Source organism: Flavobacterium sp. GSP27, from assembly GCF_003970395.1.
Lineage (GTDB): Bacteria > Bacteroidota > Bacteroidia > Flavobacteriales > Flavobacteriaceae > Flavobacterium.
Genome location: NZ_RYDP01000013.1, coordinates 1 through 57,671, shown reverse-complemented (window position 1 = coordinate 57,671; position 57,671 = coordinate 1). Strand labels below are relative to the sequence as shown.

General features: G+C 34.0%; 47 protein-coding genes and 1 other RNA gene (1 of these 48 running past the window's edge). 25 read left to right on the top strand and 23 right to left on the bottom strand.

Annotated features, from left to right (window positions below; all coding sequences use genetic code 11):
* Positions 1–1,014, top strand: partial view of a class II fumarate hydratase gene (gene fumC, locus EKM05_RS11740; RefSeq protein ID WP_126463367.1) — the 3' portion only. The gene continues 384 nt to the left of window position 1, outside the view; only the last 1,014 of its 1,398 coding nucleotides appear in the window; its start codon lies beyond the left edge, outside the window; its stop codon occupies positions 1,012–1,014.
* 208 nt (positions 1,015–1,222) lie between these two features.
* Here fumC and EKM05_RS11735 read toward each other — a convergent pair whose 3' ends face one another.
* Together EKM05_RS11735 and EKM05_RS11730 are read right to left on the bottom strand one after the other, a co-directional pair.
* Positions 1,223–2,230 carry an LLM class flavin-dependent oxidoreductase gene (locus EKM05_RS11735; protein ID WP_126463369.1) on the bottom strand — a complete coding sequence of 336 codons (1,008 nt, stop codon included), beginning with the start codon at positions 2,228–2,230 and terminating at the stop codon, positions 1,223–1,225.
* A 171-nt stretch (positions 2,231–2,401) separates the two neighbouring features.
* Positions 2,402–3,604, bottom strand: coding sequence for an NAD(P)-dependent oxidoreductase (locus tag EKM05_RS11730; protein ID WP_126555489.1), 1,203 nt, complete (start codon positions 3,602–3,604; stop codon positions 2,402–2,404).
* Between the two features lie 249 nt (positions 3,605–3,853).
* On the opposite strand from EKM05_RS11730, the gene EKM05_RS11725 reads away from it, so the two are divergent.
* The 7 genes from EKM05_RS11725 (at position 3,854) to EKM05_RS11695 (ending at position 13,165) form a co-directional block, all read left to right on the top strand.
* Complete coding sequence (locus EKM05_RS11725; RefSeq protein WP_126555487.1) at positions 3,854–5,053, top strand: serine hydrolase; 1,200 nt, start codon at positions 3,854–3,856, stop codon at positions 5,051–5,053.
* Between the two features lie 106 nt (positions 5,054–5,159).
* Positions 5,160–5,556, top strand: a transfer-messenger RNA (tmRNA) gene (gene ssrA, locus EKM05_RS11720).
* Positions 5,557–6,149: 593 nt separating this feature from the next.
* On the top strand, positions 6,150–6,734 hold the full coding sequence (locus EKM05_RS11715; RefSeq protein WP_126555485.1) for a DUF6088 family protein: 585 nt from the start codon (positions 6,150–6,152) through the stop codon (positions 6,732–6,734).
* On the top strand, positions 6,727–7,677 hold the full coding sequence (locus tag EKM05_RS11710; RefSeq protein ID WP_126555483.1) for a nucleotidyl transferase AbiEii/AbiGii toxin family protein: 951 nt from the start codon (positions 6,727–6,729) through the stop codon (positions 7,675–7,677). Before EKM05_RS11715 ends, EKM05_RS11710 begins: the two co-directional genes overlap by 8 nt.
* A 1,016-nt stretch (positions 7,678–8,693) precedes the next feature.
* On the top strand, positions 8,694–9,521 hold the full coding sequence (locus EKM05_RS11705; RefSeq protein ID WP_199739627.1) for a phosphatase PAP2 family protein: 828 nt from the start codon (positions 8,694–8,696) through the stop codon (positions 9,519–9,521).
* The gene (gene eptA, locus EKM05_RS11700) at positions 9,502–11,031 is read left to right on the top strand and encodes a phosphoethanolamine--lipid A transferase EptA (protein WP_126555480.1); all 1,530 of its coding nucleotides are present in this window, start codon (positions 9,502–9,504) and stop codon (positions 11,029–11,031) included. The genes EKM05_RS11705 and eptA overlap by 20 nt, the downstream gene beginning before the upstream one ends.
* Before the next feature lie 781 nt (positions 11,032–11,812).
* Positions 11,813–13,165 (top strand): DEAD/DEAH box helicase, encoded by a 1,353-nt coding sequence (locus EKM05_RS11695; RefSeq protein WP_126463381.1) that lies wholly within the window; start codon positions 11,813–11,815, stop codon positions 13,163–13,165.
* 146 nt (positions 13,166–13,311) lie between these two features.
* Here the strand turns inward: EKM05_RS11695 and EKM05_RS11690 are convergent, their stop codons facing one another.
* A complete protein-coding gene (locus EKM05_RS11690; protein ID WP_126463383.1) occupies positions 13,312–14,424 on the bottom strand; it encodes a lactonase family protein in 1,113 nt (370 codons plus the stop codon).
* Between the two features lie 182 nt (positions 14,425–14,606).
* Here EKM05_RS11690 and EKM05_RS11685 point away from each other — a divergent pair, with 182 nt between their 5' ends.
* The 4 genes from EKM05_RS11685 to EKM05_RS11670 all read left to right on the top strand — a co-directional run bounded on the left by EKM05_RS11685 (position 14,607) and on the right by EKM05_RS11670 (position 18,897).
* Complete coding sequence (locus EKM05_RS11685) at positions 14,607–16,535, top strand: BatA domain-containing protein (protein ID WP_126555477.1); 1,929 nt, start codon at positions 14,607–14,609, stop codon at positions 16,533–16,535.
* A gap of 111 nt (positions 16,536–16,646) precedes the next feature.
* Positions 16,647–17,900: a dihydroorotase family protein gene (locus EKM05_RS11680; RefSeq protein ID WP_126555474.1), complete on the top strand. Its 1,254-nt coding sequence runs from the start codon at positions 16,647–16,649 to the stop codon at positions 17,898–17,900.
* A gap of 4 nt (positions 17,901–17,904) precedes the next feature.
* Positions 17,905–18,243, top strand: a complete 339-nt coding sequence (locus EKM05_RS11675; RefSeq protein WP_126455457.1) for a hypothetical protein — start codon at positions 17,905–17,907, stop codon at positions 18,241–18,243.
* 3 nt (positions 18,244–18,246) lie between these two features.
* Entirely contained in the window at positions 18,247–18,897 is a 651-nt protein-coding gene (locus tag EKM05_RS11670) for an alpha/beta hydrolase (protein WP_126555471.1), read from the top strand.
* Positions 18,898–18,948: 51 nt separating this feature from the next.
* Here the strand turns inward: EKM05_RS11670 and EKM05_RS11665 are convergent, their stop codons facing one another.
* Together EKM05_RS11665 and EKM05_RS11660 are read right to left on the bottom strand one after the other, a co-directional pair.
* Positions 18,949–19,449, bottom strand: coding sequence for a hypothetical protein (locus EKM05_RS11665; protein WP_126555469.1), 501 nt, complete (start codon positions 19,447–19,449; stop codon positions 18,949–18,951).
* Positions 19,450–19,460: 11 nt separating this feature from the next.
* A complete protein-coding gene (locus EKM05_RS11660) occupies positions 19,461–20,225 on the bottom strand; it encodes an MBL fold metallo-hydrolase (RefSeq protein WP_126463392.1) in 765 nt (254 codons plus the stop codon).
* Between the two features lie 94 nt (positions 20,226–20,319).
* Between EKM05_RS11660 and EKM05_RS11655 the strand changes: the two genes are divergently transcribed.
* Positions 20,320–21,783 (top strand): TonB-dependent receptor, encoded by a 1,464-nt coding sequence (locus EKM05_RS11655; protein ID WP_126463394.1) that lies wholly within the window; start codon positions 20,320–20,322, stop codon positions 21,781–21,783.
* 145 nt (positions 21,784–21,928) lie between these two features.
* Here EKM05_RS11655 and bcp read toward each other — a convergent pair whose 3' ends face one another.
* Positions 21,929–22,381: a thioredoxin-dependent thiol peroxidase gene (gene bcp, locus EKM05_RS11650; protein ID WP_126555467.1), complete on the bottom strand. Its 453-nt coding sequence runs from the start codon at positions 22,379–22,381 to the stop codon at positions 21,929–21,931.
* Positions 22,382–22,458: 77 nt separating this feature from the next.
* Between bcp and nth the strand changes: the two genes are divergently transcribed.
* Positions 22,459–23,109: an endonuclease III gene (gene nth / locus EKM05_RS11645; RefSeq protein WP_126555464.1), complete on the top strand. Its 651-nt coding sequence runs from the start codon at positions 22,459–22,461 to the stop codon at positions 23,107–23,109.
* 304 nt (positions 23,110–23,413) lie between these two features.
* On the opposite strand, the gene EKM05_RS11640 is transcribed toward nth, so the two are convergent.
* Both EKM05_RS11640 and EKM05_RS14865 read right to left on the bottom strand, forming a co-directional pair.
* Positions 23,414–23,998 carry an RNA polymerase sigma factor gene (locus EKM05_RS11640; RefSeq protein ID WP_126463400.1) on the bottom strand — a complete coding sequence of 195 codons (585 nt, stop codon included), beginning with the start codon at positions 23,996–23,998 and terminating at the stop codon, positions 23,414–23,416.
* Between the two features lie 226 nt (positions 23,999–24,224).
* Entirely contained in the window at positions 24,225–24,560 is a 336-nt protein-coding gene (locus EKM05_RS14865; RefSeq protein ID WP_317125149.1) for a hypothetical protein, read from the bottom strand.
* 224 nt (positions 24,561–24,784) lie between these two features.
* On the opposite strand from EKM05_RS14865, the gene uvrA reads away from it, so the two are divergent.
* The gene (gene uvrA, locus EKM05_RS11630) at positions 24,785–27,580 is read left to right on the top strand and encodes an excinuclease ABC subunit UvrA (protein WP_126463402.1); all 2,796 of its coding nucleotides are present in this window, start codon (positions 24,785–24,787) and stop codon (positions 27,578–27,580) included.
* Positions 27,581–27,583: 3 nt separating this feature from the next.
* On the opposite strand, the gene EKM05_RS11625 is transcribed toward uvrA, so the two are convergent.
* The 8 genes from EKM05_RS11625 to EKM05_RS11595 all read right to left on the bottom strand — a co-directional run bounded on the left by EKM05_RS11625 (position 27,584) and on the right by EKM05_RS11595 (position 34,575).
* On the bottom strand, positions 27,584–27,883 hold the full coding sequence (locus EKM05_RS11625) for a hypothetical protein (protein ID WP_126555461.1): 300 nt from the start codon (positions 27,881–27,883) through the stop codon (positions 27,584–27,586).
* 202 nt (positions 27,884–28,085) lie between these two features.
* Positions 28,086–29,546, bottom strand: coding sequence for a lipopolysaccharide biosynthesis protein (locus EKM05_RS11620; protein ID WP_126555458.1), 1,461 nt, complete (start codon positions 29,544–29,546; stop codon positions 28,086–28,088).
* A gap of 41 nt (positions 29,547–29,587) precedes the next feature.
* Positions 29,588–30,877, bottom strand: a complete 1,290-nt coding sequence (locus EKM05_RS11615; protein ID WP_126555455.1) for a glycosyltransferase family 4 protein — start codon at positions 30,875–30,877, stop codon at positions 29,588–29,590.
* Between the two features lie 2 nt (positions 30,878–30,879).
* Positions 30,880–31,107 (bottom strand): hypothetical protein, encoded by a 228-nt coding sequence (locus tag EKM05_RS11610; protein ID WP_126463410.1) that lies wholly within the window; start codon positions 31,105–31,107, stop codon positions 30,880–30,882.
* Positions 31,108–31,381: 274 nt separating this feature from the next.
* A complete protein-coding gene (locus EKM05_RS14680) occupies positions 31,382–31,585 on the bottom strand; it encodes a hypothetical protein (protein WP_233579320.1) in 204 nt (67 codons plus the stop codon).
* Positions 31,586–31,591: 6 nt separating this feature from the next.
* Entirely contained in the window at positions 31,592–31,756 is a 165-nt protein-coding gene (locus EKM05_RS14425; RefSeq protein WP_158615150.1) for a hypothetical protein, read from the bottom strand.
* 65 nt (positions 31,757–31,821) lie between these two features.
* Entirely contained in the window at positions 31,822–34,242 is a 2,421-nt protein-coding gene (locus EKM05_RS11600; protein ID WP_126555452.1) for a YfhO family protein, read from the bottom strand.
* 48 nt (positions 34,243–34,290) lie between these two features.
* Positions 34,291–34,575 carry a DUF4834 family protein gene (locus tag EKM05_RS11595; protein ID WP_126455421.1) on the bottom strand — a complete coding sequence of 95 codons (285 nt, stop codon included), beginning with the start codon at positions 34,573–34,575 and terminating at the stop codon, positions 34,291–34,293.
* A gap of 123 nt (positions 34,576–34,698) precedes the next feature.
* Here EKM05_RS11595 and EKM05_RS11590 point away from each other — a divergent pair, with 123 nt between their 5' ends.
* Positions 34,699–35,583, top strand: coding sequence for a transporter (locus EKM05_RS11590; RefSeq protein WP_199742826.1), 885 nt, complete (start codon positions 34,699–34,701; stop codon positions 35,581–35,583).
* A gap of 144 nt (positions 35,584–35,727) precedes the next feature.
* Here the strand turns inward: EKM05_RS11590 and EKM05_RS11585 are convergent, their stop codons facing one another.
* Positions 35,728–36,660 (bottom strand): peptidylprolyl isomerase, encoded by a 933-nt coding sequence (locus EKM05_RS11585; RefSeq protein ID WP_126455419.1) that lies wholly within the window; start codon positions 36,658–36,660, stop codon positions 35,728–35,730.
* A gap of 224 nt (positions 36,661–36,884) precedes the next feature.
* Here EKM05_RS11585 and EKM05_RS11580 point away from each other — a divergent pair, with 224 nt between their 5' ends.
* Positions 36,885–39,404: a M14 family metallopeptidase gene (locus EKM05_RS11580; RefSeq protein ID WP_126555449.1), complete on the top strand. Its 2,520-nt coding sequence runs from the start codon at positions 36,885–36,887 to the stop codon at positions 39,402–39,404.
* Positions 39,405–39,491: 87 nt separating this feature from the next.
* On the opposite strand, the gene EKM05_RS11575 is transcribed toward EKM05_RS11580, so the two are convergent.
* Together EKM05_RS11575 and EKM05_RS11570 are read right to left on the bottom strand one after the other, a co-directional pair.
* Positions 39,492–40,670, bottom strand: a complete 1,179-nt coding sequence (locus EKM05_RS11575) for an MFS transporter (RefSeq protein WP_126555446.1) — start codon at positions 40,668–40,670, stop codon at positions 39,492–39,494.
* A gap of 143 nt (positions 40,671–40,813) precedes the next feature.
* Positions 40,814–41,350 carry a lipocalin family protein gene (locus EKM05_RS11570; protein ID WP_126555443.1) on the bottom strand — a complete coding sequence of 179 codons (537 nt, stop codon included), beginning with the start codon at positions 41,348–41,350 and terminating at the stop codon, positions 40,814–40,816.
* A 419-nt stretch (positions 41,351–41,769) separates the two neighbouring features.
* Here EKM05_RS11570 and EKM05_RS11565 point away from each other — a divergent pair, with 419 nt between their 5' ends.
* Positions 41,770–42,300 carry a GNAT family N-acetyltransferase gene (locus EKM05_RS11565; RefSeq protein ID WP_126555440.1) on the top strand — a complete coding sequence of 177 codons (531 nt, stop codon included), beginning with the start codon at positions 41,770–41,772 and terminating at the stop codon, positions 42,298–42,300.
* A 108-nt stretch (positions 42,301–42,408) separates the two neighbouring features.
* Here EKM05_RS11565 and EKM05_RS11560 read toward each other — a convergent pair whose 3' ends face one another.
* Positions 42,409–42,966, bottom strand: coding sequence for a DUF4494 domain-containing protein (locus EKM05_RS11560; protein ID WP_126455916.1), 558 nt, complete (start codon positions 42,964–42,966; stop codon positions 42,409–42,411).
* Between the two features lie 243 nt (positions 42,967–43,209).
* Here EKM05_RS11560 and EKM05_RS11555 point away from each other — a divergent pair, with 243 nt between their 5' ends.
* From EKM05_RS11555 to EKM05_RS11540, 4 genes are all read left to right on the top strand, one after another.
* On the top strand, positions 43,210–43,863 hold the full coding sequence (locus EKM05_RS11555; RefSeq protein ID WP_233590904.1) for a TetR/AcrR family transcriptional regulator: 654 nt from the start codon (positions 43,210–43,212) through the stop codon (positions 43,861–43,863).
* Between the two features lie 52 nt (positions 43,864–43,915).
* Positions 43,916–45,247: a TolC family protein gene (locus EKM05_RS11550; protein WP_126555434.1), complete on the top strand. Its 1,332-nt coding sequence runs from the start codon at positions 43,916–43,918 to the stop codon at positions 45,245–45,247.
* Positions 45,248–45,257: 10 nt separating this feature from the next.
* Entirely contained in the window at positions 45,258–46,337 is a 1,080-nt protein-coding gene (locus tag EKM05_RS11545) for an HlyD family secretion protein (protein WP_126555431.1), read from the top strand.
* 66 nt (positions 46,338–46,403) lie between these two features.
* Positions 46,404–47,987, top strand: coding sequence for an MDR family MFS transporter (locus EKM05_RS11540; RefSeq protein WP_126555429.1), 1,584 nt, complete (start codon positions 46,404–46,406; stop codon positions 47,985–47,987).
* Positions 47,988–48,010: 23 nt separating this feature from the next.
* Here the strand turns inward: EKM05_RS11540 and yaaA are convergent, their stop codons facing one another.
* Positions 48,011–48,769: a peroxide stress protein YaaA gene (yaaA, locus tag EKM05_RS11535; protein WP_126463432.1), complete on the bottom strand. Its 759-nt coding sequence runs from the start codon at positions 48,767–48,769 to the stop codon at positions 48,011–48,013.
* Positions 48,770–48,939: 170 nt separating this feature from the next.
* Between yaaA and EKM05_RS11530 the strand changes: the two genes are divergently transcribed.
* Positions 48,940–49,467 carry a GNAT family N-acetyltransferase gene (locus EKM05_RS11530; RefSeq protein WP_126463434.1) on the top strand — a complete coding sequence of 176 codons (528 nt, stop codon included), beginning with the start codon at positions 48,940–48,942 and terminating at the stop codon, positions 49,465–49,467.
* Between the two features lie 527 nt (positions 49,468–49,994).
* Here the strand turns inward: EKM05_RS11530 and EKM05_RS11525 are convergent.
* Positions 49,995–51,527, bottom strand: coding sequence for a SulP family inorganic anion transporter (locus EKM05_RS11525; protein ID WP_126555426.1), 1,533 nt, complete (start codon positions 51,525–51,527; stop codon positions 49,995–49,997).
* A gap of 374 nt (positions 51,528–51,901) precedes the next feature.
* On the opposite strand from EKM05_RS11525, the gene EKM05_RS11520 reads away from it, so the two are divergent.
* Positions 51,902–53,320 carry an adenosine deaminase gene (locus EKM05_RS11520; protein WP_126555546.1) on the top strand — a complete coding sequence of 473 codons (1,419 nt, stop codon included), beginning with the start codon at positions 51,902–51,904 and terminating at the stop codon, positions 53,318–53,320.
* 89 nt (positions 53,321–53,409) lie between these two features.
* Here EKM05_RS11520 and EKM05_RS11515 read toward each other — a convergent pair whose 3' ends face one another.
* Positions 53,410–55,878, bottom strand: coding sequence for a zinc-dependent metalloprotease (locus tag EKM05_RS11515; RefSeq protein ID WP_126555423.1), 2,469 nt, complete (start codon positions 55,876–55,878; stop codon positions 53,410–53,412).
* 345 nt (positions 55,879–56,223) lie between these two features.
* Between EKM05_RS11515 and EKM05_RS11510 the strand changes: the two genes are divergently transcribed.
* The gene (locus EKM05_RS11510) at positions 56,224–57,285 is read left to right on the top strand and encodes an alkaline phosphatase D family protein (protein WP_126555420.1); all 1,062 of its coding nucleotides are present in this window, start codon (positions 56,224–56,226) and stop codon (positions 57,283–57,285) included.
* Positions 57,286–57,671: the final 386 nt, after the last annotated feature.

Below are 57,671 nucleotides of genomic sequence, written 5' to 3'. Positions count from 1 at the left end.
ATCAAAGCCAATGATGATGTGAATAAATCCCAATCTTCAAATGACACCTTCCCTACCGGAATGCACATTGCAGCCTACAAAGCAGTAGTTGAAGTTACTATTCCCGGAGTTGAAAAATTAAGAGACACGCTTCATGCCAAAGCAGTTGAATTTAATACAGTAGTCAAAATAGGTCGGACACATTTAATGGATGCTACGCCACTAACATTAGGTCAGGAAATTTCAGGATATGTAGCACAATTGAACTACGGTTTGAAAGCGGTTAAAAATACATTGGCACACTTATCCGAAGTGGCTTTAGGAGGAACAGCCGTAGGAACAGGATTGAATACTCCTGATGGATACGATGTAAAAGTTGCCGAATACATCGCTGAATTTACCGGACATCCATTTGTAACTGCCGAAAATAAATTTGAAGCACTTGCCGCGCACGATGCCATTGTAGAAACGCACGGTGCCTTAAAACAACTAGCCGTTTCATTGAATAAAATTGCCAATGACGTCCGTATGCTGGCTTCTGGACCACGTTCCGGAATTGGAGAAATCCTTATTCCTGAAAATGAGCCGGGATCTTCCATCATGCCAGGAAAAGTAAACCCAACACAATGTGAAGCATTGACAATGGTTTGCGCACAAGTGATGGGTAATGATGTTGCCATCTCTGTGGGAGGAATGCAAGGTCATTATGAATTAAATGTTTTCAAACCTTTGATGGCTGCAAATTTCTTGCAATCAGCCAGATTACTTGGTGATGCTTGTATGTCTTTTGACGAACATTGTGCACAAGGAATTGCACCTAACTACAAACGTATTCAAGAATTAGTTGACAACTCATTGATGTTAGTTACGGCTTTGAATACTAAAATTGGGTATTACAAATCAGCTGAAATTGCACAAACTGCACATAAAAACGGAACAACTCTCAAAGAAGAAGCTGTTCGTCTAGGCTACGTAACTCCAGAAGATTTTGATGCTTGGGTTAAACCCGAAGATATGGTGGGAAGCCTTAAATAATTAATTATCAATGTTGAATTTTTAATTATTAAGCTGTAAATTAGAAACCCTGCAATGTAACGTTGCAGGGTTTCTTTGTATGTATTTATATTCTAAATAGCAAAATTTAAAAATTAATCTTTGCTTACATGGCTTATCTGATTATTTTTTTTCATCATATAAGTCAATTAAGTTTCTTTATGCTTTGAGAAAGAATGTCTTATAGTTTTTATTTCTTATTAATTGTATCCATAACTTCTTTCATGATTCGAATGCTTTTCAATTTGTCTTCATGATCAAAAATTGGGCTTGTAATCATCAATTCATCAATTTGCGTATATTCGATAAATTGTTTCAATTCTGTTTCTAATTTCTTTTTGCTTCCTACAAACGAACAAGCAGTCATTTGATTCACATGAAAATGTTCTTCTTCACGCATAATCCCATCTAGCGAATCAACAGGCGGTTGTAATTGTTTTCTATCATTCCGAATCAAGTTCAAAAACATTTGAGTCAAACTGGTTGATAATTTTTCCGCTTCTTCATCCGTATCAGCAGCTATGGCGTTTACACAAGCCATAGTTTTGGGTGCTTCTAAAAATTGGGAAGGTTTGAAATTTTCTCGATAAAACTCAAATGCCTGATGCATTAGTTTTGGCGCAAAATGACCGGCAAAGGCATACGGCAAACCATTGGCAGCAGCCAAAGCAGCACTATCCATACTGGAACCTAAAATCCAAATGGGAACATTCGTTCCTTCGGCAGGAAAAGCACGCACTTTGGCTATAGCATTATCTTTAGAGAAAAATTCTTGCAGTGCGGCAACATTTTGAGGAAATCGCTGCGATTGCTCAAAGAAATCTTTCCGAATCGCTTGTGCGGTTAATCCATCTGTTCCCGGCGCTCTTCCTAATCCTAAATCAATCCTGTTGGGGAACAATATTTCTAAGGTTCCAAACTGTTCCGCTATAATTAACGGAGCATGATTGGGTAACATTATACCTCCAGAACCCACTCGGATATTCTGAGTCTGGCTGGCAATATAACCAATCAGAACAACCGTTGCTGTACTGGCTACATTAGCCATATTATGATGTTCGGCTAGCCAAAAACGGTCGTACTCTAAACTGTCAGCCAGTTGCGCCAGTGCTGTTGTTTTTTTAAATGTTTCGTTTGCATCGCTATCTTGAGTAATTAATGCTAACTCTAATATGGAAATTGGAATCTTTTTAGTCATTATAAATTTCTGATTTTATACAAAAATAATCATTTTCGGTCGAGCCAAAAATTGTCTGGTGTTAATTGATTTATAATATTATAAAACCAAAAAAAAACATGTCTAAAAACTTTTAATAAAAAAAACCGGCAACGTTGTATTCAGGGCTTTTGGATTCATAAGAAAAAAGATTTATTTTCCATCAACATAATTTTGTAAATAACTAAATCGTGGAGTCAGTTTTCCTTTTTCAGTTATTTTGGCTCTTTGCAAAATTCCATCTTTATCTCCATTGAAAAATGCAGGAATTACATGTTCCATGAACATTTCTCCAAATCCCTCACTGGCATCTTTAGGCAATTCACACGGCAAATTATCAACTGCCATAACCACAATTGCCGCAGGATGAAACACATCCACTTCTTTATCTTCATTTGGCACATACCCATAGAGAGGTTCAGCAATTGTTGATGATCTGAGGGTGCAGGCTATTGGCCCATTCACATCACAAGAAACATCTGCCACTACTTTGATCTTGCAATCATTGGATTGAAGCATTTCTCGGGTCAAAATCACCGGAGCCTCATTGGCATGAAAATGTCCTGTTATATAGATATCAGACACTTTTGTAAATCTTTCGAAATCAGAAACATATTCTTTTGGATTGTGATAAAAATCAGTAAAATCTAAAACCTGCCCGTCTTTTCGTTTGTTATATTCTAAGACATCTATTTGAGTATAAACAGGCTGCGAATAGTTTTTAGTTAAATAATTCTCCACCGAAACTTCCTTTATTTTTATAGCATCCAAAATTTCTTTGGCTCCGTTTCCCACTTTTCCTGTTCCTGTAATAACAAATTTTAAAGGCGGTAATACTAATCGTTTTAAATGAGCTATTAAGGCTTCTTTACCGGATAATGTTTCTGCTTTTGGCAATTTGAACAATTCGAATTTTATTCCAAAAGCACGAATACTGTTGTATGCCCCTACTATCCCTGCATAACGACCAAAACCAATTAACCTGCGATTGTTAGCATCTACAATTGTTTCATAATCGTACAAATCGATATTTTTTTCTAAAACAGCCTGCAATAATTTTTTGTTATAGGGCTGTTCTTTTATGGTATGCGAAAAAAAGAAATAGGTTTTGTTAGGAATCAAATTTTCTACCGGTACTTCTTTTACCCCAAACAAAACATCACAATCACTGATATCATCAGTCAATTCGATGCCTTGATTTTCATATTGAGAGTCGGTAAAAACTCTAATATCAGAGTATTCTACCTTTACCATACACTCTTGATACTGTTGTTTCAGCTTTGTTAATTCATTAGGTGAGAAAACAACTCTTCTGTCCGGCGGATTTTTCCGTTCTTTTAAAATTCCAAATTTCATACGTTTTGAATGCTTTTGATTTAGTTTAATATAACTTTATATCGTTTATTTGTTACAAATATAACAATTTAAACGAATTTGAATTTATTTTAAAATTAAAATCTGCAGGCAGTACACTCCTAGTCACTGAAGTACAAAATGATACAAAAATGAGTACCCTGTCTACTGATAAAATAGTGTTAAGGTTTAGAAAAAATAACAAACAAAAAGGCTTTGATTCTATATATTTGCCTTTCCAGCACCACAGAAATGAATTTTATAAAAAAAACAAAGATACTACATATATACCTCCTCTTTTTGATTTTGAGCTCCTGCGCCAAGGAGAAAAAGAAAGTTGAATTAAGTGATGCCCAACTTCCAAAGAGTACATTGCCTAAAATGAAGCCGTTAACAAACCTAGAGCCCAAACTTACCGCGGAATATGTCGATTCAAAAAGAAAAGAAATAGACTCTTTTTACAAAAAAAATTGGCCCAATAACAGCGCAAATGGAAGTTTTCTGGTTGCTAAAAACGGTCAAATTATTTATGAAAAATATGAAGGGTATGCAAATTTCAAAGACAAAACAGTCATTACTAAATCTACGCCGCTGCACATTGCATCTGTCAGCAAGGTTATTACGGCAACGGCTATTTTAAAATTAGTAAACGCAAAAAGAATCGAATTGGATCAAAAGGTAAATACAATTCTGAAGGAATTTCCGTATCCGGAAATTACGATAAAAACATTATTGAATCACAGAAGCGGCATGCGTAATTACGCCTATTTTACAGATCGAGACAAAACGATATGGGACCGACACAACATACTTTCCAATCAAGACATACTGACGATCATGGCTACAAAAGACATTGGTTTAGAATTCAAAACCGATACCCGTTTTAGTTACTGCAATACCAATTATGCCATGTTAGCACTAATAATTGAAAAAATCACAAAACTTCCCTATAAAGAGGCTATGAAACAAATTATTTTCAAGCCACTTAATATGAAAAATACGTATGTTTTTGATTATGAAAGAGATAAAGATACTGCCGTTACATCCTACAAAGGAAACAAAGTCGAGATAGGAAAAGATTACCTGGATGCCGTTTATGGAGATAAAAATATCTATTCTACACCACGTGATTTATTAAAGTTTGACAGAGCCAGAAATAGCGCTGCTTTTTTAACACCTGAACTACAAAGTCAGGTATATAAAGGCTACAGTAATGAACGCAAAGGAACAAAAAATTATGGTTTGGGGATTCGAATGGTCAATTGGGAAACGGGACAAAATTTTTATTTCCACAACGGCTGGTGGCATGGAAATACTTCAGCCTATATTACTTTGAGAAAAGAAGGAGTTACTATTATAGCACTTTCTAATAAATTTACACGAAAAACATATAATGTACGAAAATTAGCTGTTTTATTTGGCGACTATCCATTCAAATTAAGAGATGAATAAAAAAAAGAATGATTTTAGAATAGTGATACTAGATTTGCAATAGTAATCCCAATAAAAAGTGTAAATTTGCAAACTTAAAATTCAGGATTGGAATTTTAAACAAAAAGGGGTCGACTGGTTTTGACAGCAAGTCGAATTGATAAGTAAGCACGTCGAGCATTGAGACCTTGCTCGTAAATATAAGATCTTACCATTTTACACGGCGAAAATAACTACGCTTTAGCTGCATAATCCGAATTATAGTACGATTAAGCCACGTTCCTATCAGATAGGAAAGCTGGATTCTCCTTGAAAGCCTTGGTTTGTGGCGTTCAGTTTAGGAGAACCGTAAAAATAAACCTAGATTTCCATGAGCTTCGGGTGGATTTCAAAATTAAGAAGATAAGTATCGTGTGGCTGTTTCTGGCCTAGCACAGTATCGAAAACTCAATCAGAAAATAAACGCGTAGAAAGCTTTTTAGTTGCTTGTTTGGACCCGAGTTCGATTCTCGGCGACTCCACTGGATGGGATGATTGAAAAATCATCCCTTTTTTTATTGTATAAAAGCAAACCCTTTTCCTTCATTAACAGGTGATTACGAGATAATAAATCAATCATTGTAGGTGTTCGATAGATACCATCCTGATAGTATAAGTTGCTGTCGAACACCAGTTTTACAAATTCTCTCTTTTGGGTAATATTAGCTCGATTATATATTGATTTTAAATCAACAAGTAAATCCAAGTTTTTTTGTAAAATTGTAAATGCATGCTTATCTACTTGGCTTAGACGAGTAATAGAATTTTTGCAAGATGTGATTGCAGTACTACACTTAACGCTGAATTGTCGTATAGTCAACCTGAACTCCCCTCATTTTCATTATTTCCTCAACATCACGATAGCTTAACTTAAATCAAAGTTTGAAATATACAGCTTGAAGAATAATAGATTGTGGATAGCAGTGACCTTTGATATTCATGGATCGAATGATTTAAAAGCGCTAAAGATAAAAAATTATTTTAGATTAGACAGAACTAAATAGAGTTATGTAAAACATATTGCATGAATTTTCAATAAAAATATATGCAATTAAATAATATTTATTAACTTTGTAACATGAATAAATTACAAGAATTAAAAAAACATTTAAAACGAGGAAAAGTATACCGTAGGGCTGATTTGTCCAAATGGTCAAAATCCGTTGACCGCCATTTAGATGAGTTGGTGCAGGAAGGCACTTTGCAAAAACTGTCACAAGGCTTATACTATTATCCCGAAGTAACAGTCTTTGGAGAAACACCTCCAGAAGAAGAAGTATTGGTGCGCTCTTTTCTCAAAGACAAACGTTTTTTGGTAACTTCCTTAAATGCTTATAATTCTCTGGGAGTAGGAACCACTCAGTTATACAACAGCAAAACGGTTTACAACCACAAACGTCATGGAGATTTCAACCTCGGCGGTATGACATTTTCATTTAGGGTAAAACCTCATTTCCCATTAAAAGCCACCCCAGAATTTTTATTGGTAGACCTGTTAAACAATCTCGACCAATTAGCTGAAGACCCAAAAGAAGTAGTGTCAAAAGTGAGATTGAAAGCAAAAACAATGGATGCTAAAAAACTAAAAAAATCACTTCAGGAGTACGGCAGTGTTAAAGCAAAAAAATTGTTGGAACCTGTTATAACAGCACAATATGTCTGATTACTTACACAACCATAAAAACTTCCGTGATCTCCTGCGTATTGTAGGAGCAGAATTAAATATCGAACCTGGACTTATCGAAAAAGACTATTGGATTATGCATGTGTTGTTCGGGCTAAAACAGCAAGGGTTTCAATTCGAACTCAAAGGAGGTACTTCTCTATCCAAAGGATATGAAATTATACACCGTTTCTCCGAAGACATCGACCTCCATATCAAACCACCGGCTGAAATGGAAATAAATGAAAACCCAAACAACAATAAGCCCCGGAATATTCAAAAAAGAAAAAATTTTTATGATGGATTGGCAGATGAAATAAAAATAAACGGAATCATAGCAGTAAAAAGAGATGAAACATTTGACGACCTAAAGCAATACCGCAGTGGAGGCATACGATTACATTATGAGAGTATAATGGAAACAATTGAAGGAGTTAAAGAAGGAATTTTACTGGAAGTTGGATTTGACACGGTAACACCAAACAACCCTCTAACAATATCGTCTTGGGCATACGAAAAAGCAATACAGCAAAAAGTAGACATAATTGACAATCGGGCTGTAGATATTGCCTGCTATCACATTGGGTACACTTTTGTCGAAAAACTACAAACAATTGCAACCAAATTTAGGCAGGAGCAGGAAGATAAAATAGAAAGACAAAATTTGATGCGCCAGTACTACGATGTCTATAGTCTGTTACAAGATAATACAGTAAAATCATTCATAGGCACAAAAGAATATCAGAAACACAAAGAAGCTCGTTTTCCTCCCAAAGACTATGAAATACTCATTGCTGATAATGAAGCTTTTTTATTGAAGAATTTAGAACTTAGAGAGCGATTTATAAAACGCTATAAAAAAACGGCAAAATTGTATTACAAAGGTCAACCTAACTTTGACGAACTACTTGTTGAAATCGGTAAATGGGTTGATAAATTGTAGTTTTCTAAATTAAGCCATGCTCTTGAATAATTTTAAATCTAAATATTTCATTATATTTGCTATGGGTGGATTCTAAAATTTTCGAGTCAAAATTGAGGAGAAAAGCAAGACCCTAGGATAATAAAAGTTATTAAAACGTAACAATATCAACCGGTTAGAAATGGAATACAAATCCCTCTTTCTCCGCAAAAGAAAAACCTAATTTTTTTTCATATTTTTATATATACTTTTTTCTATTACTCTAATCTCTAAAGTGTTCGACTGTGAAAAAGAGTTCGACAGTCGAACTCTAACGGTTCTTTTAAACACAACTTTTTATCTTTAAAAAACTTAGAATTATTGAAAAACGTTAAAAACAGTTAGGTAAATATTTTAAACCTAAAAAATAATCATTGAATTAAAAAAAATCAAATCACTTAAAATCAAATGATTACATTACAATTTTAAGCTGTCAAAAAAAGTTAATATAGGAATTAGGTGTTCGATTGTAGTCCCATCGACTCCACTTTAAAAAAATCGTAATAAGCTATATTTTAAGTTTTTACGATTTTTTTATTTTGCTATTTCCCAACAAAATAAATTAAAATTTATTTACAATAGAATACAATCCTATTTTTTGTTTTTAGCTTGTAAATTCCATTCCTGATACATAGAAGCGTTTCACGGAAAACATTGTTATATGGCTTTGCATATCCCTCTTTTATCAAAATTTCGTTTAAAACTCTACCAATCATTTAGAATTAGATAGCCAAGTTTGCTTTATTGCAACCTAAATAGTTACAGATAGGATAATTCACTCCGCAATTAGGTTCGAACATAAGGGTGAATCGATGCATAAAAAAATGAAAAATAATTAGAAAAAAACATCTAATTTTGATCCCAGAAAATATCATTAAAAAAGTGGTACAGTTTCACCGGAATACTTATTAAGTGGTTCGTTAACCGAATAAGGTGTCATAAATGTATGCGAGTTTTAAATAAATTTGTTCATCTAAATCTGAAAACATAAAATTATAATGAATGTAAAAGTTATTAATAATTACGCCAAACTAAAAACAACTTTGTTTTTTTTACCGCTTATATTGTTATTGGTTATTCTTATATTTCTTTTCAGCCAAGATTCTTTAACTACTTTTAAGTATGTACAAATTCAAAAGGACTACTTTTTATATATTAACCATTATTTAGGTCAATATCCAAATTTAGAATACAATCTTACCCAATTAGGCGATGCCTCTGTTTTTTTGTCATTTTTAATTATTTTCATCGTGTATGCACCTAAAATATGGGAGGCAATATTAACAGCTTCATTGGCTTCCCTCCTATTTTCTTGCCTCTTAAAAAACTTGTTCTTAGTACCTCGACCTGCTCAAATTTTTGACAATCATAGTTTTATCATTGTAGGAAAAACAGCTATCGGATTTAGTAGTTTGCCTTCTGGGCATTCCATTACAGTTTTTACTATACTCACCGTTTTGTTGTTTGCATTTATGACTGAAAAGTTAAACTATAAAATCTTATGGGTCTTTTCTGTTGTATTTACAGGATTGATTATTGTGTTTTCCAGAGTGGGTGTTGGAGCACATCATCCGCTAGACGTCATTATAGGCAGTATTATAGGATATATTTCGGGTCTTATTGGTATTTTTGCCAGCCGAAAATATAAAATATGGAATTGGGTAAATAATAAAAAATACTATCCAATTTTTATTCTGTTGATTGTGATCTGCGGTATTTCATTCATCATCAAAATAAATCGAGAAAGTTTCATCATATTTGATTTGGCGTTAATTAGTTTAATTGTTTCACTTTATAAAATCATTCATGTATACGTTAAAAAATAATTTAAAATTAACTCATTTTGTCTTATTGATGAGTTTTCTTAATTTTATATTCTTTCATTATCCGTTTTTTAAATTTGTGTTTAATAACGTTGAATATAAAAACTTGAACGGAATGTTTTTAATTCTTAGTTTGATGATTCTAATGTTAGTGCTAAATGCTTTCGTTTTTTTTCTGCTTTTTTTCCTGTCGCGTTATGTTGGGAAATTTCTTTTAGTGTTGTTCTTTATAATAAATTCAGTTGCCGTTTACTTCGTTAATACCTATAGTGTTATCATTGACGAAAGTATGATAGGCAATATACTTAATACCAATTATGATGAGTCTAGCAGTTTTTTTTCGTTCAAATTAGTTGTATACTTACTTTTTCTGGGCATAATTCCTAGTATTTATATCATCAAAGTTAAAGTCATAAATGTTACAGTAAAAAGATTTTTTGTCCTGATCTCATTGACTTTATTATTTATTTTAGGTTTAGTAATTGCCAATTCAAGTAATGTTTTGTGGATTGATAAAAATTCAAAAACTTTGGGCGGACTTGCAATGCCTTGGTCTTATACTGTAAATATTTCACTTTTTTATGCACATGAATCCAAAAAAAATGAAAAAGAAATTTTATTACCAAATGCAACAATAAAAGATAATCAAAAATCAGTTGTAGTTTTAGTTATTGGCGAATCTGCAAGAAGTCAAAATTTTTCTTTGTATGGATACAACAAAAACACAAATCCCCTACTCTCTAAAACTAATAATGTATTTCATTTTAATGCAAAATCGGATGCAACCTATACCACTGCAGGTGTGAAAAGTATTTTAGAACATAAAAACACCGATGATTTGTATGAAATTTTGCCCAATTATTTGCATCGAAATAATGTTGAGGTTATTTGGAGAACAACAAATTGGGGAGAGCCACCAATTCATATAAAAAATTATCAAAACAGAGCATTTCTAATGCCAAATTGCAAAGGCGATGGCTGTAATTATGATGAAGTACTTTTGAGCGGATTAAAGGAACAAATTTTAGCCAGTAAAAAGAATAAAATATTAATCGTTTTACATACAAGTACAAGTCATGGACCTACATACAGCAAGAAATATCCCCCTGAATTTGAGACTTTTAAACCCGTTTGCAAAAGCGTTGAATTAGCTAATTGTTCTCAAACAGAACTAATCAATGCTTACGACAATACCATTGTGTATACCGATTATATATTAGCCAATATAATTAAAGATTTAAAGCAATTGACTGCCTATAAAAGTACTATGATTTTTGTGTCTGACCATGGTGAATCTTTGGGAGAAAAAAACCTATACATGCATGGTTTACCTTTGAGTATTGCACCAAAAGAACAATATGAAATCCCTTTTATAGTTTGGTATTCTGATAACAGTTCAAAACATTTAAAACCTAATGAGATGTTGTCTCAAAACCATGTATTTCACAGTGTTTTAAATTTTTTAAATATTCAAAGTCCTATTTATAACGAAGAATTGAACATTTTTAAATAAGTAAAACTTCGTATCTCTTTTAGTAAAAACATTTTTAACCCTTGTAATTCAGTGCTTTTTATTCACAAACTATTTAAAATGATTACTTTCAAGAAATCGATCATTTGATTTATATTGTCAATATAGTAGTGACCAAAAGAGCATTACCGTTTTTCGGTTTCTGGCGTTGCGAGTTTTTAAGTCCTGCTTGACTATTTTCTGCTTGAAGTATAATCTTAATTAACCTGGATTTGTTGATTTGTAAAAGTATATTTGCTATTCTTTCCATATCTTGGTTGAGACACTATTTATCATCAACCGTCAATTCATTGCTAATTTAATTATAAAACTTCGAGGTCGGTATCTAACTAACCGCATATTATTTCTTTATGACAAATATTATTTGCCTTTACCATCCTTTTGATATAAATTATTAAATATTGTGCATCTAAGTAATGACTAAAATTTAATGTCGTATTTTAATAAAGCACTAAATTTCTTTACCACAGATTTCACAGATTAGCACAGATTAATTCGTTATGTAATTTTAAAAATCTTTTTAATCCTTACAATCTGTGGCAAAAACTCTTTTTAATAATTGCGACAATATATCTTTCTTGCTACTTATCAAATAAATACACTAACAACAAACATATTTATCACGTATAATCTGTTGAATTTAATATAATTTGCTTGAAAAATTAAATGGAAAACTGGTGATTTTAATGCGTTTGATTTGTGATATTTATCATTTTTAGAGCATTACTTTCAAAAAGACTATATTTGCAAAAAATTTAAGCAAATGACTACTTTTGAGCAATTCAATCTTCCTAAATCCGTACAAAAAGCGATAGATGATTTAGGGTTTACAACTCCTACTCCTATTCAAGAAAAAACATTTTCTGTGATAATGTCAGGAAGAGATATGATGGGAATCGCTCAAACCGGTACTGGTAAAACATTTGCTTACCTTTTGCCTTTGTTGAAACTATATAAATTTACTCCCGGGCATACCCCAAAAATAGTGCTCCTGGTTCCTACTCGTGAACTTGTTGTACAAGTTGCGGAAGAAATTGAGAAATTGACAAAATACATGTCGGTTCGTACTATTGGAATCTTTGGAGGTGTCAATATCAATACCCAAAAGAAAGCAGTGTATGCAGGTTGCGACATACTAGTGGGAACTCCAGGAAGAATCATGGATTTAACGCTGGATAATGTGATTCGTTTTGAAGAAATGCAAAAGCTGGTAATAGATGAGTTTGATGAAATGCTGAATTTAGGTTTCCGTACCCAATTGACTTCTATATTGGCCATGATGCCTAAAAAACGTCAAAACATTCTGTTTTCAGCAACTATGACAGATGAAGTAGATGCGATTTTGAATGATTATTTTGATTATCCTCAAGAAGTTACGCTTTCGGCATCAGGAACACCTCTGGAAAACATCAAACAAATATCCTATCAGGTTCCTAATTTTAATACTAAAATAAACCTTTTAAAACACTTATTGCAAAACAACGAAGACATGAGCCGTGTGCTGGTGTTTGTCAATAATAAGAAAATTTCTGATATGGTTCACGAACGAATCGAGGAGGATTTTGAAGGTCAGTTTGGAGTAATTCACTCGAATAAATCACAAAATTATCGTTTGAGTACGATGGCTTCGTTCCAAGAAGGAAATTTACGTGGTTTGATTACTACTGACATCATGGCCAGAGGTTTGGATATTTCTAATATTACCCACGTTATCAATTTTGAAATGCCTGAATTACCTGAACTATATATGCACAGAATTGGTCGAACCGGTCGTGCAGATGCTACAGGAACCGCTATAAGTCTTATCGCACCTCGCGAAGAAGAATTTAAAGTAGAGATTGAAGTGCTGATGAATATGGAATTAGCTATTGAACCTTTCCCAGAAACCGTAGAAATTTCATCAAAATTAATTGAACCTGAAAAAGAGAGACAACCGATCAAGTTTATGATGAAAAAACAAAAACTTGACGGAGATGGCGCTTTTCAAGAGAAAAGTAAAAAGAATAAAAAAGTCAATTTAGGCGGCCCTGGGGTAACCAAGAAAAAAACACACGGTTCTGTAAATAGAAATATGCTAAAAACCAGAGATAAAAAGAGAAAAGACAAGAACAAATAAGATCAGTGTTCAGTTTCGAGTGTTCAGTTTCTAAATCCTGATTTTTTTTTGAACATCGAGGTCTAAAGATAAAAACAAAAATAAATAGTAAAAAGTGTTGAAAAATAATTTTCGTTTTTCAACACTTTTTTTGTGAATTTTCAAGTTTAATTCTTAGTAAAAACCAAGCAAACCGGAGAACACAAAACAATTTTTTTACCAGTATCAGCAAGCAATCCTGTCTTTTTATTTCTTTTAAAAATCACTACATCATTGGTATATTGATGTGCTACTACAAGAAAATTTCCCGTTGGGTCAATGGTGAAATTTCGAGGTCCTTTTCCTAAACTACTGGTTTGCCCTTTCAATAGTAATTTTCCGTTTTTTAGAAGTTCAAAAATGGTGATATTATTTGCTTCACCGCGATTAGAGGCATATAAAAACTTACCGTCAGGTGAAATATGGATATCCGCAGCACTAAATGATCCTTTGAAATCTTTGGCTAAAATAATCGTTTCATCAATCTTTGTCAATGTTCCGTTAGAATAACTAAATACTGTTAGCGCGCCGTCCAGTTCCTGTAATAAATAAACAAATTTACCATCTTTGCTAAAGGTTAAATGTCTGGGTCCACTCCCGGATTTCACTGAAATGCTGTCTTTTAATTCTAAAACAGTGTGTTCAGCATTAGGATTATAAGCGTATGAATATACTTTGTCATTCCCTAAATCGTTAGACAAAACAAACTTTTTATCTGGAGAAAAATGAACCATGTGTACGTGCGGACCTTCTTGTCTTTGTGTATTAGTTCCTTTTCCATAATGTTGAATAACTTGCTTCGCTTCAGCTAGACTTCCGTCGTTATTTTTAGCAAAAACGGAAATATTTCCCCCGGAATAATTAGCAACAATTACATTTTTATCGTCATTGATTATGTAACAAGGATCCGCACCCTTGGAGCTTTGCTTGTTGATTAAGTCTAATTTTCCTCTTGCTGGATTATAGCTAAAAGAACTCACCGTACTTTTAGTCCCATTTTCGTTTACGGAATACACAAAATTATTATTTTTTGAAACCGTTAAATAACTGGGATTTATAACCTTTTCAGTCGCATTTTTAAAACTGAAATCGCCTGTGTTTGAATCAAAATCATATACATAAATTCCTTTACTGTCACAACTTTGGGTATAGGTTCCTATTAGTAAATTCAATTTGTTTTTTTGTGCATGAACACTTGTAAAAAGGAAGATTAATAGAAGAACCGCAAACGGCTTTTTCATGTTTTTAAAATTTATTAGAAAGCTAAAATACACATTATATTCCTAATGAATGTCAATAGTTTATTCCTTTGAAAAATTATAACAACTTCATCTAAAACTGTCAACAAATTTGTATTTTTGATTCCTGAAATTCAATGAACACCGTTGAAAACAAAATACAGTAAAGTAAACTCAACCTCAGAATGCATTTTAAACATCCCGAAATTTTATACTTTCTGTTCTTGTTGATTGTTCCAATTTTGGTTCATTTGTTTCAATTACGCCATTTCAAAAAAGAATATTTCACCAATGTTCGGTTCTTAAAAGCACTTTCAATTCAAACCAGAAAAAGCTCTAAAATCAAAAAATGGTTGCTTCTCGCCTGTCGTTTATTACTTCTAACTTGCCTTATTTTCGCATTTTCGCAACCTTTTTTCGAGTCCCAAGACAGCAAAAATGCCACCAATGAATTGTATATTATTTTGGACAATTCTTTTAGCATGCAAGCCAAAGGCAAAAAAGGGGAATTATTAAAAAGAGCGGTTCAGGAATTACTTGAAGAAACTCCGGAAAATGTAAATTTTTCTTTAATTACCAATTCCGAAAATTATTGGAACACGGATATAAAGTCTGTTCGTAGTGCTTTACAAAATCTAAAATACAGCCCAACTCCGTTCCAATTAGACAATATAATGGCAAAAATAAAAGCGCATAAATCAGCTTTTAATAAAGATATCGTCATCATTACGGATGCGGTAGGTCTTGATGAACAACAACTGAAAAATAGTGATGCAACTGATTCTCCTTCATTTATAATTCCAAAAGCAGAACAAAAAAACAATGTTTCTATTGACAGCGTATTCATCCATAAAACAGTAGAAAATTTTTATGAAATTAGTGTCCAAATATCCAGTTATGGCAAGAATTTCAACCCGATTCCAATTTCTCTATACAATGAAAACAAGCTTATTGCTAAAACGATAACAACTTTAGACACAAAGAAAAAAAACCTCAGTTTCACGATTCCTAAACAATCCTTTCATGGTTATTTTTCTATAGTTGACGATGGTTTATCTTATGACAACACGTTTTTTTTCAGTATTTCAAAAACGAAGAAAACCAATATTATCAGCATTGGAGAACTAGTGAAAAGCAACTTCCTTTCCAGAATTTATACCAGTGAAGAATTCAATTATAACAATTATACCTTAAGCACCTTAGACTATAATAAACTGGAAGAACAAGACGCAATTATTCTTAATGAATTGGATGAAATTCCGCAAGCTTTGATAACCACTTTGAACTCTTTTGTAGAAAAAGGCGGCAATTTAATTGTGATTCCTTCGGCGATAAGTTCCATTACCAATATAAATTCTTTTTTGTCGAATTTTGGAAACCTCAAATTTAGTTCTTTAGAAAACAGAGAAAAACTGATTACTAAAATCAACTTCAATCATCCTATATTCCATAGTGTTTTTGAAAATAAAGTGACTAATTTTCAATATCCAAAGACAAAAAAATCTTTTGTAATATCCAGTTCCTCTCCTGCTGCTTTGTCTTATGAAGACCAAAGCGTTTTCTTGACATCGATAGCAAATTCGGTTTCAGCAGTTAGTTTTTTTGCTGCTCCTATTAACATCGAAAATTCAAATTTTCAGCAATCTCCATTAATTGTACCTACATTTTACAAGATGGCGATGCACAATCAAAACAACGGAGTAAATGCCTTGATAATTGGTAATAACAACCCGCATTTTATAGAAGCATCGCTAAACAAAGGCGCTATTTTAACGGCAAAAGGCTTAGACGAACAATTTATTCCTATCCAACAAATTCTGAATAATAAAGTCAAAATGACTTTCAATGATTATCCGATACAAGCAGGGAATTTCAGCATTTACAATACAAAAGAGTGGATTGAAAACATTAGTTTCAATTACAACCGAACCGAAAGTGATTTGGCTTCAGCCAATGAGACTATTCTTTCTGACTATAAAACAATCGAATCAATACCATCGTTCTTTGACACTTTACAAACTGACAGAACTGATAATCAAATTTGGAAATGGTTTGTTATCTTTGCACTGTTATTTCTAATAACCGAAATGGCAATTATACGATTCGTAAAGTAAATAACGAAGTTCAATACTTAAAAATCAATATAAAATGAGCATGAATGTACTTTAGTCATAAAAGTCAATGCAAATTTCATATTCAATCAAAAAAACAAATAGTATCTACATATGAAATTAATCCTCAGAGACGCCAAAATTATCGATTCGAAAAGTCCCTTTCATAATAAGACTGCAGATATTTTAATTGTTGATGGTTTTATACAAAAAATTGGAACCTGGCTCCCAAATCTGGATAAAGCAGAAGAAATACAACTTGATAATTTACATGTCTCCCAAGGCTGGTTTGATAGTAGCGTTTCGCTCGGGGAGCCTGGTTATGAAGACCGTGAAACCATAGCAAACGGACTTACTGTAGCTGCCAAAAGTGGTTTCACGGCAATCGCATTACAACCCAACTCCTTTCCTATTATTGACAATCAATCCCAAGTCAATTTTGTTTTGAACAAAGCACAAGGATTTGCAACTCAACTGTATCCTATCGGCGCTTTGAGCAAAGAAAGTGCAGGAAAAGACATGGCTGAATTGTATGACATGAAAAAAGCGGGAGCCGTTGCTTTTGGAGATTATAATAAAAGTTTAGATAATGCTAATTTGCTAAAAATAGCCTTACAATACGTTCAGGATTTTGATGGATTACTTCTTGCTTTTTCCCAAGACGAAAATATAAAAGGAAATGGAGTGGCCAATGAAGGCATAGTTTCGACCCGACTGGGTTTAAAAGGAATTCCAAATCTTGCCGAAGAAATACAAATTGCACGGAATTTATTTCTGTTAGAATATACCGGCGGAAAACTTCATATTCCAACCATTTCTACTAAAAAATCAGTTCAATTAATCAAAGAGGCTAAAGCTAACGGACTAAATGTAACGTGCAGCGTGGCAGTACATCATTTAGTTTTAACCGATGAAAAACTGGAAGGTTTTGACACCCGTTATAAAATTTCTCCACCGCTTAGAACTGAAACCGATAGGAAAGCATTACTGAAAGGAATAAAAGACGGAACGATCGATATGATTACATCCGACCATAATCCGATGGATATTGAGCACAAAAAAATGGAATTTGATGGAGCCAAGAATGGAACTATTGGTCTGGAAAGTGCTTTTGGAGCTTTGATGACTGTTTTGCCATTAGAAACCGTAATAGAAAAACTCACTTCAGGAAAAACAACTTTTGGCATCGAAACAGTATCAATTAATCAAGGTTCAAAAGCAAATATTACCTTATTTAATCCGGAACCAAAAAGCATTTTTACAAAATCATCCATTTTATCCAAATCTAAAAACACTGCTTTTTTAGGAACTGAACTAAGAGGTAAAGTGTACGGAATTGTGAATCAAGGAAAATTAATTTTAGCATAAAAAAATGAATACTATTAATAATAATAATTCAGAGTCAGGAAAGACGGCCGCAATCACCAGTTATATTTTAGGAATTGGCGTATTTATTGCCATGTCTATGAACTCCGAGGACAAAAATGAATTTGCTTCATTTCACATCCGTCAAGGACTGGGACTTACTTTAACATTCATATCACTGGGATTAATCATCAGCAATTTTGACAGCCTAATGATTTCGGCTCCCATGTGGATTTTCGTATTTGTTTTATGGTCTTACGGTATTACCAGTGCTATAAAAGGAGAAACAAAACCGGTTCCATTATTGGGAACGTATTATCAAAAATGGTTATCAAACATCTCATAATCCATGAATTTATCTTTAGAATATAAAATACGAGAGCCTAAAATAAAATTAGACGAAAATCCACTTTTACTTTTATTGCACGGATACGGCAGCAATGAAGACGATTTATTTTCATTTGCAACCGAGCTTCCTGATGAATATTATATTGTTTCATCACGTGCGCCTTATAACATGCAATACGGTGCATATGCATGGTATGCAATCAATTTTGATGCGGATCAAAATAAATTTTCGGATCACGATCAAGCCAAAGTTTCAAGAGATTTAATTGCCGGATTTATTGATGAATTAATTCAAACCTACCCCATAAATGCTGAGAAAGTCACATTGATTGGCTTCAGCCAAGGATCTATATTGAGTTATGCAATTGCACTTTCGTACCCTGAAAAGGTTCAGAAAGTAGTTGCGATGAGCGGGTACTTAAATTTAGAAATTGTCACTGAGGATTACCTAAAAAACAACTTTCATACCCTGAAAATATTTGCTTCACATGGAACAGTGGATCAAGTAATTCCAGTTGAATGGGCTAGAAAAACACCAGCAATAGTAGAAAATTTAGGGATAAATATAACCTACAAAGAATATCCTATAGGTCATGGAGTTGCTCCACAGAATTTTTATGACTTCAAAAACTGGATTTTAGAGAATGAATAAATAATATTTGTGCCGTATTCAGGTCTTTATAAACGGAATACGGCACCTTAATTATTTTTGGTACAACAACGATTGATTGACCTCAAAAGAAATACTTTTATCTTCATTGACAAAATATTTCAACAAAACTTCACCCCAAATTTCACCATCACTATAATCAGCAATAATCCATCTGTGGTTTAGTATTTTGACTTTGTTAATAATAAATTTATTTGTGCTAATTTGATCTTGACCCGTATACGGATTTCCCTTTGGGTTGGCGTTCAAATCCAATAATTTTTCAGTGACGAAAGGAATCAATTTCTCGTATTGAATTGTTTTGTTAGCGCTTGTAGTATCAAAATAATTTTGAGCATTCTCATTTTTTTCCAAAGAAAAATAGTTGGCATCCACTAATTGATTCGAAACCAAACTCAGACTGTCTCTTAATTTTTTAGTGGTTTTTTCATATCTAGTTTGCTCAAATACTACTTGTTTACTCAAAAACATATACGTAAAAACAGTAGAAAGCACAGCCAGAATAGTAAGGTACAGGAATAATGAATTTTTCATTTTAAATATAATTAAATTTTAATTTCTAGATTATCATAGGCGAGATAAACATGCTCGGGGAGATTTTTTTGAACCTCTTCGTGATACCCCATGATATGACTAATGTGTGTGAGATAGGCTTTTTCTGGTTGGACCAAAGCTATAAAATCCAACGCTTCTTTTAAATTGAAATGCGTTTCATGAGACTCTTCCCGTAAAGCATTCACAACCAATACCTTTAGATTTTTTAACTTGACTATTTCACTTTTTTCAATAGTTTTCACATCCGTTAAGTAGGCAAAATCATCAATTCGATACCCAAAAACCTGAAGATTTCCATGCATGACACTGATGGGGACAACCGTTTTGTTGCCAATGGCAAATGACTGGTTGTTGACAACTTCAATAGTTGTAACAGAAGGCGCACCGGGATATTTATTGACCGTTTCAAAAACATAATCGAAACGTCTTTTTAGATTAGTTATAACCCGTTGATGTGCATAAATTGGAATTTCTCCTTGTTTGAAATTAAAAGGCCGAATATCATCGATTCCTGCGGTATGATCCGCATGTTCATGAGTAAATAAAATACCATCTACTTTCTGGCAATTTGACGCAAGCATTTGCTGTCTGAAATCAGGTCCGCAATCAATTACAAAAGAATAATTCTCCCAAGAAATCCATACAGAGACGCGCAGTCTTTTATCTTTAGAATCAGAGCTTTTACAAACAGGATGATTACTACCAATAACAGGAATGCCTTGTGATGTACCAGTTCCTAAAAAATATACCGTCAACTTTCTTTATTTTATTTGCAAAAATAGGGTTAATTCCCTTTCATTAGAAACCTATTTAACTAACTTTACAAAATATTAGCCATATTAAAAGAAAATGGATACAGAAATAAAATTAAAAGGTGATAAAATCATCGAACAAATCCCTTCAGTCAAAGATAAAGCACTTCGTATCAATTTGAACGAAAATATCTATGGAACTTTTGCAGAAATTGGCGCTGGACAGGAAACTGTAAGACATTTTTTTAGATCTGGTGGATCGTCAGGTACAATTGCAAAAGCAATGTCAGCCTATGACAAAGACTTTAGCGATGCCGTTTATGGAATTGAAGAGGACGGTCGTTATGTGACCGAAAGTCGACTCAAAAAAATGCTTTCTCATGAAGTAAATCTAATAGAAAAAAGGCTAAGCAGAGAAAAACATCCTAATAAAATGTTTTTTAGCTATGCGAATACCGTGGCCACTATTGACTTTGCCAAACAATTCAAAGGACATGGCTGGGTTGGTATTAGTTATCAAATTGAGCCGGATGAGGATTATAATGAAATTATTCTTCACATTCGATTTAAAGAAACTGATGTGCGTTTGCAACAGGAAACATTGGGTATTCTGGGCGTAAATTTAATTTACGGGGCGTATTACAAATACAATGATCCCAAACGTCTCTTGCGTTATTTGTATGATCATTTAGACAAAGATCAATTAGAAATAGACACCATAAATTTCTCAGGTCCACGTTTTGCTGATGTTGACAATCGTTTGATGAGTTTACAATTAGTCAAAAATGGAATGACTGATGCCGTTATGTTTAATCCTGATGGAATAAACATACTTCCTGCTGCTATATTATACAAGAAAAACATCCTTGCTTTTAGGGGTAGTTTTCGTCCGGTTACAAAAGTCAACATGGACATGTATGAGAAATCATTAAAAATGTTTTTAAATGAGAACAAGGTCAGTCCGGAAAACACATTAGTGATTTTTGAAATTACATTATCCAACCTACGATCTGATGGAGAAATCGATGAAAGAGATTTTATGGATCGAGCTGAATTACTCTGTTCACTTGGACAAACCGTAATGATTTCAAATTTTCAGGAATATTACAAGGTAGTGGAGTATTTTGCGAATTATACCAAAGCCAGAATGGGATTAGCCATGGGCGTGAATAATTTAATAGATATTTTTGACGAGAAATATTACCGTCATTTAAGTGGCGGAATTCTGGAAGCTTTCGGGAAATTATTCTACCGCGACATGAAAGTATTCTTGTATCCAATGATTGGGGAAAATGGAGAAATAATCACCTCCGAAAATTTAAAAGTACACCCAAGAATGAAAGAACTCTATAAATTCTTTAAATTCAACGGAAAAGTAGTTGATATAGATGATTATGACCCCTCTATTTTAGAGGTGTTCTCTCGTGAAGTTTTAAATATGATTAATAATGGAAAGCCCGGTTGGGAAACAATGCTTCCCCCTGGTATTGCAGAAATAATTAAGGAACACAGACTTTTTGGATTTGATCCTAATAAAGTTTTGAAGGAAATCAATTCGTGAATCAGTAGTCAAATTTTGAGTTAAATTAAAAACAAAGTCCAGAGCTGGGGTCGATTAAAACCGCAGATCTGGACTTTGTTTATTATTAAAAGTTGGTTTGTATTTATATTTGCAAATGCAATAAAGGATGACTACCACGGAATCCTTATTTTAGTATCTGAGCAGCATGCACTTTGGTTTTTACAGCCGAGATAACCTCATCAATAATCCCGTTTTCATCAATTACAAAAGTAGTCCTGTGGATCCCGTCATACTCTTTTCCCATAAATTTCTTGGGACCCCAAACCCCAAAAGCCTGTATCACTGATTTGTCTTCATCTGCAAGTAATGGAAAAGGAAAGTTATACTTTTCCTTAAACTTGGCCTGTGCTTTTTGAACATCGGCACTAACGCCCAGAAGAGCATAATTGTTTGCTTCAAATCGCTCGAAATTATCTCTTAAGTCACAAGCCTCAGCTGTACATCCTGGAGTATTTGCTTTTGGATAAAAGAAAATAACTAATTTTTTACCTCCATAATCTGTTAATTGATGTAATTTTCCGTCTTGATCCAGACCTGAAAAATCAGGTGCTTTATCTCCTTTTTTTAATGTTGTCATTATTTTTATTGATTTGAATTTGAATTTTGCTAATACCGCCGAAATTGTTTTTCTTTACCAATCAAATTTAATAAATAATGAATAAACAGGAACGTGTAATTTTTGTTATAAATACGTTAAAAAAACTATATCCTACGATTCCAATTCCCTTGGATCATAAAGACCCGTATACGTTGCTGATTGCCGTTTTATTATCCGCACAATGTACGGATATTCAAGTAAATAAAATCACTCCTTTACTTTTTGCAAAAGCAGATAATCCGTTTGATATGATCAAAATGTCTGTCGAAGAAATTAAGGAAATCATTCGGCCTTGTGGCTTATCGCCAATGAAATCAAAAGGAATTCATGGTTTATCCCATATATTAATTGACAAACATGGCGGAAAAGTACCTCAGAGTTTTGAATTTCTGGAAGAATTACCCGCGGTAGGACATAAAACGGCCAGTGTCGTGATGTCCCAAGCTTTTGGAGTTCCAGCCTTTCCGGTTGACACACACATTCATCGCTTGATGTACCGCTGGAATTTAACCAATGGAAAAAACGTAGTTCAAACAGAGAAAGATGCTAAACGCCTTTTTCCTGAAGCAATTTGGAATGACCTGCATCTTCAAATTATTTGGTACGGAAGAGAATATTCTCCGGCTCGTGGCTGGGATTTAGATCAGGATATTATTACTAAAACTATTGGCCGAAAAACGGTTATTGATACATATTATAAAAAATAAAGTATGCTAAAAAATAAAGTATGCTAAAAAACCGCTGCTTCCAAATGGAATAAGCGGTTTTCTAGTCTTTTACAATCCAAATAAAATAGGAAAGCTGCTATTTCTTGGTCAATTCGATATAATTTCGAAATTTTTATTGTCTATTTTCAGTATGCTTAACGCCTTAGAATAGCTTAATAAAAAAGAAATTGTTTCTTTACTGGGTTTCATTGTTTGAGAAACTAATGATTTTTTTGAGTAAGTTTTTGCCATAGAGTAATACAAATTTGTTTTCTATTACAACGCAGCAAGTTTCAGTATATTGTCAATTAGTCAAAACAATTTGGTGTTTATCAATCACTTTTCTCAAATTCATCAAAGCGTAACGCATTCTCCCTAAGGCGGTATTGATACTCACTCCTGTTGTCTCTGAAATTTCTTTAAAACTCATATCCTGGTACATTCGCATCACTAAAACTTCTTTTTGATCAGCAGGAAGTTCTTCTATTAGTTTTTTTAAATCCATTTCGACTTGTTCCGATATTATTTTGTTTTCTATGGTCAACGAATCATCGGACATAATTGAGAAAATGGAAAACTCTTCCGTTTCTCTGAACATGGGCATTTTTTTAGTTTTTCGGTAATGATCAACAACCAGATTATGGGAAATACGCATTACCCAAGGTAAAAATTTACCTTCTTCATTATACGAATTTGATTTTAAAGTTTTTATTACTTTGATAAAAGTATCCTGAAAAATGTCTTTGGTAATATCTCTATCCGGAATTTTAGAATATATAAAACCAAAAATTTTTGATTCATGCCTTTTTATCAATTTAGCTAAGGCATCCTCATTACCTGAGATGTATTCCTTTACCAATAATGCGTCAGGGAGTTGTATATTAACCATAATTATACTTTTTAGTTTTTAATTAAAATTGGAGAGTTTTCTCTAAAAAGTAGTTTTGTATATAGGCTAAAGAGTTTTTAGGTTTATTAAAGTTTTCAAATTTAACCAATTATTATTTTAAGATCCAAGTAAAATTAATATAAATTAACAGATGTTCATTGAAATTTGTTAAAATTTTTCTTGTTTTTTCACATTTACAACACAAATAGCATGCCGATGAATACATTCAAGTTGTTTGTAATTTCAAAATATTTAGCAGAATAATCAAATTCGCCAATTTTATTTCTAAAACTCCACTAATTATTCGTTTTTTCCAAAACTGAAATTCCATATAACAACCAGTAAAAATCTTATTTCCAATCACTTTTACAGAACGAACAATAGTTTCATTTGGTGATGGATACAATTCCCAATTAGATCCATTAAATTCTAATAATCCCTCATTGTTTGCAAAGAAAACATAATGATTTTGATCTTGAGAAATCATCCAGTTTTGATTTCCTGCACCATAAGTAGTAGAGAAATATTTTACAATTGGCGGTAGCTCTTGCGAAAAACACAAAAAGATATTAAAAAAAGAAAAATGTATAATTTTGTTTTCAAAAGTTCTTGTTATTAATTTTTCAAAAATAAAATTAAAAATAGTATTTATTTATTGGATTGAAAACATTAAAACGATACAAGAAGAAAAGCACTTTTCAACCGTGCTTTTTATGATTATTTGTGAGTTGTTCATTCCCTTTTCTCTGTTCAAAATTGATTACTTTTGTAAAAATTATCATTTTTATGCAAGTTGACCTTTCGAAACTAGATCCAAAGAAAAATATTATTATAAAAGGAGCGCAAGTACACAACCTAAAAAATGTAGACGTCGCCATTCCCCGCAATAAATTAGTGGTTATCACGGGACTTTCGGGTTCTGGAAAATCAAGCTTGGCTTTTGATACTTTATATGCCGAAGGGCAACGCCGTTATGTAGAAAGTTTATCTTCGTATGCGAGACAATTTCTTGGACGATTGGATAAACCAAAAGTGGAATACATCAAAGGAATTGCTCCGGCAATTGCTATTGAACAAAAGGTGAATACTACCAATGCCCGCTCTACTGTAGGAACCTCAACCGAAATATACGATTATGTAAAATTGCTTTTTGCCAGAATTGGACGCACGTATTCGCCTATTTCTGGTCGGGAAGTCAAAAAAAATAACGTTACCGATGTCGTTACCGATGTCAAAACATTTGCAATAAACAGCAAATGGTTGCTGCTTGCTCCGATTCATCTGGAAGAAGGACGAAAACTGGAAGACAAACTAAAGGTCCTATTACAGCAAGGTTTTGCCCGAATATTAGTGAATAACGAAATGGTTCGTCTGGACGACTTACCGGATTCACTAGATAAAAAAGAAATATTCTTAATCATTGACCGAATTGTAGTCAATCACGATACTTCCGGAGAAGAAGAATTCTACAATCGTCTTGCTGATGCGGTGCAAACTGCTTTCTTTGAAGGAAAAGGGATCTGCCATTTACAAGAATTAAACGCTGATAAAAAGTATTCCTACTCCAATAATTTTGAGTTGGATGGTATTACATTTCTAGAACCCAACGTTCATTTGTTCAGCTTCAATAATCCGTATGGAGCATGTCCCGTTTGTGAAGGATATGGAAATATTATAGGAATTGATTCCGAATTAGTCGTGCCAAATACCACTTTGTCTGTTTATGAAAACGCAATCTTCCCTTGGCGAGGAGAAAGTATGAGCTGGTTTCGCGACGAATTAGTAAATAATGCCTACAAATTTGATTTTCCAATACACAAACCGTATTATGAGTTGTCTGAGGATCAAAAAGAACTAATTTGGAATGGAAATAGCTACTTTCAAGGGCTGAATGATTTTTTTAAAGAACTGGAAGAAAAAAATTATAAAATTCAAAACAGAGTAATGCTTTCGCGCTATCGAGGCAAAACCAAATGCCATTCCTGCAAAGGAAAACGCTTGAGAGTAGAAGCTTCCTACGTGAAAATAAACGCAAAAACGGTTTCTGATTTAGTTGATTTACCGATTAAACATCTGGTAACCTTTTTCGAAAACATTGATTTAGATGTGTATGAAAAGCAAATTGCGAAGCGATTAATGGTTGAAATCAACAACCGTCTATCGTTTTTAACCGAAGTAGGATTAGACTACCTTACATTAAACAGAAATTCTGCAACACTTTCTGGAGGTGAATCACAACGCATCAACTTAGCCACTTCATTAGGGAGCAGCTTAGTGGGTTCAATGTATATCTTGGATGAACCCAGTATTGGTTTACATCCAAAAGATACAGAACGTTTGATAAAAGTATTGTTATCGTTACGCGATTTAGGCAATACGGTCATTGTGGTAGAACACGATGAGGATATCATGAAAGCCGCTGATATGATTATTGATATAGGTCCGGAAGCAGGAACTTTAGGCGGGCATTTAGTCGCGCAGGGAACCTATGACGAAATATTAAAATCGACTTCACTTACAGCAAAATATCTAAACGGTGATTTAGAAATTAGCGTCCCTAAAAAACGAAGACTTTTCAAGAATTTTATTGACATAAAAGGAGCACGAGAAAATAATTTACAAAATATTGATGTTACTTTTCCACTGGATGTATTAACGGTTATTACAGGAGTTTCTGGAAGTGGAAAAAGTACGCTTGTTAAGAAAATCCTTTTTCCGGCCATGCAAAAAAAGTTGGAAAACGCAGGTGAAAAAGCGGGACAATTTACTGAAATGACCGGTTCTTTTGCTCAAATTAAACACATAGAATACGTAGATCAAAACCCAATAGGAAGAAGTTCCCGTTCTAATCCGGTGACGTATATCAAGGCGTATGATGATATCCGAGAATTGTATGCTAAACAAAAACTATCAACGATTAGAGGCTATCAAGCCAAACATTTTTCTTTTAATGTTGATGGAGGGAGATGTGAAACATGTAAAGGAGAAGGTGCTATCAACGTAGAAATGGTTTTTATGGCTGATGTACAATTACCTTGTGAAACCTGCAACGGGAAACGATTCAAAAAAGAAGTACTGGAAGTAGCTTTTGAAAGCAAAAACATTCATGATATTCTTACAATGACCATAGACGATGCGATTGCGTTTTTCAATACTAATAAACAACCTAAAATAACTCAAAAATTACAGCCTTTGCAAGATGTGGGATTGGGATATGTTCAATTAGGCCAATCATCTTCTACTCTGTCCGGAGGCGAAGCCCAACGAATAAAACTGGCTTCATTCTTAGTGAAAGGAGCTACAAAAGACAAAGCCTTATTTGTTTTTGACGAACCTACAACGGGACTGCACTTTCATGACATCAAAAAATTATTAGCGTCTTTCGATGCATTGATTGATAAAGGACATTCAATTATTGTTATTGAACACAACCTTGATTTAATAAAATGTGCGGATTGGATTATTGATTTGGGGCCTGAGGGCGGAGAAAATGGCGGAAAATTATTGGCGGTAGGAACTCCGGAACAAGTTGTTAAAATAAAAGAATCTGTTACGGGAAAATATTTGAAAGATAAATTATAAATATTATCCCATATAACATTTCTCTTCAAAAGTATTTCCATCTTCATCAATAGCTACAAGTATTTTTTTAGCTTTTGAGGAAACCTGTGTAATATAAATCCAGGCGATGGACCACAGTCCTAATGTAATGCAACAGATACAAAAATTAAAAAGATGATCTACTTTTTGTCTTTTTTTCAATAAAATAGCGAAGGGCAACTTGTCGTTTCGTTCCAACACTATAAATCCATGGTTGGTTTTATTTTCCAGGATGGAGGAAAACTTTATAAAATTCTCCTCGGTTATACTTGTATTGCTTTTCATATTATTTCAGATAATTTATCTCTAATTTTTTTACTAGTAGTGACAAAATGACGTTTACAAAAATAATGGCAATTTTAGAACTTCACAATACCCACTTTTAGTGATATTTTGCATTTCTATTTTTTATTAAATATAAAAAAAATAATTATAAATACATGAAAATAAGTGACTTAATACGTAACAATCCGAAAATAAATAATATTTAGGTGAATTTTTTTATAACCAAATTCAGAGCTTCGTTTATCTCTATTGAAATAACAAACTTGTAATTAATATAAATATATAAAATGGCTACTAAAATAGATTTTAATCCTATGCTTATGATTGGATGAAAAGGAAATTCCCAGAAATAAAACATCAAGAACAATACAAAAGTTATCGCAAGAGAATATAATGTCTGTATTGTAAACGGATACAAGTGCATACGCTTGACTACAAAAAGCAGTTTAGCCAAACTATACAGTGTTATTGATAACAAAGTAGCTACTGCAGTTCCTGTTATAGCATATCTTGGTATAAAAAACATATTCAGTCCTATTGTTAGAAAAACAAGTAATAAACCTAAAAACAAGACCATACGGTAGTATTTTGAATTAAAAATAATAGCATTATTATTTCCTAAAATCAAATCAAAATATTTAGAAATCCCAATCAAAAATACCACTAGAATTCCTCCACTATACTCTTTTGGAACCATTACATACAACTGGTTGATATTGACAAAAATACACAGCATTACAAAACCACCTACAACTTGCAAATTAATTGAAGTCTTTTTGTACAAATCATTTAATTCATCCTGCTTATTCTCATGCATTAACTTAGCCGTTATGGGATATGTAATTTGATGCATCGCCCTACTGGGAACTGCTATGACAGATGCAATATAAGTAGCAACGGAATAATAGGCTATATTCTCAATTTTAATGTATTGATTCAGCATAATTTTATCAATATCCAATAACATAACCGCAACACTACCTGATAAAATAATGAAAAAAGTATATACTAAAACATCTTTCACATTTTGAGGAATGGAAAACTGAAATACAGGTTTTTTTATTCGGAAAGCATAAAACATCGTTATAGCAAAAGCCAGAAAATAAATAATAGCAGTAACATAAATAAATTGTACCACTGTAATCCATTTATAATAGACTCCAATCAAAGCAAATAAAGAAAATAATCTTAGCCCTACCTCTTTCACAAAATTTCCAAAAACCGAATGCATGTGCACTCTGGCCCAAGCATAAAAAATCTCGAAATAAGCCATACTAAGTCCTATAAATGGAATAAGCCATAAATAATCTTTAACTACAGGATTTTCTTTGCTCAAGTATAATGAAATAGGTTCAAAAAAGAATAATCCAATCAATACTAAAGGGATACACAACAAGAAAGGAATTAGTACAGTAAACGAGAGAAACTTGGAGCGTTCTTCTTCTGTTTTATACTGAGTATAAAACTTCACCAACGTATTTTGCATACCAAAAGCCAATAAAGGCATAATGATATTTGCCCAAGAAAGAATGTAGTTTGTTAAGGCATAAAATACTGTTCCTAAAAAAAACGGATACAAATAAAGTGTATTTATTGCCCCAATACCAAAACCAAAATAGGTAATTATTGTATTCTTTAAAGATTGATTTAATACTATTCCCATTTCTTTATCATTGCGAGACACAAAGCAATCTCACTTTTAATTTATATTTTATTAAGCAGTTCAACCAATTCTTTTGTAAGATTTTTTCTGGAATAACGCTGTAATCCAACTCCATTTACTTGCAATTTACCTTCCAAAAACTGATTGTAAAAGTCCAAAATTACACTTTTAAGTTTCATTTTCTCCGAATAATCAAAAAATATGCCTGTGTTGGTAGTGGTAATAATTTCGGCAAAATCAGAACCTTTGGGACCAATTGCAATAATTGGACGGCTGGAAACCATATATTCAAATAATTTTCCAGGGATAATGCTTTTAGTCTCTTCAGAATTAATTTCGACAAGCAACAAAACCTGGGATTTTCTTTGATGTGCAATCGCTTCTGCATGCGAAACATATCCCAAATTATTCAAATAGGAATTTAACCCGAATTGCGTCATAGTTTCCAAAACTTCTTGACTGACTGCTCCGATTAGCTTTATTTCTACATGCGATTTGAACTCCGGAATCTCATTAATTAATTCAACCAAACTCTCCCATAAAATCAGAGGATTTCTCTCGGAAAGAAAAGAACCAATGTGCGCCAAAGAAAATTTAGAATCTAACACTTGTTTTTCGACTTGCTCCATATCATACCCATTGGTAATTACCGCAATGGGCTTATTTGTAATCGCTACAAATTCAGTTTTAGTAGTTTTACTCGTGACTATAATGGTATCGGCTGTATTCAAAACCTGGTGTTCTAGTGCTTTGTGTTTTTTAGCAGCAAAACTCGACAATCGCAAGGATTTGTGATAACCAATAGTGGTCCATGGATCCCTGAAATCAGCAAACCATTTTAAATCTAATTTCTGTTTTAATTCCATTCCAATAAGATGCAGACTGTGCGGTGGTCCGGAAGTAACTATGGTATCAATATTGTTTTCTACAATATATTTCTCCAGATAAGCAACTGATGGTTTTACCCAAAAAACACGTGCATCTGGAATAAAAAGATTCCCGCGAATCCAAAGAAACGTTTTATCCAGAAAAGATTGTTTTTTTTGATTTGGAATAATCCCGGAACTGATTTTTTGGGTTTTGTTTTTCGAAAGAAACGAAGCCAGTTGATACGGTTCGAAAATTTTCTGTTTCAAAATAATGGTCTTATCCGAAACTTCTTTAACCAAGTTTTTATCAACAATAGGATACGTTGGATTCTCCGGAATATACACAATCGGCTGAATGCCAAAATCTGGCAAATACTTAACAAACTTTAGCCAACGTTGTACCCCAGGTCCTCCAGCCGGTGGCCAATAATAGGTAATTATTAAAATTTTTTTTGGTTCCAAGTTTAGGATTTTGTTGTAATTGATTTTAAATCCGTAAAAAACAAAGTACTGTTTTGATACAATCCTTTTGAAATAATGTAAAAAGCCGGTAAAGCGGGGATTACTGAATAATATTTAAATTTGTCAGGTATAAATAAGTAAATACCAAACAATACTCCAAAAATAAAACCTAATAAAAAAAGTAACAACAATATTTGTTGAAACGATTTTAAACCGAATAATTCTATCATAATTTTAATAAATATTTTTGTTATTTAGTTTCTCCAACTCTTCAATATCTAGTTGATCTTTAAGTCTATTAGCTGCTTTTTTGGAAATAATCAAATTATCATAATCAATAAAAAACACTGGAATTCCATCTATATCTATGATATTTGCTTTTTCTAAAAGTACTACAAAAGGCTAATTTTCTAAACCTTTAACAGAAGTCATAATATCCAATCTAAAATTAATATTTAGAGTGAAATCTGTCCGACCCGGAATAAATTGCATTGTATTAATACTTTAAAAATCACCTAAACCAATTTGTTTGATCGCATTTCTTAAATTTCCACGATTAGCAATCGTATCTTCAATGAAAATATCAATATCTCCTGTGTTTCTTCCGTAGCCGTAAATATTTACTGCAAATCCACCGATAGTTAAATAGTTTACCTTGTTTTCTGACAAGTACTTCCAAACATCTATTATTTGTTTATGCATATTCATTTCAAATTATTTTGATTTTGAATATTTCTTTGCTGCCTTTAATAAGCAAGATATTTCGATTATTGCCATCAGTTTTTCAAAACGTTGCTGATAAGTCAATCCTCTTGTTTCCTCAACATATCTAACCTCCTTTACTGTTGGATGTTCGTGATTTAATTTGACTTTACCCATTGCATTAAAAATTTAGAATGTATTCGAAATTTATTAGATCAAATTTACAAATAAATATCAGACAGCTAACGCCTTTTTTTTCTTTCAAAATAAATCCCACCAATCAAAAGCAACAACATTCCTATGGAACTTACCAACGTAATCGTGCTTCCGGTTTTTATAACTTGAGGTTCAAACTTGAATTCTATTTTGTGTTGCCCCCCTGGAAGAACTAGTGCTCTCAATACATAATCAACAGGGAAATGAACTGTTTTTACGCCATCAACATAGGCATTCCATCCCTTTTCATAATATATTTCAGAAAAAACTGCTAAAGCATATTTAGTATTATTAGCAGTATATTTAAGATAATTGGGTTTGTAAACATCTAATTGAATGGTTCCACTGGTATCCCATCTCCTTTTCAATCCAACATTTCTAAACTTAGATCCATGCTCATGCCGGTTAAATATTGCGACATCTTTAGTATCTAGTTGTCCTAAAGATTTCATCTCATCATCAGGGGTATTAACTACTTTCACACTGCTTACAAACCAGGCATTCCCATTGGCATTTGGGTTCGAAGTTGGAAATTCTTTTCCTTCCTTATCCGTCTGAATTACATACTTGACATTTAGCATGTTTAGGATTTCCATATTATTATTGGCAATTTGATAATCAAATAATTGTTGCATTCTTCGCGGCTTCACGGCACTGTAGCCACCAATTGATTTATGAAAATAAGAAGCACGTGCGCTGGACAAGTTTCCACTTACTTCAAAAACTCTGTAATGAGTTGTATCCTTGAGAATTTCAACATCGGAAGCTGTTTCCTGAAATGGGACTTCCACTTCCCTGCCGCTGACAAAATCTTTTCCTGACACATAATTTTTATCAACAAAAAACAAATCAAAAACCATCAATAAGCCTACAAGTATAATAGCGGTTTTCTGAGCAAACCTATCTTTAATAAACAACCATAAAATACCCGCTGTAATTACTATCAAGAAACCAGATCGCAATAAGTCAGCACTATACAAACTCATTCGGTCCTGTTTTAAGGCATTAACAAAGTCAGGTCCGTAACTTTGTTGATAATACGCATCATTACCTCCAGAGAAACTAAACATACTTTTACTAAAAAACAAGATCAGTATTAATCCCAGCCCTAAAACACCGGTCTCCATTACGGCTTTCTTTTGTAGTTTTTTGTCCAATGTAAAGAAAGACTGTAAGCCCATAATAGCCAGAACAGGAAAACACAATTCAAGAATAACTTGTATAGAGGAAACTGCTCTAAATTTATTGTACATAGGAATATAGTCAATAAAAAAATCAGTCACTAAAGGAAGATTCTTCCCCCATGAAAGTATCAAAGCAACTACAGCTCCAGAAAGGAATACATATTTTATTTTGCGTGTATCAATAAACAAGGCCATAATAGCCAAAAAGAAAACCACTATACCAATGTATGCGGGAGCAGCAACTATGGGTTGATCTCCCCAATAGGTTGGCATTCCTGAAACAAAATCAGTTGCCTGATCTTCTGGTACGCCCTTGCCCACCATTAGTTCAAACATATTACTGTCTTTTCCTACTGCCTCATTATTTGAGCCTCCAAAAAGTCGGGGCGCTATCAGATTAAAACTTTCCATAATTCCATAACTGTATTCCGTTATGTACTCATACGTCAAGGCGCTATTACTATCCTTTTTTGAACCATCAGGATTAAAGGTTAATTCACTTTTCCCTCGAGTACTAAAATCTGCATATTCGGCAGTAGCTAATAAATTAGTCGCATTGGTGCCAATAGCAAATATTCCCGCAACCGCAAGTATTCCAAATGAATACAGTAGCGATTTATAGTCTTTTTCTTTTACTTGCTGGTACACAAAATATATAGAAAGAATCAATAAGAAAATCAATAAATAATAGGTCATCTGGAAGTGATTCGCATTGATTTCTAATGCTGTCGCAAAAAGCGTAATCAAACCTCCAAGAATATATTTTTTTTGAAACACCAAAATAAATCCAGCAATAACCAGTGGCATATACGCAATAGCGTGTGCTTTAGCATTATGACCAACTCCAAGAATAATTATCAAATAGGTAGATAAACCAAAGGCTAATGCACCAAAAAAGGCTTTTAAAGGATCCACTTTTAATACCAGCATCAAGCCATAAAATCCAAGAAAATATAAAAATAAATAATCCGCAGGACGCGGTAAAAATCGCAATGCATCGTCTATCGCACCAATATAATCGTGTGGATATTTTGCTCCTAGTTGATAGGTTGGCATACCTCCAAATGCGGAATTAGTCCAATACGGCTCCACATCATCGGTGGCTCTAAAGTCATTTTGCTCTTTGGCCATTCCTGTATATTGCACAATATCAGACTGGAAAATTTGCTTTCCTTGCAACACAGGATAAAAATATAGCAGAGAAATCACAACAAAACCAAGTATGGCTATGGCGTGTGGATAGAACTTATTTATTATTTTCAATGTAAAATGGTTTGGATTATAGTAAAAATGATGCTAATAATGACAAATTTAATCTATTTCTTCGTAATCTACATAATCGCCCACTTTTTTGGTTTCGCGTGGGTTTTTAGTATTTGCTGTTGTGTAAAGAACTTCTTCCTCCTTAGATTGCGTTTTTTGCCACGTATTCTCTTGTGCATACTGCTGTTGCTTCTGCATGTTTTCGCCTGCTTTCTGCACTACTTTTTTTACTAATAATGGCAGAAATAATTTAGCCAAAAATCTAAAAATATAATAGAAAGCAATCATATAAAAAAGTGCTTTTATAAAACCCGTAAATGAAGCTGTTTGCATATAAGTGTAATTTTTTCCAAAATTAATAAATCAACTGTTCAAAATTAAACTATCTCTCTTAAATAAATAATAAAATATAGTACATTTGAAAAGCGTTGTTACTTTTTAACTAAAAAAAATAAGATGTCCAAAATCAAAATCTTACTAATTGTAGCTCTCTCAATGATTCCAAGTATTCATTATGGGCAACATACGGATCAAATCAATTCGAACAGACCGGGTGAAACCATGTCGGCTTTTGCTGTTGGAAAGTCTGTTATCCAAATAGAAACTGGTGTTTACGGGATCAAACAAAACCATCGTTTATTGAACTATGATGCAAACGGTTTTGGGATTGATGCCACATTGCGATGGGGATTATTCATGGAAAAGCTGGAATTGATAGCCGATATACAATACCAAAACGAACTGTACACTTCTTTATTCAACAAAAGCAATCGTGCAGACTTTAAGCAAACGGTTCTGGGAGCTAAATATTTAGTGTATGATCCTTTCCGTAATTATGAAAAAAAAACAAACCTATACAGCTGGAAAGCCAATCGCAGTTTTGACTGGCACCAACTAATACCTGCTGTATCTGTGTTTGCAGGAGCTAATTTTACAATGGCAGACAATCCGTATTCTTTTTCCACTGAATCCGGTATATCTCCAAAAATTATGTTGATTACCCAAAATCATTTAGGTGATGGCAGGTGGGTTTTTGTAACGAATATCATTGCTGACTATATTACAACTGATTTCCCGAGTTATGGCTACGTGCTAACTTTGACTAGAGGGTTTAATGACAAATGGTCCGGATTTGTAGAAAATCAGGGGTTCAAAAGTGATTTTTACAGCGATGCAATAGTTCGTGGTGGCGCTGCTTATTTGTTAAATAAAGACATGCAAATTGATGCCTCAATAAGTACAAGTCTTAAAGATACTCCATCTGCACTGTATGGAGGTATTGGTTTTTCCTGGCGCTATGATGCCAATTACCAAGAAGTAAGAATAAATATTGACAATTAAGTATTCCGATAAAAAAGCCTTAAAAATAAGCGAAAAAATATAAAAATAAGTACAGTAAAATAAGCGGTATAAAAGAATCCCAAAACTTTCGTTTTGGGATTCTTTGTATTTGTCTTTTCTAGTCGCTGAAAAGAGTACTAAAAACTATTTTACTTCCATCAATTCTACATCAAAAATCAAAGTAGCATTTGGCGGAATTGCTCCTCCGGCACCACGAGATCCATACCCTAAATGAGATGGAATCACAAAACGTGCTTTGTCACCTACACGCAACAAGGCAATTCCTTCATCCCAACCCTCAATAACCTGACCTTGCCCCAATCTAAATTCGATTGGTTTTTTTCTTGGATAAGAGGAATCAAACACTTTTCCATTCTCTAATGAACCTTCATAGTGAACAGCAACGGTTTTTCCGCTTTCTGCTTTTTTACCTTCTCCTCTTTGGATGAATTGGTAACGCAGTCCACTTTCTGTTTTTTCAAAACCCGCAGCTAATTTTTCCATCGCAGCTTCAGCATCGGCTTTCAAAGTGGCATCACGTTTGTTCCGTGATCCCTTAAAGCTAATAAAAGCTTCAATTGCATTCCAATTTTTAGCTTCATCTCCTACTCTAACGATCTCTAAAGTCTCTAAAACATCGCCTTGAGCGATAGCATCAACGACATCCTGACCTTCAACTACATGACCAAAAACAGTATGCTTATTATCCAGCCATTCCGTAGGAATGTGTGTAATGTAAAATTGAGAACCATTCGTTCCTGGTCCTGAATTCGCCATCGCCAAAACACCCGGACGATCATGTTTTAGACTTGGATGAAACTCATCATCAAATTTGTACCCTGGATCTCCAGTTCCTGTTCCTTGTGGACAACCGCCTTGTACCATAAAATCAGGAATTACTCTGTGAAATTTTAATCCATTATAAAACTTAACTCCTTGTGGTTTAACTTTATTTTCTAAGTTACCTTCTGCTAATCCTACAAAGTTCCCAACTGTACCAGGAGTCAAATCGTGCGTTAGTTTTACTAAAACAGCCCCTTTTGTGGTGTTGAACTTAGCATATATTCCGTTTTCCATTGCTTTTTAATTTTTATTGAAATGCAAATTTACAAAATTAATTTATTTGAACCTATTCACTAAAACGTTACATTTGATAAATCATCTTGAAATTTCTTCCAATTTTCTGTCTTAAAAAGGATCCTATTTAAAGCTACTTGTAATTTAATCTTTGATGTAATTCTAACACAACCTGTATTCAAATGATTCTTTTTATACCGTCACCACTAAAAACCTATTTATCTATGAAATCTATTTATTACCTTTTATTCTTTTTTAGTTTCATTTGCAATGCACAAGAAAGACCAGTACCACTAGCGTATTTTTTGCCGCAAAACGAAACGTACAATGACAAAATTCCGACACCTAAAAGTGTTTTTAATTTTGAATTAGGAGAAATGCATACTGATCACAATCAAGTAGTTCACTTTATGGAAGCTATTGCAAAAGCTTCTGACAGAGTGCAAATAGAAACAACCGGTTACACTTATGAAAACCGTCCACTACAATTACTTACCATTTCAAGTCCTGAAAATTTAGCAAAAATTGATGAAATTCATAGAAAACACCTCGCTTTATCGGATTCAGATACTAATGCTTCGGATGTATCTAATTTGCCTATCGTACTCTATTTAGGCTATTCAATCCATGGAAATGAATCCAGCGGAACCGGTGCCGCAATTGCTCTGGCCTATTATCTTACAGCCTCAGAAAGTCCTGAACTAAAGAAAATGCTGGATAACACGATTATTCTATTAGATCCAAGTTTAAATCCAGATGGTTTGCATCGTTTTTCAACATGGGTGAACAGCCATAAAAGTAAAAACTTAGTAACAGATCCTAATGACCGAGAATTTAATGAAGCATGGCCAGGCGGAAGATTTAATCACTACTGGTTTGACATGAACAGAGACTGGCTTCCCGTTCAACTTCCAGAAAGTCAGGCGCGCATTAGGACTTTCAGGAAATGGATGCCAAATGTATTGTGTGATTTTCACGAAATGGGAACTAATTCGACTTACTTTTTTCAGCCGGGAGTTCAAAGTCGCACCAACCCACTCACTCCTGAATTAAACCAAAAACTAACCAAAAAAATTGCAGGCTACCATGCCAAAGCATTGGATAAAATTGGAAGTTTTTATTATGTCGAAGATGGTTTTGATGACTTTTATTACGGCAAAGGATCTACCTATCCTGACATCAATGGAGGTATCGGTATTTTATTTGAACAAGCGAGTTCAAGAGGACATGCCCAACAAAGCGTAAACGGAATAATCACTTTTCCATTTACCATCAAAAATCAATTTACAACCAGCTTGTCATCAGTACAGGCTGCGTATGAAATGCGAAAAGAGTTGCTGGAATACCAACGCGATTTTTTTACTAATTCCAGTGCCGAAAGTAAAAGAAACAAAACAAAAGGCTATGTATTTGGAGACGAAAAAGATGCTACTAAAGTTCAAGAACTCGCCAAAATACTTAGCCAGCATAAAATTGAAATGCTGCAATTGAAAGAAGACATCACCATCAACAAAAAGAAATTCAGTAAAGATTTGAGTATTATTATTCCCATGGAACAAAAAAACTCAAAGCTCATACACGCTATTTTTGATAGACAAACCAAGTTCAAAGACAGTATCTTTTATGACATTTCAGCATGGAATTTTGATCTGGCTTTCAATTTAAATTTTGAGGAACTGAATTCCCTTTCACAAGCCGGGGCACGTTACGAAAATGTATTGAAACCCGGAACGGTCAATCAAAAAAGTGATGTAGGATACCTAATCGAATGGACAGACTACAATTCTCCTAAACTTTTATACCAATTACAGGCCAAAGGACTGCGTATAAAAACCACTAAGAAACCATTTGTCCACAACGGAAAAACTTTTTCCTATGGGAGTTTGTTAGTACCTGTTCAGAATCAGACAATGAGTTCAGATGAAATGTATGCGTACCTGAACCAAATTATCCCGGAATACGCTATTGCTATTACCGCCGTAGAAACCGGGTTTACTGATGGTGCCAATTTAGGAAATCCCAATCTAGTCAATCTTACCATGCCTAAAGTAGCTATGGTCGTGGGACGTGGTGTTGATCCATCAGATGCGGGAGAATTATGGCATTTATTTGATCAAAAAGCACAAATTCCATTGACTAAAATAGATATGGAACAACTACAAAGAGTGACTCTAAGTGGTTATACGACTTTGATCATGGTCAATGGAAATTATGGTGGACTTTCACCAGCTACAGCAGCTAAAATAGAGCAATGGACTCAAAGTGGAGGAACTTTAATTGCGTATCAGGATGCTATTAAATGGCTGAATGATAGTAAATTAATTGAATTAACTTTGGAAACTACTAAAAATGAAGCTAAAGCAATTTCATTTGAACAAACTAGTGATTTCACGGGAGCACAAGAGATTGGCGGGGCAATATTTGAAACCAGATTAGATTTATCACATCCTATTAATTATGGAATGCCACGAAATACGATGCCTATTTTCAGAAACTCCTCTATTTTTATTGAACCCAATAAAAATAGTTTTGGTAATCCAATCCAATATACTAAAAATCCATTGTTGAGCGGTTACATTTCGAAACCAAAACTGGAGTTGTTAAAAGAAACCGTACCGTTTCAAGCCATTCGAAAAGGAGATGGAGCTATTTTAATTTTCACAGACAATACTAATTTCCGAGCCTTCTGGCTGGGAACAGAAAAATTATTTTGGAATGCTGTTTTCTTTGGCAAACTCATGTAAAAAACTATATTTTTTTTTAAAGTATTTCAGAGTATTATAAAAAAAGCGCAAAGTCAAAATACTTTGCGCTTTTTTTATACACTCAATTCATTGTACTTTTTGCACTTTGTCTTTGCGTTTATAAGTAACTGCATACACAGTTAATGCTAATAAGGACAAAATAATACAACCCAAAGTAACGGCCTGCCAGCCTCCATATTTCCATAACATCAAACCATAAGCTGAACCTGCCGCGGTTCCTAAAAAACTAAACGACATATACACGGTGTTCATACGGTTTCGTGCCTCTGGAAGTATTGAATATACACGGGTTTGATTTGAAATATGAACACTTTGTAAACCAATATCAATACAGACAATCCCTATAATTATTCCGATAATACTTTGTGCTGAAAAATAAAAAATAACAAAACTGACTAACATCAATAAACTGCCATATCCCACAACAACTCTAGAACTGCCTTTGTCTCCGATTTTACCTACCAAAGGTGCCGCTAATGCTCCGGAAGCGCCCACCACGCCAAAAAGACCTATTGTTGCGCTATTAAAATGAAAAGGATCATCAGAAAGCAATAACACCATTGTGGTCCAAAACGCTCCAAATTGAGCAAAACAAAATACATTCATCACGGTTGCTTCTCGCAATAACGGTTGGGTTTTTATCAAAGAAAAAAGCGATTGGATTAATTGCGCATAAGTTCCCCCGAATACTGGTTGATTGAATGGAAATTGCTTGTAGATTACAAAAAAAATAAAAAGACATATTCCGGCGGCTATCCAAAACATGGCTCGCCAGCCCCAAATATCTCCAATAAAGCCGCTAAGGGTTCTAGACAATAATATCCCCACAAGCAAACCACTCATAATGGTCCCTACCACTTTACCCCGTTCTTCCGGCTTACTTAAAGAGGCAGCCAAAGGTAAAATCAATTGTGGCACTATAGAAGTAATACCTATAAGTAATGAAGCAATTTCTAGCACCACAAAACTTTGGGCAGTAGCCGCAATAATCAAGGCTATTACTGAGGCAAAAGTGGTGATTAAAATCTGTTTTTTACGTTCAATCTTATCGCCAAGCGGAACCATAAAAAAAAGTCCAATAGCATAACCTGCTTGCGTCAGGTAGGTTATTGTACCGGAATCCGTAACGGGAATTTTAAATTCGGATGCTATTAAAATAATTAAGGGTTGGCAATAATAGAGGTTGGCAACAATAAGTCCAGTGCAGGCTGCCATAAACAAAACACTTGATTTGGATAAATTCATGTGACAAAAATACTATTCTAATTTTTCCTGAAAAAATTAATAAATATTTTTTTTCATACATTCCTGCACAATTTACGGCATCAATTGGAACGTACTAAGTACCAATTATTGAAAATAAGCAAGTACGTTTTCAATTGTATCAATTAATTGTGTTGGACCCAAATGAGCTGGGAAGTATTGTAGCCAAGGTCTTGTGCTGTTTTTAGATACGCTTGTTTTATATTTTGAGGCATTGTTTTATCTCGTGAAAGAAACCATAAATTCTTAAGACTTCTCCCAGCCATCAAAGCATATTTATAATCCGAATCAAGTGCTATAATGGTGTACCCTGAATAAAATGGACCAAAAAAAGAAACTTTTAATTTTCCGGTGTTTGAATCGCCCACAAACTTAACCTTGCCTGTAGCTGCAACGTATTTGTTCTTTATAAAATTAAAACCCCGATTCATCACTTTAAGACTTCCATCCTTATTGAGTGAATATTTAGCTGTGGTATTGTTTAAATTTTTTTCAAAAACAAAATCCAGCCGTGCAATTTCGTACCAGTTGCCTAGAAATTTGTCTTTATCAAAATTTTGTATTGCCTTTACCTTTTTAGGTGTAGAGTGGCACAGATTCATTACGAATAAAGTTACTGAGAGCAATGTTAGACTTCCTAAGGCCAGAATTTTCTTTTTCATGATCTATCTTTAGATATCAAAATTCAGAAATAAAAAACTGTAAATCAATACAATTTAGAATACTTTAGGATTTGTTTTGGGTATTGCGCTCGAATAATTTACACACTTATGAAACATAAAAAACGTATTTTATCTATTGACAAATAGTGTTAGATGCCCACCACCGCTATCATTGTTAAATTTGACTCTGGTTTAATTTCAGGAATTGCTGTAGTCTTTTTTTTATTCAACAGTTCTGTTCTGTCATTCCATAAACGTTCCAGAAGTTGATTCATTTGTACTCTACAGCTTCTTTTGAGTATAAAAAAACACTCTTTTATAGACCAAAGCTAAAAAAAAACGAAAAATAAAACCTAATTTAGTACCCTTTGTAAGCGGCAGAAATACTTTAGCGAATACCCTAAAAAACTTAAATTACGATGATCAAGTATCACTTTAGAAAAGCAGAATCCTCTGAGATATCTCCAATATGGGAGATATTACAACAAGCTATCATTCGAAGAAAAAAAGACGGCAGCAATCAATGGCAAGACGGTTACCCAAATCCAGAGGTTGTACAAAAAGATATAGAAAAAGGGGAAGGATTTGTTTTGGTTGAAGGAGAAACCATCATTGGCTATAGTGCGGTATTAATCAATGACGAGCCTGCTTATGAGAAAATTGAAGGAAACTGGTTAACCAATGATGATTTTGTTGTACTTCACCGCGTAGCTATTGCTGAAAAGTATTTAGGCAAAGGCTTGGCTAAAATGATTCTCAGACACATTGAGGATTTTGCGGTAAGCAACCTCATTTACAGCATAAAAGCAGACACCAATTTTGACAACATTGCCATGATAAAAATTTTTGAAAGTTCAGGTTATACCTATTGTGGTGAAGTTTATTTTAGAGGAAGCCCACGAAAAGCATACGAGAAAGTCTTGGCTAGACAGAACCAATTGGAATTATAAAAAACTTAGTATTAAAATTTAAAAACCGCAAATTCGCAGATAAAAACAGTTAGCAACGGTTTCTATAATTTGCGAATTTGCGGTGAGTTTTATTTAATACAATTTGTCTTAAACTGCAACTTCTTCTTCAAGTGCGGTTTCAAATTCCATGTGATCTTCTATCTCGACAGTTGCTTCCGGTTTAGAAGCTTTGATTGCATTGAACCTTTCTAATTGTTCCAATTCTCCTTCTTCTCCACTGAAATACGGAAAAACATCCATAATAGGAGATTCTGAAATAGCAGGAATCGTATAATCTCCCATCGTGCCTTTCATCACACTGATAGTATTATCATAAGCCTCTTTTACCTCATTGGCTTGCACTAATAAATACATATTGGTCTTGCGTTCTTTGCCACTTTCTTCGTCATAGGCGAGTAATGAAACTTTAGATCTAAACCAGCGATCTGCATTTTCAAAAGGATGAATCTCAGCATAATTAGCCACTTTTATATTCGTGATTTTGAATTCTTCACTGATATACGCTGACATTTCTTCATTAATTCGGCTTTCGGCTTCTGTGTAAGATAACGCATCTACCAAGTAGGGTTCGGTCGTAATTTTTTGCCCGCCGGTTTCATCTGTTTTTCTATATTTCACTTTGCATTCGTACCAAGTTGTGCTCATTTTATTTTATTTTTAGGATGTCAAAGATAGATTTTAAAGGAAACTAAATTTACTATTCCTAAAATAGATATTCACAATTTTAGATAGAAGTCACCGTTCCCGAAACCTTCCTTTTTGAGACTATCAAAAATAAAACAAACCGTTCCGCTTTATTTAAAATGTTAAAACAATGTTAAATAAAAACCAAACGGTTGTTTAATTTAAACGCTTGTTTAGTTTTGTTTTTTAAAAAATTAAATTCTCTTGAAACGTAATTTTAACGACAAACAAATTCAAATCCTGGAAGTTGCAGAAACTCTTTTTGCAGAAAAGGGATTTGACGGTACTTCGATTAGGAACATAGCAAAAATGGCAAAAATCAATATTGCTATGGTTTCGTATTATTTTGGGTCCAAAGAGCGACTACTGGAATCGCTTATAGTGTACAGAACTTCAGATCTTAAAAATCAATTAGAACATTTATTGCTGGAAGATCTGGAACCCCTTGACAAAATCAATAAGCTGATTGAACTGTACATCAACAGAATCAATAGTAATCGAGGGATTTATAGAATATTACACTTTGAATTCCCCTCCAAAAAAAGCAAACAAAATCTTTCGGTTTTTTCAGAATTAAAAAAAGGAAATCTAAAATCCCTTGAAATTATAATTAAAGAAGGCCAGAATAAAGGCATTTTCAGAAAAGATGTTATTATTCCGCTTATCACACCCACAATTCTGGGCACTTTTTTTCATTTTCACATGAACAAACCTTTCTTCGAAAATTTATTAAACTTGAAAACTGAAGATTTATACAATAATTACATCAAAACCAATTTGACAACGCACATTCAACAAACTGTAAAGGCACTTCTGATCTATGAAATGGGCACACCAGAAATGCTATGCAAACAATAATAAAGACCTATGCGAATTCCATATTCCTACAAAAAACAAAAATTATCTACGTATGAAAGTTAGTCCATTCATGCTCATTGTGATTTTCTTCATTGGAATTTCATCTGCAGCAGCGCAAAAAAAAACAAGTTTAACATTGAACGAAGCCATCAATTTGGCTTGGGCCAAAAGTAATGAAGTTACACTGGCCAATACAAAAGTAAAAACTAAAAAGTACGAACTGCAATCTACCAAAAACAATCAATATCCTGATTTGAAACTTTCAGGGCAATACCAAAGATTAGCAAATGCTTCCGTTAATTTCAAACTCAATCAAAATAATACAGGAACTCAGGAAGCACTCCCAATTGTCAATCAATTGATGATTGGACAGTTGAATGCTAGTGTTCCGGTTTTCTCAGGTTTTAAAATTCAAAATAGCATTACCGTTTATGAAAATTTGTATCAGGCAGAAATGGCTACGGCATTGCAAACAAAGGAGGAAATTGCGTTGCGGGTGATTGATTATTATGCCAGTTTATACAAAGCCCAGAAAACAATTGAACTACTAAAAGAAAATCAAAAAAGTGCGCAACAGCGGGTAAACGATTTTATAGCCCTTGAAAAAAACGGAATTATCCCCAGAAATGATTTGTTAAAATCCCAATTACAGGCTTCGAAAATCCAATTGTCATTAGACGAAACAAATAATAATTTAAAAATCATCAACTTTTATCTGGTTACGCTTTTAAAACTAAATCCGGACACAAAATTAGAGATTCGAGAGCGTGATTTTGCCGATTTCCAAATGACTAATATCCCTGAAAATGAATCACCTGCACTAGAAAATCGAAAGGATTTAGAAGCCCTTCGGTTTCAGGGAAAAGCCAGTGAAGCCAATATAAAAATAGCTAAAGGGTCGTACTATCCGGCCATTGCGTTAGTTGGCGGGTATACGGCATTAGACCTGAGCAATGTGATTACGGTGCAAAACGCGATGAATATAGGAGTCGGGCTTTCGTATGATTTGAGTGCCATTCTAAAAAACGGAACTTTAGTGCGGCTGGCCGAAAATAAATTTTTAGAAGTCCAAAACTCTGAAGCCATACTAACGGATTATATTAAAATCCAAGTTCAAAAAGCGATTGAAGATTATGATTTAGCTTTAAAACAAGATGTTGTATATGGACAAGCGCTGGAACAATCTTCTGAAAATTACAGAATCATCAAAGATAAATATGACAACGGTCTTTCGGACACCAATGATTTACTGGAGGCTGATGTAGAGCAATTGAGTTCTAAAATCAATAAGACTTTGGCCAAAGCCAATACCATTCAAAAATACTATGAGTTACTCTCGGTAACCGGCCAATTATCTCAAACCTTCACGCTTTCAAAATTATAATATACCTACCATGGAAAACAAAAAAACAAATACAAAATTTATCATAATCCTATTGGCATTGGTAGTTTTAGGTGGGACGTACGGAACTTTTAAATACCTGCATTCACAATCTCACGAAGAAACTGATGATGCCCAAATTGAAAAAAACATGAACCCAATTATCCCAAGAGTTTCAGGATATGTGGATAAAGTGTACATCAAGGACAATGATTTTGTAAAGAAAGGCGATACGCTTTTTACCATTGACAAAAGGGATTACCAGTTAAAAATTGAAGAAGCACATGCTGCAATGATTGGCGCTGAAGGTAATTTTGAAGTTACTAAAGCTGATATAGGAAGTGCTTTAGCCAGTATTTCTGTTTCGGATGCCAATGTACGATCTGCAAGTGGTAATATCGAATCCGCAAAAATAAGATTGGGACGCATAACCAGTGATTACAATCGATATGATAATTTATACAAAAGCCATTCGATCACAAAACAACAATACGAACAGGCTTTAGCCGCCAAACTGGAAGCTGAAAGTCAAGTACGCGTGTTACAACAACAGGAAAGAGCCACTGCCTTTCAAAAATCAGTTATTATAGCTAAATCTAAAGTTTCAGGTAAACAGACAGAAGTGGCTGCAGCCAATATACAAAGAGCAAAAGCAATGCTTGATGCCGCAAAATTAAATTTAACCTACACTGCTATCACTGCTGCTATTGATGGTCAGGTATCAAAAATTGATATTCAGCCGGGACAACTAGTGCAACCAGGGCAATCCCTATTTTATATTATCAACAACAATGAAGCATGGGTAGTTGCTAATTTCAAAGAAACGCAACTCAACAATATGGTTATTGGTCAAAAAGTAATCGTAAAAGTAGATGCGTATCCCGAATATGATTTCAAGGGAACCATTACTTCCTTTTCCCCAGCAACAGGATCCCGTTTCTCCTTATTACCGCCAGATAATGCCACAGGAAATTTTGTGAAAACCATTCAAAGATTACCTGTTAAAATAAGTTTGATTCCAACAAATGACCCTGAAAAAATAAAATTACTGCGCCCGGGAATGAATGTAGATGTTGATGTACATTTAGATTAAAGCTGTTTTTTTTGAATTAAAAACGGCACCTCTTTTAATAAAATGATAGTTTACACTTTAGTATAAATGGCACAAGCAGGAGAAGACGATTTAGTAGAATATGGCTACAGACGAGTTCTTATTACGATCACAGCAGTACTTTGTGCTTTACTTGAAATCGTAGATACCACTATAGTCAATGTGGCACTGACAAACATGAGAGGAAGTCTGGGTGCCACATTAAATGATGTTGCTTGGGTCATTACCGCTTATGCTATTGCAAACGTGATTGTAATCCCTATGACCAGCTGGCTTTCACAACAATTTGGAAGACGAAATTATTTTGTGACTTCCATTATCATTTTTACAGTAGCCTCTTTTTTGTGTGGCAATGCCAATAATATATGGGAACTTATTACGTTTAGATTTATTCAGGGTTTGGGCGGTGGTGCTTTATTAGTGACCGCACAAACCATTATAACAGAGAGTTATCCCATTGCAAAACGAGGTATGGCACAGGCTATTTATGGAATGGGAGTTATCGTGGGACCTACTTTGGGTCCGCCATTAGGGGGTTATATTGTTGACAATTTCTCTTGGCCTTATATTTTTTATATCAATATTCCCATTGGTATCATAGCTACTATTCTAGCTTTAACTTTTGTTAAAAGTCCTAAATATGGCGAAAAACTAAAAGCCAATCAGGTCGATTGGTTGGGGATTTTTCTGTTGACTGTGTTTATTGGTTCTTTGCAATATGTTCTAGAACACGGACAACAAGATGACTGGTTCAACAATAAAATAATTATATTCTTGAGTACGGTATCCATTTTTGGCTTGGTATTATTCATTTGGAGAGAAATGACCTACAAACATCCTATTGTCAATTTGCAGGTTTTAAAAGATGGAAATCTAAGAATTGGTGTCATAATGTGTTTCATATTAGGCTTTGGTCTTTATGGTTCCACATTAATAATTCCAATTTACACCCAAACCATTCTAGGCTGGACCGCTACAGATGCAGGATTATTGCTTATTCCGGGTTCAATCACCACTGCTATTATGATGCCCATTATTGGTAAACTAATTCAAAGAGGTGTTCCGCAAAGTTATATGGTGGGTCTTGGTTTTTTGATTTTCTTTTTCTTTACCCTAATGATGCACAACAGCTTGACTCCTAATACGGGTGTTGAGCATTTGTATTGGGGATTAATTTTAAGAGGAATAGGATTGGGACTGCTGTTTGTACCCATAACCACACTGTCACTCTCCACCTTAAAAGGAAAGGATATTGGCGAAGGGGCAGCCTTTACAGGAATGATGCGCCAATTGGGAGGTTCATTTGGAATAGCAATTATCACCACCTTTATCACGAGATTTGGTCAGGAACACAGAGTAAATTTGATTTCAAATTTAGATGCCAGCAAGTTCGAAGTCCAACAACGCGTTATAATGTTGCAAAAAGGGTTTATGTCAAAAGGATTTAGTGCTAATGAATCGCTGAAAAAAGCCTATCAGGTTATTGATTATTCAGTGATGAAACAAAGTACCGTTTTATCGTATATGGATATTTTTCTGTATCTGGGAATTATGTTTCTGTGTTGTATTCCAATCATCTTTTTTATCAAAAAAGGGAAAAACAAAATCAATCCTGCTGATGCCATGCATTAATAAAGAGCCGATTAATAGCGTCTCTAACGGGTAAAAACCAAATGATTGCCCTCCGATAAATTTGCATCAAATTGATAGCTATCATAATTGAACCCTTTCAAATCTTCAATCGTTTGAGCATCCGTATCAATAATATAACGCACCATCATTCCCCTAGCTTTTTTGGCAAAAAAGCTGATGATCTTTAATTTTCCGTTTTTGTACTCTTTAAATTCCGGAGTGATCACAGGAACTTTCAACGCCTTGACATCAATTGCCAAAAAGTATTCCGTACTTGCAAGATTGACAAACAATTCGTCTTCTTTGAGCTCTTTATTTAAAGCTTTTGTAACGATTGGTTTCCAAAATTCATACAGATTTTTGCTTTCGCCAATGGGTAATTTGGTGCCCATTTCCAATCTGTACGCCTGAATTAAATCCAATGGTTTCAGCAAGCCATACAAACCGGATAGGATTCTTAAACGATCTTGTAAAGCTTCTGTTTTTTTTTCTGGAATCGAATACGCATCTAATCCAATGTACACATCACCATCAAAAGTAAACACAGCCGGACGTGCATTTGAAGTGGTAAAAGGTGTTTTCCAATCTTGATTTCGTTTCCAGTTCAAATCTGCTAACTTATCTGAAATACTCATCAAAATTGATAAATCAGCAGGCTTCATCTCTTTTAAAACTTTGTGGACTTCTCGCGATTCTTTTAAAAACAAAGGTTGGGTGTGCAACTCCGTAGGTAGCTGTTTCTCTAAATTTAACGACTTGGCTGGCGATATTACAATTTTCATACACATTACTCTTTCGAGCGCTTTTTATTAATTCTCCCAAAAGTACTAATTGAAATCAAGAAATCAAGAGCCTTTAAACTAATTTGTTTAATAGTGTACTAGAGGATTTAGTTTAGCAACCTTTTTTTTGGTATTTTTGAGTTTAAAAATAACACAAAGAGTAGGTCAACATGAATCTAATTGAAATTAGAAAAGCTACAATCGCTGATCTTAAAGAACTGCAAAAGATAAGTATCCAAACATTTACAGCAACTTATGCCGCTGTAAACACCCCTGAAAACATCACTAATTACATCGAAAAAAACTTCAATGCAGTACAATTAACAACTGAATTGAACAATCCAAATTCCTTTTTTTATGTAGCCATTTCAAAATCAGAAATCGTTGGATATTTAAAAATAAACATAGGTGATGCTCAAACGGAAAACATAAACAAAAATGCTTTAGAAATACATCGGATTTATGTTTTACAAACTTTTCATGGTAAAAACATTGGGCAACTGTTGCTGAACGAAGTAAAAAAGATTGCACAACGTACTGGCGTTGATTATATTTGGCTTGGTGTCTGGGAAGAAAATCACCGAGCCATTCGATTTTATACTAAAAATGGATTTGTAGTATTTGACAAACACATTTTTACCTTAGGAAATGACGAACAAATTGACTTAATGATGCAATTTCAAATACAGCAACAATAATCAAAATTTAAATTGTCGTTTATTTAAGTGACTATAAAACTCTATTTGGTCTGTTTTTATACGAAAATTTATCAAAAAGCTATGAAACAGGATGTAATTATTGTGGGAGCTAGACTGGCAGATCCATTCTGAATACCATCGGCCGCACTTGCCACTCTTTTTGCTCCCGTTGGGAATTTAAAAGATAAAATAAATACCCTTTGGTTCAAAAATAAGTTCGTGGAAAATTCTAAAGGCGTATCACATTGACTATGCTTTGCCTAATCAGGCAAGTGTGCGAAATACGATTGCTGTTTCGGAAATAAAAATATCAGATACGCTGTTCATTTGTGGCGACAACTTACTGAATAGTTCTATCAATGCCGCTCTCAAAACAGGATGATTAGCAGCAGAGGCGATGAAAGTATAGCTTATTATAAAAATAAGCAATAAGATTATCGCTACATTTTTAATGATTTTAATTCGAATAAAAAATAAAATTAGTGAATCTGTGGCTATTCTTTTTTGAATAGCTTCAAGTTGTAAAGCTAATCAACAACAACTTTATAAGTAGGATCTTCTAAAATATTTACGTCAATTACGCTATCCGCGTTTTTTAGTAACACTCTGCAATCTTCGCTTAAATGTCGCAAATGAACCGTTTTATCGACTTTTGCATACCGCTCTGTAATTTTATTTACGGCATCAATAGCACTCATATCGGTAATTTTACTTTCTTTAAAATCAATAATGACTTCGTTTGGATCATTCAAAATATCAAATTTTTCCAAAAAAGCGGTTGTTGAAGCAAAAAATAAAGGCCCATAAATTTCGTAATGCTTCACTCCTTTATCATCTAGGTATTTTTTAGCCCTAATTCTTTTGGCGCTTTCCCAAGAGAAAACTAATGCAGAAATGATGACTCCAACTAAGACGGCTAAAGCCAAATTGTGTAGTACTATAGTAATTAGTGCCACTAAAATCCCAACAAAAATATCGTGTTTTGGCATTTTATTGATGATTCTGAAACTCGCCCATTCAAATGTTCCAATTGCTACCATAATCATGACACCAACCAGAGCCGCCATAGGTAACTGTTCAATTATTGGAGCACCAAACAAAATAATTACAAGTATGGTTAGTGCAGCTATGATTCCTGATAATCGCGCTCTGGAACCCGCCGAAAGATTAACTAATGTTTGTGCAATCATAGGGCAACCTCCCATCCCAAAGAAAAAACCATTCAAAATATTAGCACTTCCTTGGGCGATACACTCTTTATTTCCTTTGCCTTTTGTTTCAGTTATTTCATCAACTAAGTTCAAGGTCAATAACCCTTCTGTCAATCCCACAGAAGCCATGATTAATGCGTAAGGAAATATTATTTGTAACGTTTGCAGGTTAAGAGGAATATTAGGAATATGAAAAGGTGGAAAACCGCCACTTACGGAAGCAATATCCCGCACCGTTTTAGTCTCAATTCCAAAGAAAAAAACCAGTCCAAATACCACAATAATTGCCACTAATGAAGATGGAACTGCTTTTGTTATTTTGGGTAGCAACACCACAATTGCTATTGTCAATGCAACCAATCCTACCATAATAAAGAAAGAAGTTCCAGAAAGCCATTCACTTTTACCATTAACAAAGGTTTTGAATTGATCCAATTGCGACATGAAAATAATTACGGCTAATCCATTTACAAAACCAAACATAACGGGCTGTGGTACCAGTCGGATAAATTTTCCAAGTTTAAAAAGCCCTACTAAAATTTGTAAAACTCCTGCCAAAGCAACTGCTGCAAGAACATATTCTAATCCATTTGAATTCATTAAAGCAATTAAAACAATTACCGTTGCTCCTGCTCCTCCAGAAATCATTCCCGGTCTACCACCAAAGACAGCCGTAATCAATCCCGCAATAAAAGACGCATATAAACCCATCAATGGCGGAAAACCTGCTACTATTGCAAAAGATAATGATTCCGGAATCATAGTCATAGCCACGGTTAATCCTGCTAAAATTTCAGTTTTGTAATTGACTTGCCGTGAAAAATCAAATAAGTTAAATACTTTTTTCATGTGATAATTATAATAAGAATATTTGGGTACAATTTCATATAAAGAAGTTGTGTCGACAAAAAATGCGATAAAATGTTTTTAAAAAACTCTTTTGATTTAAAAACTATAAATCAAGGCGGAGTACCTTGAGAGATTAGAATGGTACCGTTTTTCATAAGAGTTGCAAAAATAAAACTTTTTAATTGTTTCACCAAACAGAAAGTGAAATTGCTTAAATTTGGCAAAAGGTATATCTTTTTTTCAAAAACAAGGGTTTAAATGCCACATCAATAGATTCAAGCATAAAAAAATATCCTTTGCATTAAAAGCTTAAAAGCAAAAAAACCGTTTTGAAAAAAGAACCAGTAAAATACTATCAATACAATTACAAAATCATGAAATTACTCTATACTTTATTCTTCGCACTTTTTTTAAATAATAGTTACTCACAATCCACGAATGACTATTTTGAAAAGATCAGAAACAATGAAGCGGAACTAACTGCTTTCTTTTCGCAAATGCCAAAAGGCGGTGATTTGCATCATCATTTCTCAGGTTCCATTTACGCTGAATCCATATTGCAACGCGCTATTGCAGACGATTTTTATCTCAATATTGAGACGATGGATGTGTTAAAAGAAAAACCAGCAACGGGAAACTGGCTACTATTTTCGACATTGAAAAATAACGGAACATTAGAAGCATATAAGCAAAAAATCATGCAAAAGTGGTCTATAAAAGACTATAATGATGTAGATTATCCATCCGACAAGTTGTTTTTCGAATCATTTATGAAGTTCGAACCGGCCATCAAAGGGAATTTTGGACAAGGATTATTGGAACTTAAAAACAGAGCTATTTCAGAAAATGTCAGTTATATTGAAACCCAATTGTCTACAATCCCAACAGATATGAATACCGATGATTTAACAAAATTCAATTCCAGATTGCGAAAATCAGCTTTAGCAAAAGATGAAAAAGCAGTTTTAAAATCATTGGATTCGGTGTACAATTCACTACTAAAAAAAGATGCCGAATCCTATGCTAAAGCCTTCAATACCAATTTTGTTACTAAGCTGCACAAAGACCTTAAAATCGATGACAAGCAATTTACAATGCGGTATCAAAATTTTGTATTGCGATTTATGGAACCCGTAGATTTATTCAAAAATCTGGTAATCGCATTCATATCTGCAGATGAAAGTTCACTGATGGCAGGAGTTAACATTGTTTCTCCAGAAGATGGAGAAACCTCGATGAAGGATTATTGGTTACACATGCTAATGTTTAAATACTGTCATTCCCGTTATCCAAATGTAAAATATACAATGCACGCCGGCGAGTTGACGCTTGGTTTAGTACAACCGGAAGAGTTAACGTGGCATATTGGATCAGCCGTTTATACTGCAGGAGCCAACCGTATTGGGCACGGAGTAGATATGGCCTACGAGAAAGATTCGTATAATTTGCTGCGTTATATGGCAAAGAAAACCATTCCTATCGAAATCAATTTAGTAAGCAATGAGTTTATTTTGAAAGTAAAAGAAAGCCGTCATCCATTGACTTTATATAAAGAATTTGGCGTGCCAATCGTAATTAGTACGGATGATGCCGGGATTTTACGCACGAATATGACCGAACAATATGTCTTGTTAGCCAAAAGATACAAAGACGTTTCCTATAAAGATATAAAGCAATATGTGTACAACAGCATTCAGTACAGTTTCATCAAAGAGGCTTCTGTAAAAAAACAATTGCTAAATGATTTAGAGTCCAGATTTAAGGCTTTCGAAGCTACATTTCCTTTGAAGTAAATCATTTTCATAGTATAAAATCTTTTTTATAACACCAAAAAATCCGCTCGAAAGCGGATTTTTTTTGTAAAACAGAATCTAAGTTTTGATTATTTTGGATTTAAAATCAATTCAATTCTTTTAATCGCGTCTTCATAATGGTATCTTGTTTCTGCATTTACAACTCTGGTTTTAGCAACTGCTAAGGTGGTTTTTAATGCATTCAACTCGCCTCTCACCAATCCTCTCACATCGGACTGAGCCACATTATAATAGTCAGAAGAACGTCCGGATTTAATTTCTTCTTTCATCAGATAACTCATTCTTTCAATGTATGCGCGTTGCAAATTTCTTCTGTAAATAGTCACATTCGAAGCTAAATTGGCTTCTTTCCAAATTCCTTTACGCATATCACTCAATAAATCCAATGCTTTATAATTAGTAGTTCCCATGATTTCCGCATCCATCAATCGACCAATTCGTTCAAAACTCAACATAGCATTCAAATGTCTGGCTTGTAAATTTCGAAAACGTTCTGTGTAACCGGAGTAATCAATGTTTTTCAATGTACTTACATTCACCAACCACGTTGGAGAAGTAAAAGCATTGGCTTGTAACCATTGCATGGCTTCTTGTTGTTTTGCTTTTGGTACAATTTCATAAATATTTCCGGTTTGGTTTGGCTTTTTGGTTGTTTCATAAACACCGCCCACATTCGTTACCACATGTCCCACATATCTACTCCAGACATCCAGCATTTCTTTGTATAATTCGTCTAAATCCTCATAGTTATTAGTCACATCACTCGTCCATTCTGATAAATGAGAAGCTACATATTGCAAGTTTTTAAGTCCGTATGAACTTGCTTTCATGGAATTATTTCCGATATCTTCCGTTTGTGAAGTTGGATCAAAACTACTGCTTTGTTTCCCATATTTATAAACAAGATTTCCTGCTTTTTCCATAATCCATTGGTCTAAAATAGGCACTTCTACTTCCGGAGAAGAGGCATTAGGAATGACTCTATAGCCCCAATTGGTTGCATAATGATCGTAAGGCCCCATCTGGCGTATGAAACGAATGTCTTTATCTCCAGGTTGAGCGATATAATTAAAACGGGCATAATCCATCAAACTCGCTGCAATTCCATTTTTTTGAGTAAAGGCACCGTCTCTGTAATTTTCAGTATCATACGCACAACTCGCTCCCATATTATGAGGAAAACCAAGCGCATGCCCTACTTCATGTGCAATAACCATGCGCATCATTTCACCCATCTCTTCGTCAGTGGTATTCAAGGTTCTTGCTGAAGGATTTGCTGCTCCGGTTTCTAACAAATAACGGTTTCTATAGGAACGCAAATGATTGTGGTACCAAATAACATCACTCTCTATAATTTCTCCCGTTCTGGGATCAGAAACACTTGGCCCAACCGCATTACGCGTCGTACTCGCTACATAACGAATTACAGAATACCGAATGTCTTCCGGGCTAAAATCAGGATCCTCGTCTTTAGTAGGCGCGTCTTTAGCAATAATTGCATTTTTAAAACCAGCAGTTTCAAAAGGCTTTTGCCAATCTTCAATTCCTTGTTTAATGTATTTGCGTAGTTTTTCAGGCGTGGCAGGATCTAAATAGTACACAATAGGTTTGATGGGTTCTACCAGTTCACCTTTTGCGTAAGCGACAGGATCTTTTGGTTCCAATTTCCAACGGCGGATATAGGTTTTACTGTCGGATTTCAATTCATTACTTCCATAATCAATCTGGCTCATGGTAAACCAACCCACTCGCGGATCTGCTAATCTGGGTTGCATCAGTTTTTCCGGCAACAGAATCATCGATTGATTCATTTGGATGCTAATTGTTTCTGCATCTTCCTGAACAGGCGGTTTAGATGCATTGTAAGTGAAATCCTGAACCACTTCAATATTCATAGGATAACTTTTCATCGTATTGATAAAACTGCGGGATTCATCGAGGCCTTTTACTTTATAGGTTTCTCTCATTTCACTAGATAAACCGCTGATTGATTTGACATCAGTGCTATAAAATTTAGTCACATCAATAACGGTATTTAAAGAATCTTTACTGAATGCTACAATATCAAAAGCAAATAAAGTAGGTTCATAATTATTTGATTTTACTGAAATACTGATGGGTAAACTGTCATTGGCAACGGCACTAAATGATTTTAATTTGATCAGAATTTTGTCCTGAAAACGATGCCAGATAATTAATTGTTCATTGGTTTCGGAACCCGCATTTACATATCCGCCACCTAAATTAGCCGGTAATTTAGCCAACCTACTTACCAAAAGCATGTCTTTATCCAAGTATTTATTCGGGATTTCGAAAAAATATTTTTTGTCCACTTTGTGTACCATAAACAAACCTTCGTCAGAAACGGCGTCTTTGGTAATCACCTTGCTGTATTCCTTGATGGTAGCTTCTGGTTTCTTTTCTGGTGGAGGGGCTACAGTGGTGTTTTTATCTTTTTTTCTTTTCGATTGTGCAAATTGGGTTGTAGGCACAAGCATTAATGCTGCGATTGCAGTTAAAATGAAAAATTTCTTCATTAATAGGTTTTTTATTGGTTAATCAATATCAAAAATAAATTTTAGCACCTGTAAATTACATATAATCTATTGGTTTAACTTTTAATTAACAGCAAACCAATCTGTTTTAAGGTAATATAGTAGCAATACGTTTCTAATGTGATTTTAGTTAGATCCCTTTTTTTATTACATTTGGGAAGATTTTTTTTTATAATTAAGTTCAAAATTATTACTCAAACCTATATTTTTAATTGTCACCGTTTAAAAATACTTTCTAAAAGTCGCCATGTGATTTCTAGAGAAGCATTATTTTTTTTGGACAACCAATCTCCTTTTAAATACAATTATAAAACAAAACAATAAAAAATGATTCAAAATAATCTCTTTAAAACACCCTTGTTTTTAGCAGTTTTAACATTGCTTTCCTGCAATGGTTACTCGCAAAAAAACCTTTCAAAAATTGCTTTTGGATCGTGTTCAAACCAAAGTAATTCCCTGTCTATTTTTGATGTCGTGGTAAAACACCAACCAGATTTATTTATATTTCTGGGAGATAATATTTACGGTGACACTGAAAATATGCACACACTGCAAGCCAAATACGAGCGATTGGCAGCTAAACCTACTTTTCAAAATTTGAAAAAAAATATGCCTATCATAGCTACTTGGGATGATCACGATTACGGCCAAAATGATGCAGGAAGGCATTATCCCAAAAAGAAAGAATCAAAAGAACTTTTTCTTAATTTTTTTGGGGAACCTATAGCTTCCGAAAGACGAAAACACGAGGGAATATATACCTCTTATTTGTATGAAACTAAAGGCAAAAAAGTACAGATTATCCTGTTAGACAACCGTACTTTCCGGGATGATTACAAGCTATATAATAACGAACTTGAGGATGACAAACGTTATTTTTACTCCTTGGACTATGCACCAGTACAAAACCCGGATTCCACATACTTAGGAGCCGAACAGTGGAAATGGTTAGAAACAGAACTACAAAAACCAGCTGATCTTCGCCTAATTGGTTCAGGATCCCAGTTTGGGATTGAGTACAACGGGTATGAAGGCTGGGCTAATTTTCCGCTGGAGCAACAAAGATTTTTAGATCTAATCAAGAAAACCAAAGCAAACGGTATTTTGTTTTTGACCGGAGACGTTCATTATGGTGAAATTTCTAAACTTACAGAACCCGGATTATATCCTATTTACGACTTTACCTCCAGCGGACTTTCCTCCACCTGGCACTTTGCGACACCCAACAAAAATAGAATTGAAGGCCCTATTATGGATAACCATTTTGGCTTATTAACAATTAATTGGGGGGAAAAAATTCCTCAAATAAAAATGGAAATTTGGGATGTCAATAATAATCAACGTGCAGAATACACAATTGGGTTGGATGAAATTAGTTTTAGAAAATAGCAGATTTTAAGAATGATTTTTTATGCTAGCCTATAATTTTCTTAAAAATCAAAAGTTCGCTTCCTAAACCATATAAACAAGCTCAAGATATTTTTATATTGAAAATAAGTCTGGATAAAGAATGAATTCAGTGACTATTCTTATTTTTTTAGCAATCTCATTCACTCGGTTGCAAACATAACTAAGACTTAGGTAGAACTGTAGTACTTAAAAATCATAAAGATACAATATGAAAATCCTTAACTTAATGACATTGGGCACGAGCCAGAGGCATCGCGCTAGCCGTTGGGATTATTTCCGCTCGGACACCAGCTTTCTGAATCATTGAATCATCTATTAAAGAAATCAACTGTCCGAAAACAGATTTAGTCGAAAAATACTTATTT

What these genes read in the sequence shown, in the direction of transcription:
- EKM05_RS11735 (WP_126463369.1), bottom strand. Translation starts at nt 2,230, where the DNA reads ATGACTAAAAAGATTCCAATTTCCATATTAGAGTTAGCATTAATTACT.
- EKM05_RS11730 (WP_126555489.1), bottom strand. Translation starts at nt 3,604, where the DNA reads ATGAAATTTGGAATTTTAAAAGAACGGAAAAATCCGCCGGACAGAAGA.
- EKM05_RS11725 (WP_126555487.1), top strand. Translation starts at nt 3,854, where the DNA reads ATGAATTTTATAAAAAAAACAAAGATACTACATATATACCTCCTCTTT.
- EKM05_RS11715 (WP_126555485.1), top strand. Translation starts at nt 6,150, where the DNA reads ATGAATAAATTACAAGAATTAAAAAAACATTTAAAACGAGGAAAAGTA.
- EKM05_RS11710 (WP_126555483.1), top strand. Translation starts at nt 6,727, where the DNA reads ATGTCTGATTACTTACACAACCATAAAAACTTCCGTGATCTCCTGCGT.
- EKM05_RS11705 (WP_199739627.1), top strand. Translation starts at nt 8,694, where the DNA reads ATGAATGTAAAAGTTATTAATAATTACGCCAAACTAAAAACAACTTTG.
- eptA (WP_126555480.1), top strand. Translation starts at nt 9,502, where the DNA reads ATGTATACGTTAAAAAATAATTTAAAATTAACTCATTTTGTCTTATTG.
- EKM05_RS11695 (WP_126463381.1), top strand. Translation starts at nt 11,813, where the DNA reads ATGACTACTTTTGAGCAATTCAATCTTCCTAAATCCGTACAAAAAGCG.
- EKM05_RS11690 (WP_126463383.1), bottom strand. Translation starts at nt 14,424, where the DNA reads ATGAAAAAGCCGTTTGCGGTTCTTCTATTAATCTTCCTTTTTACAAGT.
- EKM05_RS11685 (WP_126555477.1), top strand. Translation starts at nt 14,607, where the DNA reads ATGCATTTTAAACATCCCGAAATTTTATACTTTCTGTTCTTGTTGATT.
- EKM05_RS11680 (WP_126555474.1), top strand. Translation starts at nt 16,647, where the DNA reads ATGAAATTAATCCTCAGAGACGCCAAAATTATCGATTCGAAAAGTCCC.
- EKM05_RS11675 (WP_126455457.1), top strand. Translation starts at nt 17,905, where the DNA reads ATGAATACTATTAATAATAATAATTCAGAGTCAGGAAAGACGGCCGCA.
- EKM05_RS11670 (WP_126555471.1), top strand. Translation starts at nt 18,247, where the DNA reads ATGAATTTATCTTTAGAATATAAAATACGAGAGCCTAAAATAAAATTA.
- EKM05_RS11665 (WP_126555469.1), bottom strand. Translation starts at nt 19,449, where the DNA reads ATGAAAAATTCATTATTCCTGTACCTTACTATTCTGGCTGTGCTTTCT.
- EKM05_RS11655 (WP_126463394.1), top strand. Translation starts at nt 20,320, where the DNA reads ATGGATACAGAAATAAAATTAAAAGGTGATAAAATCATCGAACAAATC.
- bcp (WP_126555467.1), bottom strand. Translation starts at nt 22,381, where the DNA reads ATGACAACATTAAAAAAAGGAGATAAAGCACCTGATTTTTCAGGTCTG.
- nth (WP_126555464.1), top strand. Translation starts at nt 22,459, where the DNA reads ATGAATAAACAGGAACGTGTAATTTTTGTTATAAATACGTTAAAAAAA.
- EKM05_RS11640 (WP_126463400.1), bottom strand. Translation starts at nt 23,998, where the DNA reads ATGGTTAATATACAACTCCCTGACGCATTATTGGTAAAGGAATACATC.
- uvrA (WP_126463402.1), top strand. Translation starts at nt 24,785, where the DNA reads ATGCAAGTTGACCTTTCGAAACTAGATCCAAAGAAAAATATTATTATA.
- EKM05_RS11625 (WP_126555461.1), bottom strand. Translation starts at nt 27,883, where the DNA reads ATGAAAAGCAATACAAGTATAACCGAGGAGAATTTTATAAAGTTTTCC.
- EKM05_RS11620 (WP_126555458.1), bottom strand. Translation starts at nt 29,546, where the DNA reads ATGGGAATAGTATTAAATCAATCTTTAAAGAATACAATAATTACCTAT.
- EKM05_RS11610 (WP_126463410.1), bottom strand. Translation starts at nt 31,107, where the DNA reads ATGATAGAATTATTCGGTTTAAAATCGTTTCAACAAATATTGTTGTTA.
- EKM05_RS14680 (WP_233579320.1), bottom strand. Translation starts at nt 31,585, where the DNA reads ATGAATATGCATAAACAAATAATAGATGTTTGGAAGTACTTGTCAGAA.
- EKM05_RS14425 (WP_158615150.1), bottom strand. Translation starts at nt 31,756, where the DNA reads ATGGGTAAAGTCAAATTAAATCACGAACATCCAACAGTAAAGGAGGTT.
- EKM05_RS11595 (WP_126455421.1), bottom strand. Translation starts at nt 34,575, where the DNA reads ATGCAAACAGCTTCATTTACGGGTTTTATAAAAGCACTTTTTTATATG.
- EKM05_RS11590 (WP_199742826.1), top strand. Translation starts at nt 34,699, where the DNA reads ATGTCCAAAATCAAAATCTTACTAATTGTAGCTCTCTCAATGATTCCA.
- EKM05_RS11585 (WP_126455419.1), bottom strand. Translation starts at nt 36,660, where the DNA reads ATGGAAAACGGAATATATGCTAAGTTCAACACCACAAAAGGGGCTGTT.
- EKM05_RS11580 (WP_126555449.1), top strand. Translation starts at nt 36,885, where the DNA reads ATGAAATCTATTTATTACCTTTTATTCTTTTTTAGTTTCATTTGCAAT.
- EKM05_RS11575 (WP_126555446.1), bottom strand. Translation starts at nt 40,670, where the DNA reads ATGAATTTATCCAAATCAAGTGTTTTGTTTATGGCAGCCTGCACTGGA.
- EKM05_RS11570 (WP_126555443.1), bottom strand. Translation starts at nt 41,350, where the DNA reads ATGAAAAAGAAAATTCTGGCCTTAGGAAGTCTAACATTGCTCTCAGTA.
- EKM05_RS11565 (WP_126555440.1), top strand. Translation starts at nt 41,770, where the DNA reads ATGATCAAGTATCACTTTAGAAAAGCAGAATCCTCTGAGATATCTCCA.
- EKM05_RS11560 (WP_126455916.1), bottom strand. Translation starts at nt 42,966, where the DNA reads ATGAGCACAACTTGGTACGAATGCAAAGTGAAATATAGAAAAACAGAT.
- EKM05_RS11550 (WP_126555434.1), top strand. Translation starts at nt 43,916, where the DNA reads ATGAAAGTTAGTCCATTCATGCTCATTGTGATTTTCTTCATTGGAATT.
- EKM05_RS11545 (WP_126555431.1), top strand. Translation starts at nt 45,258, where the DNA reads ATGGAAAACAAAAAAACAAATACAAAATTTATCATAATCCTATTGGCA.
- EKM05_RS11540 (WP_126555429.1), top strand. Translation starts at nt 46,404, where the DNA reads ATGGCACAAGCAGGAGAAGACGATTTAGTAGAATATGGCTACAGACGA.
- yaaA (WP_126463432.1), bottom strand. Translation starts at nt 48,769, where the DNA reads ATGAAAATTGTAATATCGCCAGCCAAGTCGTTAAATTTAGAGAAACAG.
- EKM05_RS11530 (WP_126463434.1), top strand. Translation starts at nt 48,940, where the DNA reads ATGAATCTAATTGAAATTAGAAAAGCTACAATCGCTGATCTTAAAGAA.
- EKM05_RS11525 (WP_126555426.1), bottom strand. Translation starts at nt 51,527, where the DNA reads ATGAAAAAAGTATTTAACTTATTTGATTTTTCACGGCAAGTCAATTAC.
- EKM05_RS11520 (WP_126555546.1), top strand. Translation starts at nt 51,902, where the DNA reads ATGAAATTACTCTATACTTTATTCTTCGCACTTTTTTTAAATAATAGT.
- EKM05_RS11515 (WP_126555423.1), bottom strand. Translation starts at nt 55,878, where the DNA reads ATGAAGAAATTTTTCATTTTAACTGCAATCGCAGCATTAATGCTTGTG.
- EKM05_RS11510 (WP_126555420.1), top strand. Translation starts at nt 56,224, where the DNA reads ATGATTCAAAATAATCTCTTTAAAACACCCTTGTTTTTAGCAGTTTTA.